55 protein-coding genes (1 of these 55 cut by a window edge) are annotated in these 57,671 nt (G+C 52.6%); 9 read left to right on the top strand and 46 right to left on the bottom strand.

Annotated elements, in window-relative coordinates; genetic code table 11:
- Positions 1–1,279: the 5' portion of an oxidoreductase gene (locus tag BN6471_RS06420; protein WP_204213234.1), read on the bottom strand. 821 nt of this gene lie to the left of the window's left edge; only the first 1,279 of its 2,100 coding nucleotides appear in the window; it begins with the start codon at positions 1,277–1,279; the stop codon falls past the left edge of the window.
- 457 nt (positions 1,280–1,736) lie between these two features.
- Here BN6471_RS06420 and BN6471_RS06415 point away from each other — a divergent pair, with 457 nt between their 5' ends.
- On the top strand, positions 1,737–2,603 hold the full coding sequence (locus tag BN6471_RS06415; protein ID WP_066646703.1) for a MurR/RpiR family transcriptional regulator: 867 nt from the start codon (positions 1,737–1,739) through the stop codon (positions 2,601–2,603).
- A gap of 56 nt (positions 2,604–2,659) precedes the next feature.
- On the opposite strand, the gene BN6471_RS06410 is transcribed toward BN6471_RS06415, so the two are convergent.
- Together BN6471_RS06410 and BN6471_RS06405 are read right to left on the bottom strand one after the other, a co-directional pair.
- Positions 2,660–2,950 (bottom strand): hypothetical protein, encoded by a 291-nt coding sequence (locus BN6471_RS06410; RefSeq protein WP_147553995.1) that lies wholly within the window; start codon positions 2,948–2,950, stop codon positions 2,660–2,662.
- 64 nt (positions 2,951–3,014) lie between these two features.
- The gene (locus BN6471_RS06405; protein ID WP_066646699.1) at positions 3,015–3,965 is read right to left on the bottom strand and encodes a nucleoside hydrolase; all 951 of its coding nucleotides are present in this window, start codon (positions 3,963–3,965) and stop codon (positions 3,015–3,017) included.
- Positions 3,966–4,088: 123 nt separating this feature from the next.
- Here BN6471_RS06405 and BN6471_RS06400 point away from each other — a divergent pair, with 123 nt between their 5' ends.
- The 3 genes from BN6471_RS06400 (at position 4,089) to BN6471_RS06390 (ending at position 6,927) form a co-directional block, all read left to right on the top strand.
- Entirely contained in the window at positions 4,089–4,931 is an 843-nt protein-coding gene (locus BN6471_RS06400) for a pirin family protein (RefSeq protein ID WP_066646696.1), read from the top strand.
- A 114-nt stretch (positions 4,932–5,045) separates the two neighbouring features.
- On the top strand, positions 5,046–5,519 hold the full coding sequence (locus BN6471_RS06395; RefSeq protein ID WP_066646694.1) for a MarR family winged helix-turn-helix transcriptional regulator: 474 nt from the start codon (positions 5,046–5,048) through the stop codon (positions 5,517–5,519).
- Positions 5,497–6,927, top strand: coding sequence for an MATE family efflux transporter (locus BN6471_RS06390; protein ID WP_066646692.1), 1,431 nt, complete (start codon positions 5,497–5,499; stop codon positions 6,925–6,927). The genes BN6471_RS06395 and BN6471_RS06390 overlap by 23 nt, the downstream gene beginning before the upstream one ends.
- Before the next feature lie 63 nt (positions 6,928–6,990).
- On the opposite strand, the gene putP is transcribed toward BN6471_RS06390, so the two are convergent.
- The 33 genes from putP to BN6471_RS06225 all read right to left on the bottom strand — a co-directional run bounded on the left by putP (position 6,991) and on the right by BN6471_RS06225 (position 44,028).
- Complete coding sequence (gene putP / locus BN6471_RS06385; protein ID WP_066646690.1) at positions 6,991–8,481, bottom strand: sodium/proline symporter PutP; 1,491 nt, start codon at positions 8,479–8,481, stop codon at positions 6,991–6,993.
- 154 nt (positions 8,482–8,635) lie between these two features.
- Complete coding sequence (locus tag BN6471_RS06380; protein WP_066646688.1) at positions 8,636–9,763, bottom strand: glycerate kinase family protein; 1,128 nt, start codon at positions 9,761–9,763, stop codon at positions 8,636–8,638.
- A 35-nt stretch (positions 9,764–9,798) separates the two neighbouring features.
- Positions 9,799–11,106: a DUF4340 domain-containing protein gene (locus BN6471_RS06375; protein ID WP_066646679.1), complete on the bottom strand. Its 1,308-nt coding sequence runs from the start codon at positions 11,104–11,106 to the stop codon at positions 9,799–9,801.
- Entirely contained in the window at positions 11,103–12,503 is a 1,401-nt protein-coding gene (locus tag BN6471_RS06370; RefSeq protein ID WP_066646674.1) for a GldG family protein, read from the bottom strand. Before BN6471_RS06370 ends, BN6471_RS06375 begins: the two co-directional genes overlap by 4 nt.
- Positions 12,500–13,237 (bottom strand): ABC transporter permease subunit, encoded by a 738-nt coding sequence (locus tag BN6471_RS06365; protein WP_066646669.1) that lies wholly within the window; start codon positions 13,235–13,237, stop codon positions 12,500–12,502. The genes BN6471_RS06370 and BN6471_RS06365 overlap by 4 nt, the downstream gene beginning before the upstream one ends.
- Positions 13,234–14,172 carry an ABC transporter ATP-binding protein gene (locus tag BN6471_RS06360; protein ID WP_066646668.1) on the bottom strand — a complete coding sequence of 313 codons (939 nt, stop codon included), beginning with the start codon at positions 14,170–14,172 and terminating at the stop codon, positions 13,234–13,236. The genes BN6471_RS06365 and BN6471_RS06360 overlap by 4 nt, the downstream gene beginning before the upstream one ends.
- Before the next feature lie 10 nt (positions 14,173–14,182).
- Positions 14,183–14,578: a VOC family protein gene (locus BN6471_RS06355; protein WP_066646667.1), complete on the bottom strand. Its 396-nt coding sequence runs from the start codon at positions 14,576–14,578 to the stop codon at positions 14,183–14,185.
- On the bottom strand, positions 14,575–16,161 hold the full coding sequence (locus BN6471_RS06350) for an acyl CoA:acetate/3-ketoacid CoA transferase (RefSeq protein WP_066646666.1): 1,587 nt from the start codon (positions 16,159–16,161) through the stop codon (positions 14,575–14,577). Before BN6471_RS06350 ends, BN6471_RS06355 begins: the two co-directional genes overlap by 4 nt.
- 65 nt (positions 16,162–16,226) lie before the next feature.
- Positions 16,227–17,072 (bottom strand): 3-hydroxyacyl-CoA dehydrogenase family protein, encoded by an 846-nt coding sequence (locus tag BN6471_RS06345; RefSeq protein WP_066646664.1) that lies wholly within the window; start codon positions 17,070–17,072, stop codon positions 16,227–16,229.
- Positions 17,073–17,208: 136 nt separating this feature from the next.
- The gene (locus BN6471_RS06340) at positions 17,209–18,387 is read right to left on the bottom strand and encodes a thiolase family protein (RefSeq protein WP_066646662.1); all 1,179 of its coding nucleotides are present in this window, start codon (positions 18,385–18,387) and stop codon (positions 17,209–17,211) included.
- Positions 18,388–18,412: 25 nt separating this feature from the next.
- Positions 18,413–19,402: an ABC transporter permease gene (locus tag BN6471_RS06335; RefSeq protein ID WP_242861847.1), complete on the bottom strand. Its 990-nt coding sequence runs from the start codon at positions 19,400–19,402 to the stop codon at positions 18,413–18,415.
- A 16-nt stretch (positions 19,403–19,418) separates the two neighbouring features.
- Positions 19,419–20,378, bottom strand: a complete 960-nt coding sequence (locus BN6471_RS06330; protein WP_066646659.1) for an ABC transporter permease — start codon at positions 20,376–20,378, stop codon at positions 19,419–19,421.
- Positions 20,375–21,877 carry a sugar ABC transporter ATP-binding protein gene (locus BN6471_RS06325; protein ID WP_066646657.1) on the bottom strand — a complete coding sequence of 501 codons (1,503 nt, stop codon included), beginning with the start codon at positions 21,875–21,877 and terminating at the stop codon, positions 20,375–20,377. Before BN6471_RS06325 ends, BN6471_RS06330 begins: the two co-directional genes overlap by 4 nt.
- 111 nt (positions 21,878–21,988) lie before the next feature.
- Positions 21,989–23,203 (bottom strand): substrate-binding domain-containing protein, encoded by a 1,215-nt coding sequence (locus BN6471_RS06320; RefSeq protein ID WP_082903373.1) that lies wholly within the window; start codon positions 23,201–23,203, stop codon positions 21,989–21,991.
- 212 nt (positions 23,204–23,415) lie between these two features.
- A complete protein-coding gene (locus BN6471_RS06315) occupies positions 23,416–24,174 on the bottom strand; it encodes an N-acyl homoserine lactonase family protein (RefSeq protein WP_066646656.1) in 759 nt (252 codons plus the stop codon).
- Positions 24,175–24,189: 15 nt separating this feature from the next.
- The gene (locus BN6471_RS06310) at positions 24,190–24,945 is read right to left on the bottom strand and encodes an N-acyl homoserine lactonase family protein (protein WP_066646646.1); all 756 of its coding nucleotides are present in this window, start codon (positions 24,943–24,945) and stop codon (positions 24,190–24,192) included.
- 2 nt (positions 24,946–24,947) lie between these two features.
- Positions 24,948–26,585 (bottom strand): class I adenylate-forming enzyme family protein, encoded by a 1,638-nt coding sequence (locus BN6471_RS06305; RefSeq protein WP_066646644.1) that lies wholly within the window; start codon positions 26,583–26,585, stop codon positions 24,948–24,950.
- Between the two features lie 27 nt (positions 26,586–26,612).
- Positions 26,613–27,350: a 3-oxoacyl-ACP reductase FabG gene (gene fabG, locus BN6471_RS06300; RefSeq protein ID WP_066646641.1), complete on the bottom strand. Its 738-nt coding sequence runs from the start codon at positions 27,348–27,350 to the stop codon at positions 26,613–26,615.
- 252 nt (positions 27,351–27,602) lie between these two features.
- Positions 27,603–28,673, bottom strand: coding sequence for a CdaR family transcriptional regulator (locus BN6471_RS06295; RefSeq protein WP_066646638.1), 1,071 nt, complete (start codon positions 28,671–28,673; stop codon positions 27,603–27,605).
- Between the two features lie 348 nt (positions 28,674–29,021).
- Entirely contained in the window at positions 29,022–29,540 is a 519-nt protein-coding gene (locus BN6471_RS06290; protein ID WP_066646636.1) for a gamma carbonic anhydrase family protein, read from the bottom strand.
- Positions 29,537–30,871, bottom strand: a complete 1,335-nt coding sequence (gene scfB, locus BN6471_RS06285) for a thioether cross-link-forming SCIFF peptide maturase (RefSeq protein ID WP_066646632.1) — start codon at positions 30,869–30,871, stop codon at positions 29,537–29,539. The genes BN6471_RS06290 and scfB overlap by 4 nt, the downstream gene beginning before the upstream one ends.
- A gap of 213 nt (positions 30,872–31,084) precedes the next feature.
- Positions 31,085–31,228: a six-cysteine ranthipeptide SCIFF gene (gene scfA / locus BN6471_RS06280; protein WP_066646629.1), complete on the bottom strand. Its 144-nt coding sequence runs from the start codon at positions 31,226–31,228 to the stop codon at positions 31,085–31,087.
- 78 nt (positions 31,229–31,306) lie between these two features.
- Positions 31,307–31,693, bottom strand: coding sequence for a preprotein translocase subunit YajC (gene yajC, locus BN6471_RS06275; RefSeq protein WP_242861846.1), 387 nt, complete (start codon positions 31,691–31,693; stop codon positions 31,307–31,309).
- A gap of 133 nt (positions 31,694–31,826) precedes the next feature.
- A complete protein-coding gene (locus BN6471_RS06270; RefSeq protein WP_066646627.1) occupies positions 31,827–33,293 on the bottom strand; it encodes a sugar ABC transporter ATP-binding protein in 1,467 nt (488 codons plus the stop codon).
- 26 nt (positions 33,294–33,319) lie between these two features.
- Positions 33,320–34,132 (bottom strand): DeoR/GlpR family DNA-binding transcription regulator, encoded by an 813-nt coding sequence (locus BN6471_RS06265; RefSeq protein ID WP_066646625.1) that lies wholly within the window; start codon positions 34,130–34,132, stop codon positions 33,320–33,322.
- A 316-nt stretch (positions 34,133–34,448) separates the two neighbouring features.
- Positions 34,449–35,282 (bottom strand): sugar phosphate isomerase/epimerase family protein, encoded by an 834-nt coding sequence (locus tag BN6471_RS06260; protein WP_066646618.1) that lies wholly within the window; start codon positions 35,280–35,282, stop codon positions 34,449–34,451.
- Positions 35,283–35,300: 18 nt separating this feature from the next.
- On the bottom strand, positions 35,301–35,828 hold the full coding sequence (locus BN6471_RS06255; protein ID WP_066646615.1) for a VOC family protein: 528 nt from the start codon (positions 35,826–35,828) through the stop codon (positions 35,301–35,303).
- A gap of 70 nt (positions 35,829–35,898) precedes the next feature.
- Complete coding sequence (locus BN6471_RS06250) at positions 35,899–36,897, bottom strand: ABC transporter permease (RefSeq protein ID WP_147553993.1); 999 nt, start codon at positions 36,895–36,897, stop codon at positions 35,899–35,901.
- A gap of 29 nt (positions 36,898–36,926) precedes the next feature.
- A complete protein-coding gene (locus BN6471_RS06245) occupies positions 36,927–38,411 on the bottom strand; it encodes a sugar ABC transporter ATP-binding protein (RefSeq protein ID WP_066646613.1) in 1,485 nt (494 codons plus the stop codon).
- 126 nt (positions 38,412–38,537) lie between these two features.
- Complete coding sequence (locus BN6471_RS06240; protein WP_066646609.1) at positions 38,538–39,701, bottom strand: substrate-binding domain-containing protein; 1,164 nt, start codon at positions 39,699–39,701, stop codon at positions 38,538–38,540.
- A gap of 485 nt (positions 39,702–40,186) precedes the next feature.
- Positions 40,187–41,296 carry a tRNA guanosine(34) transglycosylase Tgt gene (tgt, locus tag BN6471_RS06235; protein WP_066646607.1) on the bottom strand — a complete coding sequence of 370 codons (1,110 nt, stop codon included), beginning with the start codon at positions 41,294–41,296 and terminating at the stop codon, positions 40,187–40,189.
- A 65-nt stretch (positions 41,297–41,361) separates the two neighbouring features.
- Positions 41,362–42,837 carry a ribosomal protection-like ABC-F family protein gene (abc-f, locus tag BN6471_RS06230; protein ID WP_066649849.1) on the bottom strand — a complete coding sequence of 492 codons (1,476 nt, stop codon included), beginning with the start codon at positions 42,835–42,837 and terminating at the stop codon, positions 41,362–41,364.
- Between the two features lie 312 nt (positions 42,838–43,149).
- A complete protein-coding gene (locus BN6471_RS06225) occupies positions 43,150–44,028 on the bottom strand; it encodes a LysR family transcriptional regulator (RefSeq protein WP_066646606.1) in 879 nt (292 codons plus the stop codon).
- A 125-nt stretch (positions 44,029–44,153) separates the two neighbouring features.
- Here BN6471_RS06225 and BN6471_RS06220 point away from each other — a divergent pair, with 125 nt between their 5' ends.
- Positions 44,154–45,170: a YeiH family protein gene (locus BN6471_RS06220; RefSeq protein WP_066646605.1), complete on the top strand. Its 1,017-nt coding sequence runs from the start codon at positions 44,154–44,156 to the stop codon at positions 45,168–45,170.
- 56 nt (positions 45,171–45,226) lie between these two features.
- Here the strand turns inward: BN6471_RS06220 and BN6471_RS06215 are convergent, their stop codons facing one another.
- From BN6471_RS06215 to ruvC, 7 genes are read right to left on the bottom strand one after another with little or no spacing between them, the layout of a single operon-like run.
- Complete coding sequence (locus tag BN6471_RS06215; RefSeq protein WP_066646601.1) at positions 45,227–45,703, bottom strand: hypothetical protein; 477 nt, start codon at positions 45,701–45,703, stop codon at positions 45,227–45,229.
- Between the two features lie 12 nt (positions 45,704–45,715).
- The gene (locus BN6471_RS06210; RefSeq protein WP_066646598.1) at positions 45,716–46,540 is read right to left on the bottom strand and encodes an EFR1 family ferrodoxin; all 825 of its coding nucleotides are present in this window, start codon (positions 46,538–46,540) and stop codon (positions 45,716–45,718) included.
- Positions 46,540–47,559 carry a tRNA preQ1(34) S-adenosylmethionine ribosyltransferase-isomerase QueA gene (queA, locus tag BN6471_RS06205; RefSeq protein ID WP_066646596.1) on the bottom strand — a complete coding sequence of 340 codons (1,020 nt, stop codon included), beginning with the start codon at positions 47,557–47,559 and terminating at the stop codon, positions 46,540–46,542. The genes BN6471_RS06210 and queA overlap by 1 nt, the downstream gene beginning before the upstream one ends.
- 15 nt (positions 47,560–47,574) lie before the next feature.
- Positions 47,575–48,582, bottom strand: coding sequence for a Holliday junction branch migration DNA helicase RuvB (gene ruvB / locus BN6471_RS06200; RefSeq protein ID WP_066649842.1), 1,008 nt, complete (start codon positions 48,580–48,582; stop codon positions 47,575–47,577).
- A 56-nt stretch (positions 48,583–48,638) separates the two neighbouring features.
- Entirely contained in the window at positions 48,639–49,247 is a 609-nt protein-coding gene (locus BN6471_RS06195) for a hypothetical protein (protein WP_066646593.1), read from the bottom strand.
- 12 nt (positions 49,248–49,259) lie between these two features.
- Entirely contained in the window at positions 49,260–49,847 is a 588-nt protein-coding gene (gene ruvA / locus BN6471_RS06190; RefSeq protein WP_066646591.1) for a Holliday junction branch migration protein RuvA, read from the bottom strand.
- 13 nt (positions 49,848–49,860) lie between these two features.
- Entirely contained in the window at positions 49,861–50,364 is a 504-nt protein-coding gene (ruvC, locus tag BN6471_RS06185; RefSeq protein WP_066646587.1) for a crossover junction endodeoxyribonuclease RuvC, read from the bottom strand.
- 314 nt (positions 50,365–50,678) lie between these two features.
- On the opposite strand from ruvC, the gene BN6471_RS06180 reads away from it, so the two are divergent.
- The gene (locus BN6471_RS06180) at positions 50,679–51,893 is read left to right on the top strand and encodes an argininosuccinate synthase (protein ID WP_066646582.1); all 1,215 of its coding nucleotides are present in this window, start codon (positions 50,679–50,681) and stop codon (positions 51,891–51,893) included.
- A gap of 197 nt (positions 51,894–52,090) precedes the next feature.
- Positions 52,091–53,440, top strand: coding sequence for an MATE family efflux transporter (locus tag BN6471_RS06175; RefSeq protein WP_066646580.1), 1,350 nt, complete (start codon positions 52,091–52,093; stop codon positions 53,438–53,440).
- Positions 53,441–53,488: 48 nt separating this feature from the next.
- Here BN6471_RS06175 and BN6471_RS06170 read toward each other — a convergent pair whose 3' ends face one another.
- Positions 53,489–54,568: a L,D-transpeptidase family protein gene (locus BN6471_RS06170; protein WP_066646579.1), complete on the bottom strand. Its 1,080-nt coding sequence runs from the start codon at positions 54,566–54,568 to the stop codon at positions 53,489–53,491.
- A gap of 56 nt (positions 54,569–54,624) precedes the next feature.
- A complete protein-coding gene (gene argH, locus BN6471_RS06165; protein WP_066646577.1) occupies positions 54,625–56,004 on the bottom strand; it encodes an argininosuccinate lyase in 1,380 nt (459 codons plus the stop codon).
- 126 nt (positions 56,005–56,130) lie between these two features.
- Here argH and BN6471_RS06160 point away from each other — a divergent pair, with 126 nt between their 5' ends.
- The gene (locus tag BN6471_RS06160) at positions 56,131–57,039 is read left to right on the top strand and encodes a magnesium transporter CorA family protein (RefSeq protein WP_066646574.1); all 909 of its coding nucleotides are present in this window, start codon (positions 56,131–56,133) and stop codon (positions 57,037–57,039) included.
- Here the strand turns inward: BN6471_RS06160 and BN6471_RS06155 are convergent.
- Positions 57,036–57,269 carry a helix-turn-helix domain-containing protein gene (locus tag BN6471_RS06155; protein ID WP_066646566.1) on the bottom strand — a complete coding sequence of 78 codons (234 nt, stop codon included), beginning with the start codon at positions 57,267–57,269 and terminating at the stop codon, positions 57,036–57,038. The two genes, BN6471_RS06160 and BN6471_RS06155, sit on opposite strands and share 4 nt — an antisense overlap.
- 87 nt (positions 57,270–57,356) lie before the next feature.
- Between BN6471_RS06155 and BN6471_RS12880 the strand changes: the two genes are divergently transcribed.
- Entirely contained in the window at positions 57,357–57,533 is a 177-nt protein-coding gene (locus BN6471_RS12880; RefSeq protein WP_156511791.1) for a hypothetical protein, read from the top strand.
- The last annotated feature ends 138 nt before the right edge of the window (positions 57,534–57,671 follow it).

Below are 57,671 nucleotides of genomic sequence, written 5' to 3'. Positions count from 1 at the left end.
CTTTTTCAAAGATTGTGCATTGATGTCCGCGCAGCGTTGCGATGCGCGCCGCCTCCATCCCCGCGACGCCGCCGCCCACGACAGCGACCTTCAAAGGCGTTTTAGCCGGTTGCATATGCATGAAGCGTTCGTCGCCCATTGCCGGGTTGATCGCACAGCGCATCTCACGTTTGACCATCAGCGATTCCTTCCAACAGCCGACCAGGCAGCTGATGCATTTCCTGATATCCTCTTCCTCCCCGTTCATCGCCTTTAACGCCCAGTAAGGGTCGGCGATCATTTGGCGGGAGAGCCCTACCATGTCCGTTTTTCCTTCTGCGATGATCTGGTCGCAATATTCCGGATTGCGCAGCGTATGGCTGGTGATCACCGGGATATTAACCGCTCCTTTTACCGCCGTGGCTGAATAGGTGTTCCATCCCTCCTGGTAATACATCGGATCCATGACGGATTCCGACGCTTCAAATGTTCCCGCGCTGATATCAAGCGCCGCCACGCCCGCCTCTTCCAACGTTTTTGCGATTTGCAGGGATTCTTCCAGTTTCCTGTGCCCTGGCATCCATTCTTCCGCCGAGTATCGTACAAGAATGGGAAAATCTTTGCCGCATTTCTTCTGGATATTGCGGATGATCTCCAGAATGAAGCGCATCCTGTTTTCATAGCTGCCGCCAAAACGGTCGGTGCGTTTGTTGGTGACAGGATTCATAAACTGTGCTATCATGTAGCCGTGGGCCGCATGCAGTTCCACCGCATCAAATCCGGCCTGTTGGACACGCCACGCACCCTCTGCAAATTTCTCGATCAGGTCATAAATCTCTTCCACTTCCATCGCGCGCGCAATTTTACCTTTTGCTTCGCCTTCTGCATAAATGATTTCATGGCCCGTACTGCCCGGGATATTCGTAATGATGTCCGAGCACGATATCTGGCATTTACGCGGATGGCATGCCTGGCGTCCGGGGTGCTGTATCTGTACGGCACACTTTGCGCCCTCCCGGTGGATTGCTTCTGCGAGCCTCGCCAGTCCCGGGATGAAATAATCCTGGTCGACAGACAGCGCCACAATAGAGCACCGGCCCGTCTGCTGGTCAGGCGAGGAAGCGCCGACGATCACAAAACCGGTCCCACCCTTCGCGACTTCTTCATAATATGTACAGACCCGCTCCGTCACCTCGCCCGTGGAAGACCCCGAGCTGATGTCGGTTGGGGCATGTACGACCCTGTTCGGAAGAACCATACCGCCTACTTTAATCGGACTGAACAAATGTTCGTATTTCATAATTTTCAACTCCTTACTGTAAATGATTATAAAAAACCTGGTTATTTGGTAAATAAAGAAATCTTTAAGGATCCATATATTACCCGGTGCCATTGCAGATGTCGCTGTATTTGAGTTTTGTTTTGAAATACTATTTTATGATTTTTAAATTATGAATGATTATTTCATTTAAAATCAGTGTATCATTTCATTATTTTTCTGTCAATAGTAAAAAATAAATTTCTCGCATAAAATATTTTTAGCTTATTATATGCTTTTTACAAAAATAATTTATGGAATTTCTTTTTCTAAATGTCAATATTTTCCTTAATTAAACAGTTTATGATGCTTTGCAATTCATTTTGTGCCCTCTTGACATTTTTAAAAATAAATGGTATTTGTTGTATAGGAATGAATGTTTCATTTATTTTTGAAATAATAATTCACAAATATTCCACTGGAAAGGAGTTTGTGTCACATGCAGAACACCGAGAATTATGGTATTTTGCTTTATATCCAGAACAATTATAAGAACCTGACCAATTCCCTGCAGAAAATCGCAGTCAGTATCCTCGCGGCTCCCAGTAAGGTAGTGGACAATACCGCCTCCGAGCTTTCCAAGGATATCGACGTATCCGAGGCTTCCATCGTACGGTTTTGCCAGTCGCTGGGGTTTAAAGGATATGCCGATTTCAAGATCAAGCTGGCCAAGGACCTCGGCGCCGATAATACCGAGCCTGTTCCCAGCGGCATCAAGCGTACCGATTCCAGCTGGGATGTGATCAGCAAAGTGATGCAGTCCGAATGTGAGGACATTCGTTTTACGCTGGATATGATCGATAAGGAATCCCTGATTACCTGTCTGGAATTGATCTGCGCCTCTAACCGGATCGGTTTTTTCGGCGTAGGCAGCTCGGCGATCGTCGCCAGCAACGCCAAGGAACATTTCCTGCATTATGGAAAGGTAGCGCAGGCAGAACAGGAAGGCATGTCGCAGATCGTGCTCGCCAATTCCCTGCATACCAATGACCTTGCCTTCGGCATCTCTATTTCCGGACAGTCGAAGATTCCCTTGCAGGCCTTGCGCATCGCCAAGGAAAACGGCGCGAAAACGGTATGCCTGACGCAAAACCCGCGTTCTTCCTTAGCGGAATACAGCGACTGCGTCCTCATCGCTTACCGCAAAAGCAATTCCTTAGACGACCTCGGTACCGCTTCGCGTATCGTGCATACGTCCATCATCGATGCGATCGTCGTCGCCTATGCGGCGCGCAACTGGGATGCGGCCGCCCAGCATACGCGGACCAACCGCCGCAACTTCCGCATCCAACAATTCGGCGAATAAAAACCGGCAACAAAAAAGGCCCCGCCCAAAAAGGGGAGCCTTTTTGATATATCCTTTTATTCCTTAAAAAAGAATTCTGCCTTGCCCGTGCCAAGGGATTCCCCCTGCGCCCAGTCGTTTGCCGTGCCGACCTGCCACTGTTCCTTCCGTTCGCCGTTTTCAATGCGGTTGAATCCTGTGTCGCCGTTCGCGGCGATCACGGTGCCGTTTTGCAGCGTATATTCAGGCTTCCCGCCTGCTTCCGTCCTGTCGGCGATCACGTTCCCTTCCTGTATTGCCTTTTGCTTTGCCTGCTCATATACGTCTTCGGTCACTTCCGTGTACCCCAAATAGAATTTCGTCGTCATAACCATCAACCAACCTTTCATAATTTAATATAGTCGGTATATATATAATGACTTTTTTTGTCCTTTAAACAAACTCCCCGCGCGCCTGGGATGTCGCCTGTGTCACCATGTTTACAAATTCCCGCGTATCGATAGACCTGCCGAGCCATACGTTTTCCTTCCGCCCCCATCCGCCGGAAAAATCCACTACGCTCTCTCCTGCCGTGATCCCCTGTGTGCTGACGTCCATACATACCTTTTCATAGCCCACAAGTTCCGGCCTCAATAACGTGCCAATACAGACTGCGTCATGCACCGGGCAGGCAAATATCCCCAGTTCTTCTTCGTAATTGCCTGCATACAGCCATAAAAGCCCGCCGGTCAGACGCGAAAGCTTCCCGCGGTCATGCTCTTCCAATCGCTCGATCTCTTCTTTATTGAACAGCGCTTTCATGGTGATGTCCAATGTGTTCAAATAGATCCTGCAGCCGCTGTTGATGACAATTTTCGCCGCCTCCGGATCGATAAAAAAATTGAATTCCGCCGCAGAATTGACATTGCCCGGCGCATAGACCGCGCCGCCCATGATCACGATTTTTTCCACGTTCTCCTTACATGCGGGGTCTTTTAAAAATGCCTGCGCGATGTTCGTGAGCGGCCCCAAACAGACCAGCGTGATCTTTTCTTCCGCCCCCTTGAGCGTCTGTACAATAAAATCCATTGCGTGCATATCTTGTACCTTGCCGGCATGCACGTCGATTTTCTGGTTCCCCAGCCCATTTTCCCCGTGTATTTTCACGCCTGAATTATTGTAAAGCGGCCTCTTTAAGGGGCTGGAAGCCCCTGCGTATACGGGGATGTCCGCCGCATCCGCAAATGCCAGCACGTCGAGCGCATTGCGCAACGTATTTTCCAGGACGCTATTGCCCGCGACCACCGTCACACCCAAAATATCGAGTTCCCTTGCGCGCGTCGCCAGGATAAGGGCTACCGCATCGTCATGTCCCGGATCGCAATCGATCAATATTTTTTGCATTATCCACCGCTCCTTTTTTCTTTATTATTATAGCAGAACGTGCCCTTTTAAACAAAAAACTGATATTTTTGCCCGTAAAAGGGTAATAATGATACAAAGATATTTTCGGGAAAGGAACAGGATATGAAAAACCGTAATATAAAGAAAACCGTAACCGGCCAGAAAACAATCGACGGGGCAGGTGTACACCTTGTCCGCGTGATCGGTTATGACGATACGCAGGATTTCGATCCGTTTTTGATGCTAGATGCATTTGATTCCAAAAATCCGCAGGATTATATCAAGGGATTCCCCTGGCATCCGCACCGCGGCATCGAAACGCTTACCTACCTGATCCATGGCGATATCGAGCACGGCGACAGCATGGGCAACAAGGGAAGCATCTGTGACGGCGGCTGCCAGTGGATGACGGCCGGCAGCGGCGTGTTGCATCAGGAAATGCCGCAAGCCTGCGATCATATGCTTGGGTTCCAGTTGTGGCTCAACCTTCCATCGGAAAACAAAATGGCCGATCCACGGTATTTTGATATCACATCTGATATGGTCACGACCCTGCAGGACGAAACAAGCACGATCCGCATCATCGGCGGCTATTACAACGGTTATACCGGCCCCACGCAGGGCGAGTATGTAAAGCCGAACATCTACGATATTTCCTTGGCAGCAGATGCGCAGCTGCATTTTTCCACGGACGATACGCATAACGTCTTCATCTATATTGTGGAAGGAAACGCTTCTTTCGGCGACAGTACAAATGAGATACCTTCCCATACGGCCGCCCTCTTTGGCGAAGGAACGGATTTTTCCGTCCATGCCGGCAAGGATGGCGTGCGTTTCATCTTTTTCTCCGGAAAGCCCCTGCACGAGGAAATCGCCTGGGGCGGCCCCATCGTCATGAATACGCAGGAAGAATTGAACCATGCCTTCCGCGAACTTGAAGAAGATACTTTCATCAAGCATAGCTAGGAGCTCTCCCTCCTCCCTTTTTTAAAAAATAGTTGCGCCTGCAATCAGTTTATTGTATAATAAGAATACAAGTTGCGCGCGCAACTATTTTTTGTGTCCTGGAAAGAGGTAAGCATGGAGGAGAAATATTCGCTCAACAAATATGCTTCGATCATCAACCGGTTCAGTATGCAGTTTTTTGACCATGAATTAAGCGATTCCCAAATCGGGGCGGGACAATATTTTTTTCTCGCGCGTATTTCGGAGCAGCAGGGCCTGACCGCACAGGAACTTGCGGCCAAGGGCCATTTTGACAAAGCGACCGCTACCCGCGCGCTGCAAAGGCTGGAAGAACTGTCCTATATCCGCCGGGAAGCGGATAAAAACGACAAGCGCAAATGCCGTTTTTATACCACGCCTAAGGCCAAACCGATTGTAGAAAGTGTGTATGCCGCCGTAGAGCAATGGAACAGCATCCTAAAGCACGGCATGAGCGAGAGTGAAGTTGCCGTAGCGACCAGGATGATGGCTCAGATGGCGAAAAACGCCTATGGATATATTTCAAGTTTGATTGAGGGGGACAAAGATGGAAAAAGCAGCAATCTCTGAACCAAATACAACCGCCAAAAACCCGCTAGGGTATCAGCCCATCGGAAAACTGCTGCGAAGCTTCGCGCTTCCGGCAATCATTTCCTGCCTGGTCAATTCAATCTACAATATTGTCGACCAGATCTTTATCGGCCAGGGCGTCGGCTACCTCGGCAACGCCGCCACCACGATCTCCTTCCCTATTATGACAGTGCTCGCCGCATTCGCGACGCTGGTCGGGACGGGCGGCAGCGCCTACGCGGCCCTCAAGCTCGGTGAAAAAAAGGAAGAGGCCGCGCAAAAAACGCTCAACAATGTGTTGGTACTGGGTCTTATCCTGAGCGCAGCTATCATGGTGGTAGGACTCCTGGCCTTAGACCCCATGCTTCGCATGCTCGGGGCGACGGAAGCCAGCCTGCCCTATGCGCACGACTATGCATTCGTGATCCTGCTGGGTACGCCCTTTTCCATCATCAGTATTGCGCTTTCCAACATGGCGCGTACGGACGGCAGCCCGAACCTTTCCATGTACAGCATTTTGATCGGCGCTGTCCTCAATACAATACTTGATCCGGTCTATATTTTTGTATTGCATTGGGGCGTTACCGGCGCGGCTATCGCGACCATCACCTCGCAGCTCATTTCCACGATCGTGCTTACGGTGTATTTTGCCCGCAAAGGCAAAAGCATGCAGTTCCACAAAAAATATATGCGGCTTTCAGGGCGCGTATGCAAGATGACATTCATGCTCGGTATCTCGTCCTTTGTCACACAGGTCGTTGCCTGCGTCATGCAGGTCGTGATGAACAATACCCTCGTATATTACGGCAACCAGAGCGCTGTCGGCGGCGACGTTGCGTTGTCCGCCATGGGCATCGTCATGAAAGTCGCCATGATCTTAGCGTCCGCCTGCATCGGGATCGGGATCGGCGCACAGCCGATTCTTGGCTTTAACCGCGGCGCCAGGCAGCCCAAACGGATCAAGCAAACGTATGTCATGGCCGCATGGATCTCCACCGCCGTCGTTTCGGTCGCGGGGCTCTTGTGCCAGCTGTTCCCTGAACAGATATTGAACCTGTTCGGCAGCGAGGACGCCAACTTTACAGCTTTTGCGATAAAGGCAATGCATATCGCCCTGATCGGTATTTTCTGCTCCGGCTTCCAGATCGTCTCTACGAGTTATTTCCAGGCGACCGGACAGCCTCTGAAAGCGACGATCCTGTCCATGCTGCGGCAGATGCTTTTGCTCATCCCCATGATGCTGATCATGCCGCTCTTCTTTGGGCTGGACGGCGTGCTGTTCGCTTTCCCCATCGCAGACATCGGTTCCGCTGTCATCGTCGCCTTCTTCATGGTATACGAAATGAAGAAATTGAACCGTTGGATCAGGCAAGAGGACGAAGGCCAGCTTATCATGGCGGACATATAAAGCCAAAACCCATCGCAATCAAAAAGACCGGTAATGCTTACCGGTCTTTTTGATTCCTTGTTTTTACGCTTCGCATTTGACCGCTTCGTCGAATTCCTTTTGGATCTCCTCCGAAGGCGCTTTGCCTGCAAGGCTGGCGATGACGCACGTCAAAAGCGCAAGCCCAAACCCGGGGATCATCTCATAGACGCCTGTCGGCCCTGCCAAAAGCTGGTTCCAGACGATGGAAACCACGAACCCGACGACCATGCCCGCAAGAGCACCGTTCTTTGTCGTACGCTTCCAGAACAATGCCAACAGCACGATCGGCCCGAAGGCGCTGCCAAAGCCCGCCCAGGCAAACGATACGACCGACATGATAGAAGTGTTGGGGTCGCGTGCCAAAAATGCCGCCAGCACGGCAATGGCGATGACGCCAATGCGCCCGATCCACATCAATTTCTTTTCCGAAGGCTTTTTCTTGGCGAGCTTGCCGTAAATATCAGCCGTAATCGCCGACGATGCGACCAAAAGCTGTGAGTCCGCCGTACTCATGACAGCCGCAAGGATCGCGGAAAGCAGTATCCCTGCGATTACAGGCACGAACAGCTGTCCCGCTAACACGAGGAATACCGTCTGCGCGCCGGCCGCATCTGTAAACATATCCCCTAAGTAAACGCGTCCGAAAATACCGATCATGACCGCGCCGATCAGCGCAAGGATGATCCATCCCGTCGCGATCCGGCGGGAAGCCTTAATCATGCGGGGTTCTTTGATCGCCATATAACGGATGATGATATGCGGCATTCCAAAATATCCCAGCCCCCAGGCCAGGTTTGAAATCAGCGACATGGGCGCAAGCGGTTCGCCGTTTGTGGTCGTAAACGGATCGAGGAACCCCGGCGCGACTTGGTTTGCAGCCGCGACAGCTTCCGCCGGCCCGCCCAGCTTGCCCATTACGGCAAGCGGCACTACAAAAATCGCCACCAACATCAGCATACCCTGGAAAAAGTCCGTCCAGCAAACGGCCTTAAAGCCGCCCATAAAGGTATACGCAATGATGACCGCGGCGCAGATGACCATCGCGACGGTATAGTCCATGCCCGGAAACACCGCCTTGAAAACTGTCCCGCCCGACACAAAACCGGATACTACGTAAAAAGTAAAAAACACGAGGATGACCGCCGAGCTGATGAAGCGCAGCACGCCCTTCTCGTCCTTGAAACGGTTCTCAAAAAACTGCGGGATGGTGATGGAATCGCCCGCCACATACGAATACTGGCGCAAACGTTTCGCCACGACCAGCCACGAGCAGTACGCGCCCACGGCAAGGCCTACGCCGATCCATACCTCGCTCATACCCGAGAGATACAGCGCGCCCGGCAGGCCCATCAGCAGCCATCCGCTCATATCCGAGGCTTGTGCGCTAAGCGCAGCGACCGCCGGATGCAGTCCACGGCCGCCCAGCATATAGTCCGAGATGTTGGAGGATTTTTTGTAAAAATAAAATCCAATCAAGAGTACAAAAATAAAATAACCGATAAAAGAAAGGACAACTCCCCAATCCAGTTCCATACAGATTCCCCTTAAAAAATGATAATTACTTAGTCATTATACTGAAAATAACCGCGTTTATCAAGCATATGCCCGCTAAAACGGCAAAGGCCCGCCAAAAAGCGGGTCTTTGCCATGTACGCAATATTCAAACACGCAGGGTTTTGCCCCGCATTTAAAGGAGCTTCATGAATTTGAACATTTTGTCCGCCGCATTGCGAAAAAGCCTCTGTGCGTCCGAGAGCACCTCTTCCAGTGTCATGGGCGCATCCACCGTACTCATGATGCTGCAATCCGCCACGTCGAAAATATTCTCCCAGCCATCGCCCACACTGCCCACGATGATCGCCACCGGCACGCCCCTTTCCTTGCAGTGCCGCGCAATACCCACCGGTACCTTTCCATATTTGACCGATTGCCCATCCAGCCTGCCTTCGCCTGTCACTACAAGGTCTACACCGCGCAGCAGCTCGTCAAAGCGCACCGTTTCCAAAACCAGTTCGATCCCGTTTTCCATATGCGCGCCCAATATACAGCCCAGCGCTGCGCCTACGCCCCCCGCCGCGCCTGCGCCCTGTGCGCTTACCATATCGATCCCCAGGCTGCGGTTCATCAGTGCCGCATAGCGTTCCATCCCGCGTTCCAGCCGTTCGGCGGTCTTGCCCACCGCGCCCTTTTGCGGGCCGTATACATAAGTCGCGCCATGTTCTCCCAGCAAGGGATTCGTCACGTCGCAGATCACTCGGATGTCCGTTTCCTTCAGTGCGCCCAGCAGTCCGCTAAGATCCACGGCGTCCACTGTTTCCAGATCCTGTCCGATTCCCGGCAAAATCGTACCGCTAGCTGTAAATTTTGCCCCCAGCGCGCTTAACATCCCCATACCGCCGTCGTTGGTCGCACTGCCGCCGATCCCGATCAATATCTTGCGGAACCCGTCCGCAAGTACATGCGCCATCAGCTCTCCCAACCCGCGCGAAGAAAGCGCGAGCGGGTCGCGCCTCGCCGGCGGGATCTGGACAAGGCCCGCGACTGCCGCCATTTCGATCACCGCCGTATCGTCGTGTATCACACCGTATTCCGCGTCGATTTCCCGGCCGAGCGCATCGTGGACACGCGCACTGCGGTACTCCCCGCCCGTCGCGATCACCAACGCCTGCGTCGTTCCTTCGCCGCCGTCTGCCACCGGGATTTTGATCAATTCCTGCCCGCCCCAGTTCCGCTGGATCGAATCCGCCAGCATATCGATTACCTGCTCTGAGGAAAAAGTCCCTTTAAAGGAATCCGGCGCCAAAAGTATCTTCATGTGTGTTCTCCCCTTTTTCTGTTTCATCATCGGCTTTATGCAGCAGCCTCCCGCCATTTTTCAAAAATCCGTTCCACATTTTCCGCCGCAGTCGTAAACAGCCGCTGCCCGTTCACTTCCACGGCATATTTTCCGTCGTCCAGGCGAAAAAGCGATACGGTGTCCTGCCTGCCGTCCTCAAGCGTGACCACTGCGCGCAGCTCAGCCTGCGCCTGCTCTGCCTGTCCAGCAGTTCCGGAAAGGCTCATACCCATTAGCGCATTCACAAGCGGCACCAATGTTTCCCCTGCGACCTCCGTCCCTTCATGCAATGCGGCATACGTTCCCTGCCGTTCCGTTATTGCGAAAGTATCATTCCGGCCGTCCCCTTCCAGCGTGATATTCGCGATATCCGCGATCGAGCGGTAATAAAGCGACTCTCCGATGGCCTCGCGGTAATCTGTTTTCAAAAATGCAAGTTTGTCCGTCCCGACCAGATAGGCTTCACCGCTTCCTGCCACGGTGATATACCGCTTGCCTCCCACGTCGTTTCCAATGAGCAGCCTGATATCCTCGCCCCGGTACGATAATGCGATGGTATATGCCGGATCATCAAAGCCCATTTCCGCCGGCGACTCTTTTCCCGCGTATTCATCCGCCTGCAAATGCAGGATCGGTTCCAGAAGCAATACCTTCAGGTCGTCCTGGACGCACATATACTGCACAGGCTCTTCCATGCGATAGCCGTCCTCACTCTGTACAAACGCCATGCCCAGCATATCCTTGCCAGATATGCCGATACTTTGCAAATCATTATAGTCGCTTTCATACACGAAATCAACGAGCTGCATGCTCCGGTAGTCCTGCGCCGTCCTCTCCAAAAGCCCTGCATAGCGTTCATCTATCAGATAGACCGTATCATCGCCTTCCGCCTTCATATAATAACCGTCGCCCGCAGGCGCACGGTTCCCCAGCAGGAACCTTTTTGTAATATCCGTGCCCGTCAGCGTTACCGTGGCCCGCGGCTTTGTAAGCCCGTATGCATCCTCTCCTTCAGTCGTATTAAGAGGCGTCCCTTCCATAAGGAACAGGCCATAGTACAAATTGTCTGCCAACCCTTCGTTTAACTTCGCCCCTGCAAGCGTATCCATATGGTATGCCTTACCATCCCAGCGAATGGTATACTCGCCCTCTTCATTTTTAACGGTTACCGCGTCAAACAACGCGCCGTCGTCCTGCTCCAAAAGGCTCACCGCCGCCCCCGCCGTTTGGTTGTCCCCGGGTACAAGCAGTAAGGCGCAGCACACGGCGATCGCAGCCGCCGCACAGACGATCCCGGTTATGGCTCCGCGACTTTTTTTCACAGGTGCTTCCTCCTCAAAAATATACGCAGCCCAAAAACCAGGATCGCCGCCGGGATCACCGCCGTGAACACGATTCCAAGTGCGTATGCCGTCCCCGGCAAAACGGTCATCTCTGCGCCGCCCACCTGTTTGGGCGGAATGGAAACCGCCGCGCCCGTATTGTCGTTGCACCACCGCAGGAGGTTTACCATGAACTTTGCATTGCCTACGGAAGTCAGCGTCAGCATTTCATCAGAATATACGCGTTTGCTGCCCATCGCAAAGATACGCGCGGTCGCTTTTGCCCCGTCCTCCAGCGTTATCTCCTGCGAGGATGTCGCAGCCAGCAAAAACGGCCCGGGCTGGTCGCTTGCCAGCTTTTGCGTCGTCTTTTCCGTGGTGTCGATATCCCGCGCATACGCGTCGTCCGACGTCGCTAGTACGGCCTTTAGCGTTTTGCCCTGCGCCTCTGCAAGCGCCATGGAACGTGCGGCAGGCGCGACCGTATAATATTGGTTGCTTCTGAAATATTCGGTGATCGGGTGTTCCGTATAGTATGTCACCACATTGACCGGGTTGGATTCGATATTGCTCGCCGCGTCAAATACTACGTCGTCGTTGAAAGCGATCCCCCATTTTTCCAGCAAGGCATCCAGGTTTGGAAGCTCCTTTACCGTCGGGTCTGAAAAAAGCGCCAAACAACCGCCCTGTGCAAGGAATGCCTCAAGATAGCCTGTTTCTTCCTGCGAAAAATCCGACTGCGGCGCCAGCGCCAGCAGGATATCGCAATCGTCCGGCACAGGCTTATTGAGCACTACGCCGCTGATGTCAAAGTTATTCTGCATGGCCAGGTTCTGGAATTCCTCCGGCATATTTTCCCCGTGCCCCATCAAAACGCCGATACGGGCCGCGTCGCCGGACGCGACATTTAAAATTGCCGAGGTCAGCTTGGCCTCCGCGTCAAAATAGACCAGTTGACTGCCGTCCGCGCTGAACGTATACATATCCGCCATGGAAAACACCCTGCGCCTGCCGCCGCTTTCCACGATGATGGTGTTGATCCCCACGTCCTCCCCCTCTGATGCCAGTTGGTCGAGAAACGCCGGGTTGGCATACGGGTCGACGTACGTCACATGCACCAGCTCGTTTGCCCCTGCATATTTATCCAGCAGTTCGGAAAATTCCTTGATAGAATCCCTGCCCTTGCTGATACAATAGACCTCCACGGGCTGGTCGAGCGTGCGCAGCAGGTCAACCGATTCCTGCGACATCTGGTAAAGTCCGCTCGAGGTCGTGTCCAGCTTCCATGAATACTTGTCTACTACGGCGCTCGCGAGTATATTGAGCAGGATAACCGCCGCGATCACGATGCACACAACCGCTGCGCCGCGTATCTTCTTCCACTTTTTCTTCTTCATGCCGCTTGTTCCCCCGTCCGTTCGCTGCCGCTGTTCCCCATCCTGCGCTTTGTGACATAAATCGTCAGGAACAAAAACAGCCAGCTAAGGGATACATAATACAGTGCCGCCGCCGGGTTGAATATCCCCATCGTGAAGTCCGTGAACCTGCGGAACACTGCCAGCCAGTCCAGGATGGCCACCAGCACCGGATCGCTGACATACCCTGTGAGCAGGCTTAAAACATACAGCCCCAGAAGCAGCGCATATGTCAGGATCGCCGCCACCACCTGGTTCTCCGTCACTGATGAGATGAACAGTCCCATGGCGATAAAGCAGCCCGCTGCAAAAATGATGCCCGCATAACAGCCGATTGCCGTATATACTTCAAGGCTTCCCAAAACGGCAATAGCCGCCACATAAACCGCCGTCACCGCAAGTCCCATCAAAAATACGGTAAAAGCCGCAAGGTATTTGCCCAATACGATATCCTTGATGGAGATTGGCGCGGTATACAGCAGCTGGTCAGTCTTTGTTTTTCGCTCTTCCGCCAAAAGGCGCATGGTCAGGATCGGGATCAAAAACATCAGCGTAAAGATCATCGTGTTGAAGTATTCCTTTACATCACTGCTCTGTGCCAGCAGGTTGTTGACCGTAAAATAGTACCCGGTGATCGCAAGGAAGATCGCAAGGAAAATATAGCCCACCATGGATTTGAAGTACTGATTCATTTCCTTTTTAAAAATGCTCTTCATTCCGCATCCTCCCGTTTGCCTGTCAGGCGCATGAATACGTCCTCAAGCGAAGTCCTGCGCTTGGCGATCTCATAAACCGGATACCCGTTTTGTGTGAGCAGCATGCAAAGTTTGTCACGTACCTCCGTTTTACTTTCCACCACAAAGCTCTGCCTGTCCGCCTCGCGTGCTTCTGTTTGCCTGCATGTGAGCACGCCTGCCATCCTGCCCAGCAAAGCCATCAGTTTCCCTGCATCGCCCAGCGTAGTGACAGACGTTTCCATACGTCCGCCCGGCAGCGCCATCAGGTTCTCCTTGCTGTCGTCCGCGATCAGCTTCCCTTCCCTGAGCAAGATCACGCGGTCGCATACCTCGGTGATCTCCGACAGGATGTGCGAACTCAAAAGGATCGTATGCTCGCTTTTCAGTTCCTTGAGCAGCAAACGGATCTCCACGATCTGTCTAGGATCCAGCCCGATCGTCGGTTCATCCAGCACCAGAAGCGGTGGCCTGCCCAAAAGCGCCTGTGCCACACCCACGCGCTGCTTATACCCTTTCGACAGGTTTTTCAGCAGCCTGTGCCGCACATGCCCCACTTTCGCCAGCTCCGTTATCTCGCCGATTTCCTTTTCCCTGTCGCCCGCGACCTTCTTTAAATCAAAGACAAACGACAGGTACTCATCAAGCGTCATGTCCCCATAAAGCGGCGGGACCTCGGGCAGGTATCCGATCTTCTTTTTGTAGCCGATCGGGTTCTCCGACATGCGTACTCCATCAAGTAGTACACTTCCTTCGTCCGCATCCAGGTACCCGGTAATAATATTCATGGTCGTGGATTTTCCCGCACCGTTTGGGCCTAGAAAGCCTACCGCTGCGCCCTTTTCCAGCGTAAAGTTCAAATCCTCCACGGCATTTTTTCCACCGTATGTCTTTGTGACATGTTTTACTTCCAGCATAACGAGGCCCTCAGACCGTTTCTACGAATTCTACCAATATCCCCTTACCGTCGCGCGGACGCATAAAGTTGACAATGATGTTTCCTGCCCCCTGAACGGCCTTTTCCTCGAGTAGTTTGATTCCCTTTGCCTCAAAACCCCTGCGTACCTGCTCCACATCGTCCACCTCGTAAGCGATGTGGTGGATACCGCCCTTGCCATTGTTGTATTCCGCCAACTTACCGCCGGTGGGGATGATCAGTTCCACCTTGCTGCCGCCGTTCGGTTTCAAAAAGATACACCACGCCTGGTACGAATCCACATATCCGCGGTATTCCTCCTCTACGCCCACCGTCTCCAAAAAAGCCTCCGCCGTCTCAATATCCTTGAAAATGATGCCTACATGGTGTAATTTTGCATTTTTCATTCTGTTTCCCCTTTCACGAATGCCGCAAGTCCAAATGGCTGTTCGCAGAACAGCGCCGGATTCATCTCTTTTAGGTCGCCTGCTATGACGGGCGTAAATTCCATCTGCTCCAAAATATCTTTCTTCAGATCGACGCCCGGTGCGATTTCCGTGAGTACCGGCCCTTCAGCCCTTAGCTCAAACACAGCGCGTTCCGTTACAAAATGCATTTTTTGTCCACGCTCGCGTGCGAGTTTTCCATTATAGGAGACTTGCTGAATATTTTTTACCATTTTTTTCAGGCTTCCTTCCTGGTCGATCTTCAGCCTACCGTCCTCAAACGAACAGGCAAGGCCTTTGCCCGTAAAAGTCGAGCAGAAAACCACATGCTTTGCGTTGCGCGTGATGTCAATGAATCCGCCTGCGCCCGTAGGCCTCGGCCCGAGCTTGGTCGCGTTTACATTCCCTTCCGCGTCCATTTCCCCTGCGCCCATAAAAGTCACATCCACGCCCGCGCCATTGTAAAAGTCAAACTGATCGTCATGGCGTACCAGCGCATAACAGTTTTTGGCGATGCCGAAATCCACGCCTCCCAAAGGCAGTCCTCCATAAATGCCGGATTCCACCGTCAGCGTCACATCGCCTCCCACGCCTTCTTCGGCGATCACGCTGCCCACCGTGTCGTTAGGGATACCCGTTCCCACGTTTAGGATATCGTTTTCACGTATCTCCATCGCGGCTCGCCGTCCAATCACCTTGCGCAGCGAGAGCGGCTGCGGGGACGGCGCGGCGTCAGGCTCACGGATGTCCCCGCAATACGCCGGATCTTCATAAAAGCTGTGGGTCATACGGTGATCCTCCTGCGGATCGTCACACAATACGACCGCGTCGATGAACACGCCCGGCACGATCACCTGTTTTGGATGCAGCGTTCCCGCTTTTACCAAATGCTTCGCCTGCGCGATGACCTTTCCGCCGAATTTTTTGGCGGCCAGTACGGCGGAGAACACCTCAAGCTGCATACATTCCTCGTCCGTAGTCAGGTTCCCCAGCTCGTCCACCTTTGTCCCGCGGATGATGACCGCATCGAGCGGGATCGGTTTATAGCGCATATATTCTTCTCCGTCTATGGTCACGATGTCCACCATATCGGGTTCGTTCTGTGTGATATCATTCATTTTGCCTCCGCCCATACGCGGATCGATAAACGTTCCCAGACCAACCTTACTGATCTTGCCCGGTTCGCCTCCCGCCATACTCCTGTAAAGCTGGGCAAACTGCCCCTGCGGGAAACAGTAAGCAAATATTTTGTTTTCCGAGATCATCTCCATGATCTTCGGCTGCAGGCCCCAGTGCCCGCCTACGATCTTTTTCAGCAGTCCTTCGTGCGCAAAGTGCTGGATTCCCCTGTCGCGGTCGCTCTGCCCGCAGGAATGTACCAGCGTCAGATCCCTGGGCGTGTTCTTCTCCAAAAAGCTCCTTTCGATTTCCTTCAATACCGTTTCCGCGGCAGAAATCAGCGTCATTCCCACCGTGGCGACCGTCGCGCCGTCGGGGATCAGCTTCACCGCTTCTTCCGCCGTCAAAAATTCAGGCTTGCGCATTGCTTTTCTCCTCTCTTGTTGCGGGTACGCCCGGCGCCGTGGGCCGGACGCACCCAGATCCATCCTTAAGAATATTCGTAAAATCCCCGCCCGGACTTTCGTCCGTAAAGGCCCGCCGCCACCATTTTCTTCAAAAGCGGACATGGGCGGTACTTCGGTTCGCCAAAACTTTCAAACATTTCCGTCATCACGCACAGCACCGTATCAAGCCCTGCAAAATCGGCCAGTTCGCATGGTCCCATGGGCAAGTTTGCACCCAGCTTCATGGCGTCGTCCACGTCTTTGGGGTCATTGCCCTCCATCACCAAAAATGCCGCCTCGTTCCACATCGGCACCAACAGGCGGTTGACCAGGAAAGCCGACGTATCCGGCGCCTTGATGGGTGTTTTGTTGATCGTTTTTGCAAAGTCCATTGCCTTTTCAAACGTATCGCCGCCTGTCAGCAGCCCGGGGATCACCTCCACGAGCTTCATGACCGGCGCGGGAATAAAGAAATGCGTTCCCACCACCTTGTCCGGTCTTTTTGTCGCGCCTGCAAGCGCGGTGATCGAAAACGTCGAAGTATTGGAAGCGAGTATGGTGTGCCCCGGCATTTCCGCATCCAGCCTGGCAAAGATTTTCTTTTTGAGTTCGAGGTTTTCTGAAACGACCTCGATCGCAAAGTCCACGCCGATCGCCTCGGCATACTGTTCCACTACCGTGATATTTCCAATGGTTTCATCGTATTTGTCTTGTTCGATCTTGCCTTTTTCCACCTTGCGGCGTACAAAATGCTTGATGTTATCCAACCCCTTTTGCGCCACTTCCCTGTTTATATCCGCCAGGAAAACCACAGCGCCCGCTTCCGCACACGCCTGCGCAATGCCCGCGCCCATCAGTCCGGAACCTACTACCAGTACCTTATATGCCATTTTCTCTGCCCCTTTCCAAAAAAGGGTCTGTGCGCGGTGCAAGGTCAACTGTCCGAAAACGGATCAAACGCCCTGCGCCGCGCAAACCCTTCAGCCGGGATGTTCCAATTTTTTGAAATATCCCAAATCTTAAGCCCTAAATCCGCTCATAGATCATCGTGAGTCCCTGCCCGCCGCCGATGCATAAGGTTTCCATTCCATATTTCGCGCCGGATTTCATCATGTCATACATCAGCTTGACCGTCAGGATGGCGCCCGTACCGCCAATCGGGTGTCCCATGGCGATCGCGCCGCCGTGGGGGTTCACTTTCGATACATCCATGCCCAGTTCGCGGATGCAGCACAACGCCTGTGCGGCAAACGCTTCGTTGAGTTCAATGATATCCATATCCCCGATGTTAAGGCCCGCGCGTTTCAACGCTTTTTTCACCGAGGGGATCGGCCCTGTGCCCATCAGGCTCGGCTCAACGCCCGCCGCCGCATAGGCAACTAAGCGCAGCTTGGGCTCCAGCCCCATTTCTTCCGCTTTCTCCGCCGTCATCATCACGACCGCCCCCGCGCCGTCGTTGATGCCTGAAGCATTCCCCGCCGTCACCGTGCCGCCTTCTTTAAAGGCCGGACGCAGGGATGCAAGTTTTTCCAGTGTTGTATTGGCCCGGATATGCTCGTCCGTATCGAATACGAACTCTTCTTTTTTACGTTTTACCGTTACAGGGACGATCTCATCCCGGAATACACCGTCCGCCACTGCTTTTGCGGCTTTCTGCTGGCTTTCCAACGCAAACTGATCCTGATCCTTACGCGAAATATGGTATTTTTCCGCAACGTTCTCCGCCGTGATGCCCATATGCTTACCGGAGAACGGATCGGTGAGCGAAGTCACAAGGCCGTCCTCCAAAACGGAGTCGCCCATGCGGAGGCCAAAACGCGCCTTGCGTACATAATAAGGAAGGTTGTTCATGCTTTCCGCACCGCCGGCAACGACGATCTCCGCATCCTCCGCTTCAATCGCCATCGCCCCCGTTACAATCGCCTGCAGGCCGGAGGAACACAAACGGTTTACCGTGTAGGCCGTGCTTGTCGTAGCCGGGATACCCGCCTTGATCGCGCAGCGGCGTGCCATAAAAGCGTCTTCCGCTACCTGTCCTACGCAGCCCATCACGACCTCGTCCACATCTTCTTTTTTCACGCCCGAGCGTTTGAGAGCTTCCTCGATCACGATAGCGCCCAGGTCCGTCACGGGAAAATCCTTCAGCGAACCGCCAAAAGAACCGATTGCCGTACGTGCTCCGTCAATAATCACAATATCCTTCATTTTGCTTTCTCCTTTTCCTATTCCATTAGTTTCTCAATTTGGGTTCCCTGCTGTTGACCAGGATGATCGCCAGCAGCATCGCGCCCTGTATCAGTTGCCGCACGCCCGCCGGCAGCCCCAGCGCTACGAGGATGCTCGTCAACAGCATCAATACCACAGCGCCCAGCAATCCGCCGATGAGTCCGCCTTTGCCTCCCGAAAGCTTGGTGCCGCCGATGACGACCGCCGCTACGGAAAGCAGCGTATATTCCTCGCCCATCTGCAGCTGTGCGCTGCCCACATACCCCACGAGCATCAGTCCCGCCATGCAGGCGATGACCGCGGAAATCATATACGTCCCGATAACGATCGCGTTTACCTTAAGCCCGATGAGCTTCGCCGCGTTGCGGTTGCTGCCCACCATAAAAAGCGAGCGCCCAAAATTAGTTTTATGTAGTATGACCATCATGACGGCAAGGATGGCGATCGCCACGAACGTCATCGCGCGTACCGGCCCTGCGACCGGATTCCCCAACACAAGGAGACTGGGGGGGATCGTCATAGACGGCTGCCCCCTCGTCACGCCCAGTGTGAGTCCGTTGATGACCGCCGACATCGCCAGCGTCATGACCAGCGAAGGGATCCTGAAAAACTGGATGCCCGCGCCGTTTGCGAGGCCAAACCCCGCGCCGATCGCCGCGAAGGCCAATATCGTTACGATCAGCCCTGCATCCGTACCGCCCGAAATCATCGGGCCGATCAGGGCCGACATGCTCATGAATGCGCCGATCGACATATCGATGCCCGCATTGCCCGAGATCATCACGTATGCCTGTCCAATGCATGCCACCGCAAGGATACACGCCTTGGCAAGGATGTTCATCATGTTGTTCATATTCGCAAACCCGGGACTCAATACATTGCCGATCAATACCAGCAAAACAATGATGACGACCGATGGCAGGAAGTCCTTGACGTTCTGATTTTTGAGAAATCCATTTCTGTCTGATTTCATCTGTATTTCCATTTCGTTCATGTATGCCACCCGCTTCCTATGATTTCAGCTTGATCTTCTTGATCGCACTGCTCAAGAGGATCGATCCGACGACGCCTACCACCATGATGATGCCCTGCACGAAGTTCTGGTAAAACGAATCCTTGACAGAAGACAGCACCGTCGTAATAACAAGCCCTAAAAATATCGCGCCGAATATCGCGCCGACCGCGTCTCCCACACCGCCGGAAAGGAGTATCCCCCCGATGACGCATGCCGCGATGATGGACATCGTCATCGAGACCGCGATAAGCGGATCGCCCGCGCCGATGTATGACGTCAGCGCGATTCCGCCGATTCCTGTGATCAGCCCGCTGAACGTATACATGAACAGTTTGACGTTACGCACGGGTACGGCGGAGGCATAAGCCTTCATCTGGTCCTGCCCCACAGCATAGATCCATACGCCCATGCGCGTCTTTTTGACAACCAGCCACAGGATCACTGCAATGGCAATGAAGATGATGGGTGCGCCGTAGCCGTCCAGAAATCCCAGGTACCATTTGATCATTTCCTTCTGGATGATGCCCCTTGGCGAATCCATCAGCCACAGGGCGATTCCGCCGTAAATAAAGGAGGTTGCAAATGTCGTCAGCAGCGGTGTCACGCGGAACACTGCCACACATAAGCCGTTGATGAAGCCGCCGGCCGCGCCTACTGCGAGGCACGCCAGCAGGCATACGCCGATCGGGCACCCCGCCTCCGCCAACATGACATAGCATACGTTGATCAGGCATAAAAGGCCTCCCATTGAAATATCCATCCCGCCGCCGATCAGCACCACCGCCGTCCCCAGCGATACGATGATCAGCGGGGCGTTTGCCGCCAGAAAGCTTGCGATAAAGTTTCCGCCCAGATATCCCGGCGCTAAAAACTGGTTCAATACCAGGAAAAACACCAGGAGCGCGAGCGCCGGAAACGGCGGCCAGTGAACCAATTTTATCCATTTTTCTTTCATGACTTTTTCACCTCGCTGTTCAGTTTTCCGCCGCTTGCCGCCGCTGCGATTTTTTCCAACGTGATGTCGCCGCCCGTCAGTGTCTGGGCGATTTCTCCTTCATACATCACGAGCACCCGCGATAGCGGCATCATTTTGCATGTTTCCACCAGCTCTTCGTCGTCGCTGGAGATCATGACGACGGACGCGCCCTTTTCGATCATTTTCAAAAACGTATCATGTACATCCCGGCGCGCTTGTATATCGATCCCTTTGGTCGGGTCGTCTGCGAGCAGCAGCTTTGCATCCGTGCACGTCCAGCGTGCAATCACGACCTTTTGCTGGTTGCCGCCTGAAAGCGAGATGATCAAGTCTTTAGAGCTGTTATACTTGACGCCGTTTTCCTGCAGGCTTTTGTCCACGTCCGCAGATTTTTTCTTTAGTACAAGGTTTGTGACAGCGCCAAAGTTCTCCGCGATGGAACGTTCCTTGAAAGTACCTTCCGCTTCACGGTCGCCGGATAAAAAAGCAAAACCATGGGCAATCGCGTTGCCCGGGGAAGTCACGCGTATCTGCTTTCCCGCCAGCGTCATATCGATCGCGCCGTTCATGCCGAAAAGCGAACGCAGCAACGTTGTCTGCCCCTGGCCGTCCAATCCCGCGATCCCCACGAATTCGCTTTCACGCACCACAAAACCGACCTCTTTTCCAAAGTTCGGAAGGCTTACCTTCGTTTCCATCAGCGTGGCATGGTCTCCCATATCGACGGCCTTGCTCTCCTCGCGGTGTTCGCTTGATATCTCCCGGCCTGACATATGCGAGATCAGCGCGATCTCCGTCAATTCGTGCTTATCGAACGTTCCTACCGTATCGCCGTTCCGCAGTACCGTCACAGAATCGCACATATCAAATACTTCGTTCATGCGGTGAGAAATAAACAGGACAATCACGCCTTCCCTTTTCAGGTTTTCCAATATCTTTGCCACCAGCGCGACGTCGGCCTTATAAAGCGCGGAGGTGATCTCGTCCACAATCAGTACCTTTGGTTTTTGTACCAACGCTTTCGCCAGTTCCAGCAAGTACTGTTCATTCGCCGGCAGCGACCCTATTTCACTGCCGATCAAATGTTCTTTATTGATGAGTTTCAACACGTCCCTTGTGCGCCGTTCCATTTCCTTATAATCGAGCAGCGGAACGCCTTTTTTGCGATCCATATTGCAAAGGCATATATTCTGCACGATATTCAGGTTCTTAAGAAGGCTCAATTCCTGTGACGTAATAACAATTCCTTTTTGCTTTGCCTGTACGGGGGAATCCACTTGATAAACTTCCCCGTCCAGCGTGATCTCGCCGCTGTCGATCGCGACGCTTCCCCCAAGGATTTTAGCCAGCGTGCTTTTCCCCGAGCCGTTGCCGCCCACAAGCGCTCTGACCTCTCCCGCCTTTGCATTGAGCGTTGCATTGCTCAGAGCAACGACGCTGCCAAATCTTTTTGTTACATTATTACAAATCAATTCCAAGTTAATTCACCCCGGCACAGTAAATTTTAGCCGCCCTGCGGCCAATCAAGAACAGGAGTTTTTATGGGGCGCATTTTTTTGCGCCCCATAAGCCAAACAACTTTACTTCACTCAGCTGAACATTTCATCCCATTGCTCGTCCGAAAGGGAAGAGCCCAGGCTTGCTGTGTCAGGCTGGCCTTCACCCAGTTTGATCGCTTCTTCCAGCGAAATAAACTGCGTTTTGTCGTAACCCTTTGTCCATTCCGCATCCGCAGCCGGCGCTTCTTTGGTTACGCAGTATGACGGCGGAATGTTGATCGCATTGATCATCGTCTCATCGAGCGGGTTGGGCCCAAGCTCTGCCGTCAATGTTTTTCCCTGCAGGATGCGTACTGCATACTGCAGCGCGTCTGCCGATGCCTGCGGCTGGAATGTAGCGCCGCACGCTTCAAGGTCTGGAAGTGTTTCCCATTTGCGGAAGAAACTGAATACATAATCCCCCGTCATGATCGGCGCGTCTTTTCCTGCCGTCTCATAGGCGCGCAGGATGCCTTCCGCCATAACGTCCTGTGTCAGTACGCCGTCGATCTGGTCGTACGTGGAGAGGAATGTGGACATAACAGACTGGGATTCCGTCTGCGACCAGCTGCCCGGCGCAGAACCCAAAACCTTGATGTCAGGGTACTGTGCGAGGATGTCCTCAGCGACCTTCTGGCGTACAAGGTCTGCCGGCATGCCCGGCGTACCTGTGATCTGTACAATGTTTCCTTTTCCACCCAGTTTATCCACAAACCATTTTGTCATGATCTCAAAGAATGCCTTGTTATCGACCAATACTTCGACCATGTTCTCATCGACAGCTGCAGGGTCTGTCGCAATGACCAGCAATACGCCGCTGGCTTCGCATTTCGCGAGGATCGGCGCCACGGAAGCAGGCGAGATCGGGTTTAGCAGGATCGCGTTCACACCGTTGCTGATCATGTTGTTGATCTGGTTTAACTGTTCCGTCACGTCCGTATTTGTGCTTGCGCTCATAAAGTCCTTGATTATGCCTTTGTCCTTCAGCTCCTGCGCTTTCGTTTCAAACGCTTCTACATACTGCGCACGCCACGTATTGCCCATGTAGCCGTTTGCAAGGCCCACGACAATGTCCGATGTAGGCGTCGCCGCGTCTTTGTCCGTAGCGGCTGTCGCATCAGCATCCGGTAGGTTCTCTTCGCTGCCCTCGGTAGCCGCGGCGCTTTCACTCGCGGGTGCGGACGATTCCGCCGCCGGGGCCGCGCATGCTGCAAAGATCATTACGACCATCACGACGCACAGCACAAATCCAATTATTTTCTTCATTTCTTTTCCTCCTTCATTTTTTGTAAATGGCGGTATACAAAACGTAAGGGAAAGCTTTTTCCGCCTGCGGGACGCTTTTCCTGCAAATGATCCCGCTGCTGCCCTATTCTGCTATCTGGTTGGTTGGTATTTCAGTTTTGTATTGCCTTGCCCTGCGGTTCGTAACCCCATTTAAGGGGACGGGGAAGCCCCGTCCAAATCTTTTTACCGTTTTACAGCATCCTTTTGTCGTGGATCGCCGGAAAACCGGATGATGCAAATTTAGAAATCGCCGGCTCATGGCCGGGTATGATGAATTCCGCTTTCCTGCGGATGTTTTCGAGACTTGTAAACGCGTCTGCGCTGTTGGTCAGGATATCCGGAACAATGTTTTGGCTCACGTTCTCCACCACGTTGGCCGCATCTCCCGAAATGCATACGACGCCTTCTTCAGTATTGACCAATACGGACTGGTGCCCAGCGCTGTGTCCGGGCGTCGGGATGAGTATGATCCCGTCCGCCAGCGCATATTCCCCTTCAATCAGGTGCAGGCGCGTCCCGTCGGTTGCCCTCACGTCAAACAGCTCCCCTGCATAGAACACCGCTTGGTGTGGCAGCGGACATTTGGATGCTTCCCATTCCGCGCGCTGCGCATAAAAATCCGCATTTTTAAAAAGCCTGTTGTTCCCGCAGTGGTCATAGTGCAGGTGCGTATTCACGACGGCCTGTACTTTTCCCGCTTCCCAGCCGATTTTTTCCAGGGCGCCTTCCATTGTCTCGTCAGCTTCCCGTATACATGGGCATATATTTTCGCTGACCCATTTCTCGTTTGCAATGCCCGTGTCCACGACCATCCTAAAGCTGTCGCCTTCCACCGCCGCCGCCCAGATCGGGATGTCGATCAGCGTTCCCGTACCAGACTGGCGCGTCAGGCTGCCCTTGTCCGTCGTAAGCGTGCCCATCTTCAGGGCCGTCACTTTATATGTTTTCATATCCTTATCCCCCTGTTAGCGAACTTTCGGAAATTCCGAGCATTGGTATTTCTGGATGGAGGCGTCATGCCCCGGGAACACGCGGTCTGCGCGTGAACGGATCGTTTCCAGGGACTGGTAACCCTTTTCGCAATCCCAGATAATATCCGGCAGGACATTATCCACCACGTTTTCCACTACATTGCAGCTGTCGCCCGGCATGCAGAGCACGCCTTCCTCCGTCGTTACGAACACGCCCTGTACGCCCGGCGTGTGCCCGGGCAGCGGGAGGATCACAAAGCCCGGCGCCACTTCATATTCACCGTCCAGCATTTTCCATGCCGGATATTTTACGGCCTGCCAGTCATAGAGGAACTGTCCATAATAGACCTGCTGGTATTCCACGGACGCGTCGAACGAGAATTCCCATTCTGCACGCTGCGTATAAAACGTCGCGTTCCGGAACAAATAGTTGTTCCCGCAGTGGTCGTAATGCAGGTGCGTATTCACCACTACATTCACGTCGTCCGGCGTCCAACCGATCTTTTTCAGCGCGCCTACCATGGTCTCGTCATCTTCCTGTTCCACCACGTACTGGTCGCCCACCTGGCCGCGCACCCATTCAATATCATGGATGCCCGTATCCACGATCGCCCTGATCCCGTTTCCCTCGATCGCTGCCGCCCACATCGGATCCTCGATGATCTTACCGAAATCCCGGCCCATCGTCAGGGACGATTTTTCCGCATAAAGCGTACCCATCCTAAGTGCCGTCACCTTATAAACGCCCATTGCTATCCCTCCTGTTTTTCAAACCGCGTAAGCCATTTTTCATCTCCGTACAGCCTGCGCATCTCCCTTTTATTGAGTTTCCCATTCCCCGTTTGGGGAAGTGTCTTCGTAAAAACGATATATTTGGGTATCTTGAATTTCGCAAGTTTCCCTTTTAAGAACCCTATGACTTCTTCCTTTACGAGGGTTTCGCCATCCCTGATGCGGATCACCGCCATCACTGCCTCGCCGTATTTTTTGTCCGGTACGCCGATGACCGCCGCTTCCGCAACCTGCGGGATCTGGTAGACCAGGTTTTCCACCTCACTTGACCATACCTTTTCCCCGCCGCGGTTGATCATATCTTTTTTGCGATCCACGATATATACATATCCGTCTTCATCAAACCGCGCGATATCGCCTGTCCTAAACCAGCCGTCAGCGCCCAGTGTATCGGTATCCAGATTATAATAGCGGTCGAGGATCACATTTCCAAAGATCGCCAGTTCGCCTTCGCCGGTTTCTGCTTCCCTGCCTTCGTCATCCAAAAGCTTCATGCGCGTCCCCGGCACAGGCAGCCCCGACGAACCGATTTTTTCGCTCTGCGCGGCGTCGTCCGGGAAGCTTGTCCCTGCCGAACTGCTTTCCGTCAGGCCGTATACCGTACGAAAATCCATATCCGGCAGCCAATCGTGCAGAGCGCGGATCACCTCCGGCGGGATATTCGCGCTGCCGCAGGCAAACGTGCGCAGCGACGGGATACTCGGGAAGCGTTCCCGCTGCTCCAGCAGCATCAGGAAAACGGTCGGCGAAGCATGCAGCAGGGTAAGGCCGTTTTCCCGCGCACATTCCAGCACGCGCTCCGGCCGATAGGTAAGGTGCAGGTACACCGTCCCCCCGCAGTGGACGAACAAGCCGAGCAGGGCCACCAGCCCCGTAATATGGTAGATAGGCGTTGCAATGACCGTCTTGTCCTCACACGTCACCCCCAGGATCTTCTGGTAAACGGCGATCGCGTTGGCAACATTGAAATTGGAAAGCACCACGCCTTTGCTCTCTCCCGTCGTTCCCGATGTGTACATCAGGATCAGATCGTCCTCCCAGACGGCATTGCCGTATGGATCGCCCTCATATACCTTATCCTTCAGCAACTCGGAAAATCCATGTTTCCGGTCGCTCAAAAGGACTGCGAGTCCTTCCTTTGACCGCTTCAGCTCAGGGACTGCCGTCTCATATTCTTTTTCCACCAGCGCCAGCCGGACCGGCAGTTTGCCAAGCAGGTTTTTCCATTCGCACACCGTATATTTCGTACTGATCGGGACGATCACTGCGCTTAATTTGGAAAGCGCATACACCGCAACGCAAAACTCCGGTGTGTTACGCAACATCAGCGCAACCATATCCCCCTTCTTGACATGCTGTTCATAGTACAGATATTGTGAAAACCGTTTGACCTCGTACAAAAACTGTGCGTATGTCATCTCTCGTCCGTCGTCGCCCACGATCGCCGTGCGTTCCGGGTATTTGGCCGCTGTATGGTGCAGGTCAGTATACAGGTTCTGCGGTGCATACGCATAGGTATAGACCTTGCGTCCCTTGTAGTTGCACAGTACCATCTCCGCCGTAACATCGCCGCCCCAGTATTCGTTTCCGTTCAACATCTTAAGTCCTCCGGGCCCTTCCGCCTGTTACAGTTTGAATCCCCCGCCCACATGGATGACTTCGCCCGTGATATAGGCCGCATCGTCACTCGCCAAAAACGCCGCCAGGTTTGCTACTTCCTTCGGTTTTCCCACATATCCCATCGGGATCTTGCTTACCATGATGTCCCAGGCTTTTTCCGGAATACCCTTCGTCATTTCCGTTTCAATAAAGCCCGGGCAAATCGCATTTGCCGTTACGCCTTTCTTTGCAAGCTCCTTTGCCGCCGTCTTCGTGAGTCCTACGACGCCTGCTTTGGCCGCCGCATAATTGGCCTGTCCGATATTTCCATTGATACTCGCCGAAGCGATGTTGACGATCCTTCCATAACCCGCTTCGCGCATGACCTTCGCCGCCTCCTGCGTACACAGGAACACGCCTGTCAGGTTGACAGCGATCACGTCATCCCATTGCTTGCGATCCATTTTGTGGAGCATCGCGTCGCGGTTGATCCCCGCGTTGTTTACCATAATATCGATGTGCGCATACTTTTCCAACACATCTTCAAACATGCGCTTCACAGCATCTTCGTCCGCTGTGTTTGCCATGTAGGCCATTGCCGTGCCGCCTGCCGCCTCGATCTTTTTGGCCACCGCCTCTGCATTATCGCTCACCAAGTCGCACACCACGACCGTTGCACCGTCCTCGGCAAGCTTGCACGCGATTCCTTCGCCGATCCCGCGTCCGGCCCCTGTTACAATTGCTACCCTGTTTTTCAGATCCATATCCGTTCCTCCTCCGGTTCTTGAAAACGGTCATAAACAGCCGCACAAAACCACACGGTACGATTCCCGCTTTCATTTTCTATTGTCTTGTTGAAATCCTAATGCTTACTTTTGATATGAGAGTTCAAAACGTTCATTTTTGTTTATCATACCATCCCGGTTTTCAAAACGCATTATTCAGCGCTCCAGTGTTTTTTGTGCATTTTCACAAACAGATATAAAAAAACCGGCACATTCCTGCGCCGGCCCTGTTTATTTCAGCTGATATACAATATTTGCCACATAAAAGTAAAATTTATCGTCGTAGTTTTTCAGGCTCCTTTTTGTCAGCTCCTCGATTTTTTGGATGCGGTATGCGAGCGTATTACGGTGTATGTGCAGGCTTTGGGTGATCTTACCGATATCCCCGCTGTACTTGAAGTAAGCTGTCAGCGTTTCATTTAGCTCGTTGCTTCCATCCTGCTTTTGCAGTTTGCCCAATATCCGCTCAAACACCTCTCGTCCCTCGTAGCCGACGATCATGTCATGTATCCGGTAGCGTTCAAAGCAAACCAGGTCTTGCCCGCTGTCCTGTCCCAGCTTTTTCGCCAACGCCAATGCCTTGCGCGCCTTTTTTAGAGAGTCCGCAACATCGTTCGTGCGGATTCCCAATCCTATGCGCCTGATATCAGGAAACACCTCCTTCATGGAGCGCAGCCGCCCTTCCATCGTTTTCAGGTCGCGGAATATCGCTACGATATTTTCCTTATACCGCAGCAAAAACTCATTTTCGTGCAAATAGGTTCCCATGGCTTCCAACAGGGAACTGCGCGGCTTTTCCACCTCCAGGAGCGCCCCGACCGAATTTTCCTCCACATCCACCCCAAACTCCTTTGCCTGCCGCCGGAACGCTTCGCTGTATTCTTCCCGCGGCGTGTCGCACCATTCCCGCAGGAAATTCTCGTACTGGAATTTGCGGTTCAGATCCTTGTTGATGATGTACTGCTGCTCGATCATCAGTTCTGCCACGACTTTAATCACATAGACTAAGGATCGTACCTCCTCCGGCGCGCCGCTGATCCCGATCACCCCTACGATCTCGTTTTGGTAAGTAAATGGGAGGTTTACGCCGGGCTTGTCCGTGATCGTTTCCTCCTGTACTTCATGCGGGCCGTTTTTATAGATGGCTTTGAGCGCCCCCTGGTGCAGCATCCCTATCCGGTTTTTATCCCCGCTGGCAATAATGATCCCTTCGTTGTTCATTACGTTGATATTATAAGGAACCACGCTCATAATGCTCTCCGCGATCCTCTTTGCCAATTGTTCGCTCAAACCAAATTTCATGATAATACGTTTCCTCAAAAGATGGATGCTCCATCCCGTCCTATGGCATTCTTGAAGTTTTATCCAGAAAATAGTGTAAAGAAAAGGCTTTTTTTCATTATATTGTGATTGCCGCCCAAAAAGCATCATCCCCCTGAACAAAATCTATTGTGCAAAAGAACAATCCCACTGTGCGTTTTTATTTTCCACACAGGCTGCCTTCCTGTTATTCAAAACGTTGCTCAATGCTTTTCGGGAGTTTACAATAACGTTTATATTATACCGAACATTTCAGAAAAGAAAAGAAAAAACCGGAAAGTTTCCTGTGAACTCCCCGGTTTTGTGATCGCTTCTTATCATGCAGGCGCGTCATAACTCCTTTTCGCTCTGTGAAAACAGCGCCGCATCCTCAAGGCACAGTGCGACCGCATGTTTCTGGTAGGCACGTTCCTCCTCCGTAAGCTCCCGTGTGACGCGCGCCGGCGACCCCATGATCATCACACCATCCGGGAACTCCTTATCCGGCGGGACAAGCGTTCCCGCCGCTACAATAGATCCCTTGCCGATCTTCGCCCCGTCCAGAACGATCGCGCCGATCCCGACAAGCGAATCCTCTCCCACTATGCACGAGTGCAAAACCGCCCCATGCCCGACCGCCACATTCCTGCCGATATAAAGCTCCCCGTTCGTCCCCGTATGCAACACGCAGTTGTCCTGTATATTGGAACCGTCCCCAATACTGATCCTGCTTATATCGCCGCGCACCACAGCGCCCGGCCAAATGTTCACACGTTCCCCCAAACACACGTTGCCCACTACCGTCGCCATTTTATGAACAAACGCGCTTTTGGGTATCTGCGGCTTTTTCCCATCCAAAGCACTGATCATATCAGTTCCTCATCGAATGTCTTGATCGCGATCGCTGTTTCGATGCGCTTTTTCTCCGTTTCACAGCCGATCTTATATGGTTTGCGTATGCTGCCCGTCGCATGGTATGCGTTCGCCGCGCAGCCGCCCGAGCAATAATATTTGGCCCAGCACTCGCTGCACCCTTGCTTGGTAAAGACATGCGTATCCAAAAAGTCCTGCTTGATCTTTTGGTTTACATCATCTTCAAATACGCTGCCCATATAAAAATCTTCCATACCGGCAAACTGGTGGCATGGGTAAAGCTTCCCATCCGCCGCAACCGCAAGGTATTCGCTGCCCGCGCCGCAGCCACGAAGGCGTTTATTGAGGCATGGCCCGGAATTCAGGTCGATCATAAAATGGAAAAAGTTAAACCCTCGTCCCGCCTTTTCACGCTTCAAATATTCACGCGCCAGCATTTCATATTCATGTTTGATCTGCGGGAGGTCTTCCTCGCGGATGGCATAGCTCTCCCCCGTTACGACAGGCTCCACGGATATCTGGTCAAATCCTGCGTCCGCAATGGCGCACACGTCGCTCGCAAAATCCAAATTGTCCGACGTGTAGGTGCCGCGCACGTAATATTCCTTGTCCCCGCGTCCGTCGATGATCTTGCGGGCGTTCGCAAGCACCTTGTCATAGCTTCCCTTGCCCTCCACATTCTTACGCATCGCATCGTGCACTTCTTTGCGCCCGTCCATGCTGATGACCACATTTTTCATCTCCTGATTGATGAAATCAGCCATTTCGTCCGTCACATGGTAAGCATTGGTCGTAAGCGTAAAACGGATGTTTTTGTCGTACAGTTTTTCCTGTTCCCGCCCATATGCGACCGCAGCCTTTACGACCTCGAAGTTCATCAGCGGCTCGCCGCCGAAGAAATCGATTTCCAGGTTCCTGCGTCCCTCCGAATGGGCGATCAGGAAATCGATCGCCGCCTTGGCGGTATCGATGCTCATCAGCGCGCGTTTGCCATGGTATTCGCCCGTTTCCGCAAAGCAATACGAACAACGCAAATTGCAGTCCTGGGCCACCAGCAGGCACAACGCTTTTACGACGGGCGTATTGAACTGCGCGTTTTCCCCATCTATTTCACATTGGGAATATAAGAGGCCCTGCTCCGTAAGCTCCCTGATCTCTTCCAGTATTTCACGTGCTTCCTCGCCCAGGTCGTTTATGATCTGTTCGTCTGTCTTACCCGCGTTTTTGAACGTCAGCACGCTCATCGCGTCCTTGTCGATCGCGTGCACCGAGCCCGACTCCACGTCAAGCGCCGCATAGTGCCCGCAAAATTCTATTAAATGAACCATACTCAGTTATGCTCCCTTCGGCTGCTTCACAGGCGGAACATACCGTTCTGCCGTGCGCCCCCTTTGTTTAAAGTTGCTTTACTTCGACGAAAACGCCGTCTCGTAAAACCAATCTGTTCCTGACGAACGTAATCATTTCTCGCACATACCCATACATAGAAAAATGACGGCATTGTGTCCCCACACTGCCGTCACCCGATTTTCAGTTGATCTTTATGCCTTTTTCTCGCACTTCTGGTTCGCAAGCGTGCAAGATGTCTTGCAAGCCGACTGGCAGGACGTCTGGCATTCGCCGCAACCGCCTGTTTTCAGCGTATCTTTTAAGTTGCTCTTGGTTATCGTTTTAATATGTTTCATATGACAAACCTCCTCAAGGAAACTTTCCGTTAACAAGTGTATCACGATTACGAAACGATTTCAAGTGTTACGAAACCCTTACTTTTTCTTTTTTGTTTCCTCTTTTTTCGGTTCTTCCTTTTTAGGCTCTTCCTTCTTGGCTTCTTCTACCTTTTCCGGAGCCTTACCCTCATCAAAACTTTCCACAGAAGCAATCGCGCCTTTGGCAATCACCAGCTTCGCCTTGTCCGGGCCGCATTCAAAAGTAATCAGGTCTTCCTTGATGGAAATCACCTTTCCATAAAAACCGCCGATCGTCTTGATATTGTCTCCCACGCGCAGCGTCGAAAGCATATCCTTAAACTTCTTTTCTTTCCGTTTGTTCGGAACGATGATCAACACTACAAAAATAACGATCAGCAGGATCGGGAACAGCAGTGTCATCGCATTGCCGCCCGTGAGGCCGCCCAAAGCATCTGTGCTCATAAACTCATTTACCGCCTTTCAAATTTACAAAAATTGTACTTTTATTATAATATCGTGAGCGCGCCTTTAAGTCAACCACTATTTGCGCCCAACACGCCTTTTTCCGCCTAAAAAGCAGGCGTTTTGGCCTTTCTTATTCCTTGCACAAATCGAACAGGCGCTGGTGCGATAATTCGCTCTGCTTCAGCTCCCCGACCAGCTTGCCGTTGCGGATCACCAACACGCGGTCACACATTCCCGCCAGCTCGGAAAAATCAGAGGATACCAGCACGATCCCCGCTTTTTTGCGGATCAACTCGTTGATGATGTTGTATATCTCCACCTTGCCGGCGATATCCACGCCCTTGGTCGGCTCGTCAAAAATATAGATGTTGCAGCGGGAAAATACGTTGCGCGCCACCAAAGTCTTTTGCTTGTTCCCGCCGCTTAAGTAACGGACTTTCTGGTGTGCGTTCCTCGGCTTGATCCCCAGCCGCTCGATATAGTCCCAGCTCTTTTCCTCTTCGTCGCGCGGCATGATCAGCCTGCCCTTCGAGATCCCCTTGAGCCGCTTGATCGTGATGTTCTGTGCCACCGACATATCCATAAAGAGCCCCTGCGTATCACGGTTCTCCGGGATAAAACCAATATTGGCGCGAATGCCGTCCGCGCCCGTACCTCCAGACATCACGCTTACGTTTCCCTCATCTAATTTATCCAGTCCCACAATGGCCTTCAAAAGATTCGTACGCCCCGACCCGACCAGCCCGGCGATGCCCAGTACCTCGCCGCTGCGCAGGGAAAAACTGATATCGCTCACAAACTTGTTGCGCAGTCCGCGCGCCTGCAGGACGACGTTTCCCTTGGCAACGGAAAGCTTGGGGTAATGCTCCTTGATATCCTCCCCGAGCATCTTGTGCGCCAGCTCTTCGCGCTCCGCGTTCTGGGGCGCAATAGAATCCATGATCTCCCCATCCTTCATCACAGTGATCCTGTCCGATATCTTCCGTGCTTCCTCGATACGGTGCGTGATGTAAACGACCGCCACGCCGCGCGCCTTGAGCTCCCGCAGCAGCGAATAAAGCCGCGCCACCTCCGACATGGTGAGCGAATCCGTGAGTTCGTCCAGGACGATCACCTTGTAATCGCGGATCAGCGTCCTCGCAAACTGCAGCAAATATTTCTCCGCCATGGAAAGGCGGCTTGCCTTGCGCCGCGGCTCTACGTCGATCCCCAGCTTGTCGAGTATCGCCTGCGTCTCCTGCTCCATCGCATGCCAATCTAGCACGCCTTTACGCCTTAACTCACTGCCCAGGAACAAATTCTCCGTGACGCTTAATTCCCCAAAAATCGTGACCTCCTGCGGACAACTGATGATTCCAAGTTTCTTCGCCGCGTAAGGAGAATTGATCTCCACTTCCCTGCCGTCCATGCAGATCTTGCCGCTCGTCATACGCACCTCGCCCGTCATGATTTTGGTAAGGGTGCTCTTGCCCGCGCCGTTGCTTCCCAAAAGCGCACAAATCTGACCGGGATAAAGTTCTAAATTGATCCCGGAAAGAACGCGAATCTCATGATAGGATTTGCATATATCTACCATCTTGAGTACCGCCTGCGGCATGTTCCACACTCCTTATTATTCCTGTGTCATTCTTCCACGCTTTTGATAGAAGAAGGTTTGATCCGATACGATGTAAAGATTCTGATACCCTGTTGGAAAAAATATGATTTGTAATCTTCTGGTATATCGTCATTGGTGATCACTGCGTCCACCGTTGTCAGCGGGCCGATGCTCGTCAGGGACGTATGCCCGAATTTTGTCTGGTCGGCCACAATGATCAATTCCTTTGAAATTTTTTTGATCTTCTGGTATACATTGGACTCCAGCGTATTGGAAACGGTGAACCCGCTGTCAAAGTCCACGCCGCCCACGCCGATAAAAGCCTTCGCAATAAAAATGTTTTTGAGGAATCTCGAGAAAAGGTCGCCCGTCAGCGACATTTCACTGTGCACCATCGTCCCGCCCGTCACCATCACATTGGATTTCGGGTTTTGCGCGAGCGCCCCCGCCACATACAGGTTATTGGTCACCACGTTCACGTTCTCACGGTTCAGGAGCGCCTTGGCAACGTAGTAACAGGTTGTCCCCGGGCCCAAGAATATCCATTCGTTGTCCCGCACCATATCCGCTGCAATCTGCCCGACCATCTCTTTGTTCTTATCGTAATCGAGCGAAGCCCCCGTGATTGCATCCTGCATGGACTGCTGCTTTAAATGATCCTCATTCAAAACAGCGCCGCCATATGTACGGTACACGAATTTTTCCTTCTCCAGCTGCTCTAGGTCACTGCGGATCGTCACGTCCGAAACATTGAGCAAAGCGCTGAGTGTACTCACGTCCACTTGTCCCCGGTCTAAAAGCACTTCTTTAATTTTTGCCAGACGCGCCGCTTTAAACATGCATCTATCTCCATACCTTGCTTTTTGCGATCTATTAAAATTGTGACGCATCAAATACGCCAAACTATAGTACACAACAATATCTTCTAAATTATACCATATTTTATAAAATTACAGTATTGGTTTTTTATTTGTTTTTTCTTTTCGCAAATAAATCCGCTAAACCCACCCGACGTTCTGCAGTGGTTTTGTTGTCCTTTTTTATCTTTGTCAAAAATTCCGGGTATGACAAAACAGGAGGCCGGTTTTATACCGGCTCCCTGTTTTGCGTATCCATAAAAAATTTGGAGGAAAGTTATGTATCGCCGTTATCTGCTCACCATTTGGATACGATGTCCTTGACGTACGCAAGCTCCTTTTTCGAGAGCTCGAACGGATCGTCCTCCATTGCGTACAGCGCCGGGCGTGTGTAGATGTTCTCAAGGATCATCCATCCGTCGAATTTGTTATCCCGCAGGATGTCCATCTGCGCCAGGAATTCCCCCGCGCCCTGCCCCAAAAGCATGCCGCCGTTTGTGCCGCCGTTTGCGCGCGTGTCGCTCCCGTCGCACAGGTGCAGCTGGTCGCCCAGCCGCGGATACAGCTTCTCTAAGTTCTCTGTCTGCGAATACCCATCGTACCACATGTAGTTCTGCGTATCAAAGAAACAGTCCAGGTTATCTGCATCCACCTCGTCCATCAGCTCGATCTGTTTATCCCAATTGAGCGCTGTCTCCGCGCCGATCTTGATCCCACAGCCCTTCGCCTTTTCGCATATCTTTTTGATGTACGTCACCGCACGCTCGAAATCCCCTTCTGTCCTGATCTCCGACTCAAAGAAGAATGGCAGCATCACATAGTCAAGCCCCATAGCCTGTGCCGTCTCCAGGATCAGATCCTGCGCATACATACAGCTCTTGAAGTCCTCTGCGTCCTTGTCTCCCATCAGGCCATGGTACATCAGGTCATTCAGGACGATCGACGGAAACGTAAGCCCGTAGCGCTCCGCTTCCTCCATGTACACGTCCCTGACCTTCTTCTCGCCCATATAATAGCCGTTGTCAAGCCCTCCAAGCTCGATTTGCATGCCGTCGTAGCCTGCCTCCGCCACATACTTCATGGCATAGATCCCGTTGCCCGGATAGCTCCATTGTGTGATTCCGTATTTCATGGCCGTCCCTCCTTACATTCAGTCCTTTTCAGGATAATAGCGGATGTACTCCTCCGGGATGTCGATCGTTTCCGGGCAGTTCCCCAGCTCGTAGTTGAAGCCCATCACCGGTTCCGTGTTGATGTACGCGTGGAAGTCCGGGCCGCACCAGCCGCTCTGGATCACGTCCATCCCTCTTTCCTTCAGCTCCGCAATGTAGCCTTCCATATTCTCGTCCGTGATATGCTCCTTGAAATGGTGCATCCCCGTGCCCTTTGTCTCGATGAATTTTCCATAGATGTTCGGCCCCTTCACCGGCATCATGATCTCGATGTTCGTATCCCCGATGTCCGAAAGCGCCACCTCGAATTCAAACGGCTCCGTCACCAGCTCCCCGTTCACGTGGAAATCCTTCATCGTCTCGCTGGAGAATTTGTAGATCGTCCACGGCCCCACTTTCAGCTTATCTACCCACAGCCGCACTGCCTTGTCGATGTCGTCCGTCAGAAATGCGATCTGCTTAACCGTCCTCTTTTTGTTATGCTCCAATAATTCCTGATACGTCATTGTTTCTCTCCTTTCACGTGAGCCTCACCTGTTTTCATAAAAGCTCCTTTTATTATACTATATGTTCCAGTTATACGCTTGCCTGTTTTTTGCGGCGGATCGCGTCAATGGAAATTGCGATCAATACCACAAGGCCTGTTACCACTTGGTCCCAATAAGAGGAAATGCCCAGCAAGCTGATACTGTAGGAGATCGTCGCCATCAAAAATCCGCCGACGATGGTTCCGCCGATGCCGCCGCTGCCGCCGTTCATGGACGTTCCGCCCAAAACAGCTGCCGTGATGGACGGCATGACCCAGTTCTCGCCGATGTTTACCTGCGAAGAACCCATGCGCAGCACCATGAGCACGCCTGCGATCGCCGACAGGAAACCAGCGAGGCAGTAAACGCCCATTTTTGTCTTGTTGACGCGGATACCCACGATTTTGGACGCTTCTTCATTCCCGCCTACCGCGTAAATGTGGCGCCCAAAGCTCGTCAGTTTGAGCAAAAAAATCAGGATCACCGCCAGCACGATCATGATAATGACCGGATACGGAAGGATACCGCCCAGCGAGCCCTGGCCGATCACTGTGACCGACTCCGGGATGCCCGTCAGGGGGAAGCCCTGTGTCGCAACATATACGATTCCTTTAAAAAGCGAGCTGGTTGCCAGCGTTACGATAAACGGCGTGAGTCCAAGGCCGCAGATAAAGATACCATTGAGCGCGCCCATGCCGATGCCCGCTACCAGCGCAATGGTGATCGCCACAAACGGATCCACACCCATCACCAGTACCAGCATCGCAAAGATCATGCTTGCAAGGCCAGCGACGCTCGCGACCGAAAGGTCGATCCCGCCCAAGAGCAATACCAGCGTCTGGGCAAAGCCCACGATGATCGTAAAGCATGCCGTACGGGTAAATGTAGAAATATTATAGGCCGTATAAAAATTGCCGCTCGTGGCAATGTTGACGAACAACGTGATCAGGATCGTTACCACGAATACCACGCCCGCCGTGGATGTGAAAATCGATTTCACCCCTTTTCCCAGCGTCTGGGAAAAACTTTTCTTACCTAAACTTTCCATTTTGTTCTCTCCTTTAATCAATCACGGAATTATTGCAGTGCAATCTTCAGTATATCTTCACGTTCCACCGTGTCGTCAGGCGTAATGATGCCCTTTACTTTTCCGTTGAACATGATCATCATCCGGTCCGAAATAGTAAGCAGCTCCTCAATTTCTGAAGATATGACGATTACCGTGATGCCCGTATCGGCCATTTCCCGGATCAATTTGTAAATCTCGCCCTTTGCGCGGACGTCGATCCCTCGCGTCGGTTCGTCTAAAATAAGTAATTTTACTTTTTTCTCCATCCAGCGGGCAAGGATGACCTTTTGCTGGTTACCGCCCGACAGGCTCTTAATGGGGACATTGCCCGACGGCGTTTTGATACGGAGTTTTTTGATATATTCGTCCGATTCCTTTTTGACGGTATTAAAATCGATTACCACGCCCTTTTTAGTCTTGTCATAAGAGGGCAGCATGATATTTTCATAAACGGGGATCACCGGGAACATTCCCTGCTTGCGCCGTTCTTCGGGTACCAGACCGATTCCCTGCGCGATCGCTTCATGCGGCGTATGGATCTCCACTTCTTTGCCGTCCAGCCTGACTGTGCCGCTGTCGCGCTTCGTCAGTCCGTAAATACAACTGAAAAGCTCCGTACGTCCCGCACCCACGAGGCCTGCAACACCAAAGATTTCTCCCTTGCGCACAGAAAAGCTGACGTCGTCAAATTCCTTTTTGCGCGAAAAATGAGAGACCGAGAAGAATTCTTCTTCCGAATACTCCCGTTCCTCTTTGACTGTTTTTTCCACGTGCTCGCCCGCCATGTGGTAAATCATTTCATCGATGGGCATCTCCGCCGTATTGCCGACATGCACCATCTTCCCGTCGCGCATGATGCTCACGCGGTCGGAAAGCTCCACGACCTCGTCTAAGTGGTGGGTAATGATGATGATGGATTTCCCCGCCGCTTTTAACTTCCGTATATTATTAAATAAGTGCTGTGTTTCATTCAAGGTTAAGGATGCGGTCGGCTCGTCAAAAACGATGATATGCGATCCTGCCGTCAGCGTTCTGGCAATGGACACCAGTTGCTGGTAGGCAGCCGAAATCTCGCTCACCTTTTTGCGCGGATCCATTTCCACATCAAGTTGTTTCAATGCTTCCTCAGCTTTTTCGTACGTTTTCTCCCAATCGATCACGCCTTTTTTCTTCTGGTGGCTTCCCAGGAAAATATTTTCCGCGATGGAAATATCGCTCACCAGGTTCAGTTCCTGCGGGACCATCCCGATCCCCCTGTCAAGGGCCTCCCTCGGCGTCCTGTTCTCAATCGTCTTGCCTTCCAGCAGGATCTCTCCTTCATTGGGCTGGTGTATCCCCATCAGCACGTTCATCAGCGTGCTTTTCCCGGCGCCGTTTTCTCCAATAAGCGCCATGATCTCGCCCGGTCGGACGCTGAAATCAACGTGATCGAGGGCAAGCGTTCCGGGGAACTCCTTGACGATTCCTTTCATTTCCAAGATAAATTCAGACATAAGCGTCCTCCAAACATGGTTCCTGAATCATTTTTTCAGGCTCAGGCCCCGCTTCCGCGAAAACGCGGTACGGGGCCTCATCACCTGAAATATCGTTATCTTATTTCTTCTTCTGACTGACTATCATCAAGATTCAGGATACAGCATGTCGAGAAGATGCTGTGCGCCGTCCGGATAAATGATGGTCGTCTTTTCCTGTGTCTGTTCCGGATATGCATCGCCGGGTTCCAAACCATCCGCGATCTTGATCGCTACCTGGATCGTGTCAAAGCCCATCTTGAAGCAATCCTGTACGCCCAGCGCAGAGATTACGCCGTCTCTTAAATACTCAAGCGCACGTTTGTCGTGATCCATACCAACGATGACGACCTGATCCTGCTTACCGGCGTCGAGTACCGCCTGTGCAGCGCCGATCGGGTTGCCCATGTTATTGCAGAAGATACCTTTGAGGTCAGGATATTTCTGCAGGAAACCTTCCGCATATGTGAGGGCCTGTTCAACCTGGTCGTTGTCATACTGGATTTCTACTACTTCGATGTCAGGATACTTTGCCATGACTTCCTTGAAGCCCTCGATACGGTCTTCGTGGCAGGGAGCGCCGATCGTGCCGCCCAAAGCCGCAACCTGTCCTTTATAGCCGATCTTTTCAGCCAGGATCTCCGCCAGGTCTGCGCCGTCCTGTTTGTTGTGCGTATTTCCCACATAAGCGATACGCTTGCAGCCGTCTTCTTTTGTTGCGTCGGAGCTGGAGAACGTCATTACTTTAACGCCCTGGTCGATCAGGTTATTGATGGTAGGCGTAACGATCTTGATATCGTTTACGTCAACGCCGATCACGTCAAAGTTCCTGCCCGCAGCCTGCTCCAACCTGCTTACCTGATCCGTTGCGTCCGGCGTCACAGGGGCTGTGTACTCATAATTGACCGTGATGCCTTTTTCAGCATACTGTTTCTGCGCTTCTTCCAGTCCCAGGCCTACAGCGTCCCACCACGGATGCACCAGCTTGTACGTCAGATAGAAGTTGTATTCCTTTTTTGCAGGCGTGTAATCATCCAGCGCAACATTCGTGCTGTCGCTTACGATCGCGCCGCCGTCAGACGCCGCTGCAGATGCAGACGGGGCTTCCGAGCTTTCTGCCGGAGCTGCGGATGTTTCTGCCGGAGCCTCAGACGTCTGCGCAGGCGCCTGCGATGCGGGTTCCGAAGATGCCGCAGGAGCAGCCGTGCATCCTGCCAGCATTGCAACAACAAGCACCAGGCATACTGTCACAACCAAAATTCTCTTTTTCATTTTTTCTTTTCCTCCTCGTATAGTGAAGTTGTATTTTATTTGCCCCCGAAAGGGCAATGCGCGCACCGTACATGGAAACCCTTAAAATCGCCACCCTATTTTAGGCGAAAAAAATATTGTGGTAAAACGATGTCCTACCAAGGTTTTGTCCTTAAATTAAATTCGTTTCAGAGCTTATTTTGTAATGTTACGTTCAATTGATATTTGCTTTTTCTTGTAACCTGAATATATCACATTTCACTTTTGAATGTCAATATATTTATTTACATCTTTTTTATATTTTTTATTTCTTTTTTCGTTTCAAAAGTATTTTTAATGAAATTACCCATTTTTGTTTTTTCATTAAATCCTTTTTAACATGCGTTTTAATCCGTTTTCAAAATAAAAAAACGCGAAATTCGCGGCCGGATTGCAAGCGTAAATTTCGCAGAATTTTTTCATATTATTTTGAAGATCCTTTTTTCTGTTTACCAGTCCAGCTATCCTTACATGCGAAATGCAGCCATAAACTCGTGCCGGAACTCTTCAAAGCTGCCCGCTTCAATATGTCCGCGTATTTCTTCCATCAGGCGGATGGTAAAGCGCGTATTATGGATAGAGAGCAGGATCGCGCCCAATATCTCGTTGGTCTTGATCAGGTGGCGGATATATGCCCTTGTGTGGTTCCTGCACGCATAACAGTCGCATTGCTCGTCGATCGGGCGGAAATCCTTGGCAAATTCCTGGTTGCGGATCACCAGCTTGCCATTCCTCACCAGCGCCGTGCCATTGCGGGCGATACGCGTCTGCAGCACGCAGTCAAACATATCAACGCCGCGCGCCACCCCTTCCACGAGGCAGTCTGCACTGCCCACGCCCATTAAGTAACGCGGCTTTTCCTCCGGCAATATACCATTCACCACATCGAGCATCTCATACATCATCGGCTTTGGCTCGCCTACGGAAAGCCCGCCGATCGCGTTGCCGATAAAATCCATTTCCGCGACTGCTTCCGCGCTTTTCGCCCGCAGGTCGCCGTACATCCCGCCCTGCACGATGCCGAACAGCGCCATATCTTCCCTCGTCTGCGCGTCCTTACACCGCCTGGCCCAGCGGTGGGTACGCTCCATGGAATGTTTGGTATAGTCGTAGTCTGCCGGATACGGCGTGCACTCGTCCAGAACCATCATGATGTCCGGCCCCAGCGCTTCTTCGATCTGCACCACCTTCTCAGGCGTAAACATGTGCCGTGACCCATCGAGGTGCGACTGGAAAGCGGCGCCTTCCTCCGTCAGCTTGCGCAGGTCGCCTAAACTGAATACCTGAAAACCGCCGCTGTCCGTCAATATCGGCTTCTTCCAGTTCATAAATTTATGCAAGCCGCCCGCCTCGGCGACCAGTTCATGTCCCGGGCGCATATATAAATGGTAGGTATTTCCAAGTATGATCTGCGCGCCCGCCTCAAGCACCTGCCCGTTGGTCATCGCCTTGACCGTAGCTTGCGTGCCTACCGGCATAAAAACCGGCGTTTTGATCTCCCCGTGCGGCGTTTGGAGGATGCCCGTGCGCGCCCTGCTGCCGCTGTCCTTTTTTTCCACCGTAAACTTAAAATCCATTCCATACCTCGTTTGCCTTTTTACCCGTCTTATTTTACCAGATGGGCCGCAAAAAGTAAATTTGCCTACAGCCGTACCTGCCGGGTGGCAACGTTGTGCACGAACGCGGCGTCATGCTCCACGAAAATCATAGCAGCCCCGCAGCCCCGCAAAAGCTCTTCGACCTGCATGCGCGAGACGATGTCGATAAAATTGAGAGGTTCGTCCCAAACGTAAAGATGCGCGCTTTCGCACAGGCTCTTTGCGATCAGCACCTTCTTCTTTTGCCCGCCGCTTAAGTCTCCCAAGTCCTTTTCAAACTGCCCGCGCGAAAAATCCAGCTTGCGAAGCAGCGTCCGCATCAGGGTTTTGTCAAGCATATGCTGAGCGATGAACGCGTCAAGCGTCCCTTCCAGAAACGAGGTATCCTGCGGAATATACGATATCTTCAAGCCGCTCCCCGGATGCGCCTCCCCTGTATAAGGAATACTTTCCCCCACGATCAGCTTTAAAAGGCTGGATTTTCCGCATCCGTTTTTGCCTGTAAGCGCAATCCTTTCTCCCTGCCCAATCACAAGGTCCACATGCTCGCATACCGTCTTCTCCCCATAGTATATCTTCAGGTTCCTGCATGCCCACAGGCGCTGCGTATGGTATGCCAGCGGCTTCAAAACGATCTTCTCCGCCTTTTCGATGTTTTTTAAAAGACCCGCCTTTTCTTCCGCCGCCTTTTGCGTACGCTCCTCCACCGTTTTGGCGCGCCTCATCATTTTAGCAGCCTTATGCCCGATCGCCCCGCGATCCGGCCTGAGCCCGGCAACGCGCGCGCCCTTTTTGGTCTTTTCCACCCTGTCTGACCACTCCGCTTTTTGCCGCGCCGTTTGTTCAAGGCGCCTGATCTCTTTTTTCAGGAGTTTGTTACGCTCCAGCTCATACGCGTCCTGCCGCCGTTTGTTTTCCATCCATGTGGAAAAATTTCCGCTTTGTACTTCAATATTCGTACGGTTTATGGAGAGGACATGGTCGATACATCCATCCAGGAACGTCCGGTCGTGCGAAACAAGGATGAACCCTTTTTTTCTGCGCAAATACTCCGCCACCACCCCGCGCGCCCGGCTGTCCAGATGGTTGGTCGGTTCGTCGATGAGCAGGAAGTTCCCCTGCTTCAAAAACAACGCCGAAAGCAGCGCTTTTGTCCGCTCCCCGTTGCTCAGGCTCGTAAACGGCCGCCACAGCGCATCCTCCGCAAGCTCCAAAAGCGACGCCTCGCGCGATGCCTGCCACTGCTCACACTGCGCGGTATCCGTAATCATATCCATTGTAAGACATAACGGGTCTTCGGCTTCAAAGGGAAAATAATCAAAGGAAACGTCCGCGCGGATATTTCCCTGATATTCCATTCCCCCGCAAAGAAGTTTTAAAAGCATTGTCTTCCCACAGCCGTTCCGGCCGGTAAGCCCCAGCTTCCAATCCGTATCCAGCGTGACGCTCACATCGTCAAAAACCGTGTCGAAACTTCCTTCGTATGCAAACGCCAGGTGGGAAATATTGATTTGTGACATATTGTTTCCTTTCAACAAAAAAGCCTGCAAGAAAATTACTTTTCCGCAGGCCATATATGCCGCAAACGGGAATATCCCTCTGGTATGGGAGAACAGGTTCGATACCGGTTTTGTAACTTTCTTGCACAGGCACGCCCAAACAAACGGAATATCTTCCATTTCACGTACCCTTTCAAATAATTATCTGCAAGAAATTTTACGCACCGCACTGTCTCCTTCTTTTTTGATATTGCTTACTATACCATCTGTGTCCTTCGCCGTCAAGCGCCGCTTTATTCTTCCAAAAAGTTCCGGCCGTCAAAAAGCCATGTTTTAACCGTGCAACTCTTCATACAAAACCCGGTAGTCGTCAGAAAAAACGCTGCCCTGCCGCCAAATGAAGGTCAGGTCGTGCTCCACATAAAAATCATTGAGGTCGATTTTTCGCAAGATCCGCTCATCCAGCTCTTTGCGCACCGCAGCTTCATATAAGAACGTTACGCCGCAGTTTTCCGCTACAAGCGTTTTAATCATACTTAAGTTACTGATCTCCACGACGTTTCTAAAATCCGAGACCTGCAGGTTCTTTTCCTCCAGGCATTTTTCCAACACCTCACGCGTACCGCTGCCCGTTTCCCGGATCAAAATGCGTTCGCACAGCAGGTCGTCCAGCATGTACGGCGGCTGCTTTTTTAAACGGTAAGCGTTGCCGCACACAGCGATGTACGGCTCTGTACGGAACACGATGTGGTCGTATTCGTTTTTGGCAAAATACCCTTCCACCAAGGCAAAATCGATCTCCCCATCGTCCAGCTTCTTCAGGAGCCGCTGCGTATTGGCAACAACGACCCGCAGCTCCGTATGCGGATGCTTTTTTAAATATTCCGCAACCGGGCGCGGGATCACAAATTCACCTACCGTCAGCGTGACGCCAAAATTCAGCTCCTTTTTGCGGGGCCCGCGGGATAATTTTTTGCGCAGGAAAAGGTCGTCGTGCTTCATGGCAATGAGGGCGCTGCGCAGTTGTGCCCCCGCCTGTGTCAACTCGATCTTTTTTCCATTTTTCAGGAACAGCTTCGCCGCATAATACTCTTCCAAATAACGAATATGCTGGGATACCGCCGGCTGCGTGATGTTTAGTACCCGCGCCGCCTTTGTATAATTCAAATGCTTACATACCGTTAAAAATGTTTCCGTCCTGAAATCCAACATAAGATCTTTCCCCTCTTTCCGCATAACTATAATATATATTTATCTAAACATAAATATATATAATTTTATTTTATCATTTTACGTGTTATAATAAAACTAATTTGGAATAATAAAGAGGTAGAAACATGAAATTTTTAAAAAGCCACTGGAAAGGGCTGTTGCTGTGCCTTGTGATCGCAGTACCAGCCTTTTTCCTGGGAAAACTGCTGCCCGTAGTGGGAGGCCCGGTTTTCGCCATCCTGATCGGCATGGTACTGGCCTTGCTGATCAAAAACAGGGGCAGCCTGAACGAGGGGGTCAACTTTACCTCCAAGAAAATACTGCAATGGGCGGTCGTACTGCTCGGCTTCGGCATGAACCTGACGGAGATCCTGCGCGTAGGCGCGCAGTCCCTGCCCATCATCATCTCCACCATCGCCACCTCGCTCATCTTAGCGTACATCATGTACCGCGCAATGAAAATGCCTTCGCGTATTTCAACGCTGATCGGCGTAGGCTCGTCCATCTGCGGCGGCAGCGCCATTGCGGCCACTGCGCCTGTAATCGGCGCCAACGACGAGGAGATCGCACAATCGATTTCCGTTATCTTCCTGTTCAACGTGATTGCCGCGCTCATTTTCCCGACCTTGGGCGGCGCGCTCGGTCTTTCCAACGAAGGTTTCGGCCTTTTTGCGGGGACGGCAATCAACGATACCTCCTCCGTCACAGCGGCAGCAACCGCGTGGGACGGTATCCATGGCAGCAATACCCTCGATACCGCGACCATCGTCAAGCTGACGCGCACGCTGGCGATCATCCCTATCACGCTTGTGCTGGCGTTTGTACGCACCCGCAAAGAAAAGAAACTGGAAGCGAGCGAAGGCGTCAAGGTCAGCTTCAAAAAAATATTTCCTTGGTTCGTACTGTTTTTTGTACTTGCCTCGGTCGTTACGACCGTTTTCAACCTGCCAGCCTTTGTCACCGGGCCGCTGAAAGAATTGAGTAAGTTCTTCATCATCATGGCCATGGCAGCCATCGGCCTCAATACCAATATCGTCAAGTTGGTAAAAACAGGTGGAAAACCGATTTTCATGGGCCTCATTTGCTGGATCGGCATCGCAGCGGTCAGCCTGGGGATGCAGCATATACTGGGAATCTGGTGATCATATGGTAAACTAAAAAGCAGGGCGCAATATGCCCTGCTTTTTTCGTTGCCCTTTTATAACAGGCCAAACCTTTTTGCGTGGTGTAAATGGATCCCGATGTGTCCGATGCCCAAAATAGCGGCAAAAAGGATCATCCAGATCACCTTGCCATAAATACCCAACAGCAGGAAACCGGCGACGGGAAAAACCGCCAGCGGGATAGGAATCCTGAAAAAGCTGCGGTACATATCCTTTGCCCGCTGCCTGCCCTTGAAATAGCGCAGCCAGCATAACTCATAAAGTCCCATGCATACAAAGGCCACGATCAGCCATACCGTCCACGGCGTAAATGGTTCACAGTTGAAATTGCTGAACATTACCGCGCAGACCACACAGCCAATTTCGCCCACGCGTTCCAGGAACAGCAAGATACCGTTTTCCCCTTCGTCGCTGTAATCTCCCGGGATCCGCCTGCTCCAAAGAATGTTGGGGACGGCAAGCAACAACAAAAAAATCAGTCCGATATACGAGAACCCAAGGTGCCCAAACATACGACCACTCCCTTATAAGAAAACCTTTGGCTCTGCCCTGCGCAGCAGCCCTTCTTCCAGTTCTGTTTTATGGTACAGGTACCCCTCATCATCGTAATACTTCGCCCCCCTGGGGCACCGCTTGACGCATGCACCGCATTTGATACAAATCCCAGTATATTCCCGTACATTTTCATAGTCAATACAGCCCATCGGGCAAATCTCCGAGCACAGCCTGCAATTGTCGCAGGCCCCGCTTGTAAGCGGCTTGACCCTGCGGATATCGATCGCGTTGCCCGCACGATCCCGCGGCTGGTAATATCCCCTGTACGGATATGGCACGCCATCCACCGCCAACGCGCCGCCTTTTTCACCGCCCTGCACATGGATTTTCTTCGTAACGCCCTGTACAAAGTCCCGCGCCTTTTTCATATCCTCGCCGTCCGGCCTGTCCTTTGCCAGTACATCGGAAAAAGAATGCTCTCCTACAAAGGCTGCCGCTGCAATTGGCACAAATCCGTTTTCCTGCAAAATATCGCGCAGCTCGATGAGCGCATCGTCAAAATCGCGGTTGCCAAAAACCACGACCGGCACGGCCAGCGCGCCGTTTCCCTTGACTGTCTTCAAATATTTAAGCAGTACGTTAGGCACGCGTCCCGCATATACGGGCGTGCCGAAAACGACAATATCCCGCGCGCCGAAAACGGGCGCGCCTTCCCTTGCCTTTGGCAGCGTAAAATCAAACGTTTCACATTCTATTTTCATTTCCCGCGCAATTTCCCACGCGACTGTTTCCACAATTTTCTTCGTCGTGCCCGTTGCGCTGAAATATGCCGCCCAAACCTTTTCCATCTTCATCACAATATCAACATGCTATCCCCAAAGCTAAAGAACCTGTATTTCATCTCGACTGCCTGCTGATACAGATCCAGCGTTTCTTCCCGTCCGCAAAACGCGCTCACCAACATCACCAGCGTAGATTTCGGCAGGTGGAAATTGGTAATCAGCGCATCCACGACCTGCCACGCATAACCCGGATAAATAAAAATATCCGTATCCGCGCTGCCCGCCTGAACCAGGCCGTCCCTTGCCGCGCTCTCCAGCGTCCGCACAGACGTCGTTCCCACGGCGATCACCCTGCGTCCTTCCCGTTTGGCCGCGTTGATCGCTCGTGCGGCATCTTCGCTGACGCTGTAATATTCCGAATGCATGACGTGGTTTTCCACCGTTTCTTCCTTCATGGGGCGGAAGGTTCCCAGTCCCACATGCAGCAATATCTTTACCAAAATCACGCCTTTGTCTTCCAGCTTCTTTAAAAGGGCAGGAGTAAAATGCAGTCCCGCCGTCGGCGCAGCCGCGCTGCCGTCCTCCTTTGCGTATACCGTCTGGTAACGCTCCTTTTTCTCCAGGCGCTGCGTGATATACGGAGGCAGCGGCATATTGCCGTACCTTTCAAGCACGTCTTCAAACACGCCCTCGTATTCAAAGGCAACCTCGCACACGCCGTCCTCTTTCTTGCACAGCAGCTTCGCACACAGGTCGTCGCCGAAATCCACATAACCGCCCGGTTTCAATTTTTTTCCCGGCCGCATGATCACGTCCCACGTATCGAGCGCTGAGCGCTTCAGCAGTAAGAATTCAAAGTCCGTACCCGTTTCACGCTTTTTTCCGTACAGGCGCGCGGGAATGACCTTTGTTTCATTCACCACCAGCACATCGCCCGCTTTCAAATAATCGGCCACATCGTAAAAGTGCTTGTGTTCCACTTTTTTTGACAAGCGGTCATATACCAAAAGCCGCGAATGGTCACGCGGCTCGATGGGCGTTTGTGCGATCAGTTCTTCGGGCAGGTCATAATCAAAATCAGATGTTTTCATGGTGTATTATTCAAACTAGAACAGCTTTGTTTGCCCCTTGTTTCCGTCATTATTCGGCATGGGCAGCCCCATATGCCGGTAAGCGTTTTCCGTCGCGCAGCGTCCGCGCGGCGTCCTTTGGATAAAGCCCAATTGCAGCAAAAACGGTTCGATCACATCCTCGATCGTGCCCGATTCCTCACCCGTCGTCGCGGCAAGCGTTTCCAGCCCTACCGGGCCGCCGCCGAATTTTACGATGATCGCCTCGAGGACAAGGCGGTCGGAATGGTCGAGCCCCAGTCCGTCTACCTCCAAAAGCTTAAGGCCCTCGTCCGCGGCTTCCTTGGTGATCATTCCCTCGGCGCGTACGTCCGCAAAATCGCGCACACGGCGCAGCAGCCTGTTGGCGATACGCGGGGTTCCCCGCGAGCGGCGCGCGATCTCCACCGCGCCCTCCTCGTCCACATGGATATCCAAAATATTCGCTGAACGCTTGACGATCGTTTGGAGCTGGCCTGCATCGTACATCTGCAGGCGGTTGATGATCCCAAACCTGTCCCGGAGCGGCGACGTCAGCATACCCGCGCGTGTTGTCGCGCCTACCAGCGTGAAGCGCGGCAGGTCGATGCGCATGGAACGCGCGGACGGGCCCTTACCCAGGATGATGTCGAGCGCATAGTCCTCCATCGCGGGATACAGCACCTCCTCCACGCTGGAATTGAGGCGGTGTATCTCGTCGATAAAAAGGACGTCCTTATCCGTAAGGTTTGTCAGCAGCGCCGCCAAATCCCCCGGCCGCTCGATCGCAGGCCCGGAGGTAATGCGGATATTGACGTTCAGCTCCTGCGCGATGATATGCGCCAGCGTCGTTTTGCCCAGCCCCGGCGGGCCGTAAAGCAGCACGTGATCCAGCGCCTCGCCCCTCTTTTTTGCCGCCTCGATAAAGATGGCCATCTTTTCCTTTACTTTATCCTGGCCGATATATTCCTCAAGCGACTGCGGCCGCAGCGTTGCATCCGCTACGATGTCCTCCGTCATTTTCATCCCGGAAACAATACGGGATTCTTCTTCTTCAAAACTCAAGTGATACCCCTTTCAGCTCACCCCGCAGGGATCAGCACCTTGGAAACCTCGGCGAGCTTGTCCCTTGTCGCCCCCTGCGACATGGTAACGGAATAGGTCACGTCCGTAAGCTCATCGTGCCACGCCGCTTTTCCTTCCGCTCCTTCATTATAGCTTACAGTAAACGGATAGTCCTTCCATGTCAGGTCTTCCGTATTGGCAAAATCCACGAACATACCCGAAAGGTCTGTTTCCGGCGTACCCGGGGTCATACGGAACGTATAGGTATCGCCGTTCCACGTAAAAACCGCCTGCGCCGTCTTATCGCTTTCCATAACAGAGTATGTGACATCCGCCGCCCCCTCCGGCAGCGCGCTCATCGTAAGCCCGGTAAGCTTTTCCGCTTCCGCAGCATCGGCAACCGTTTTCCACGGGTTCGCCATGCCTGCCGTTTCCTCCGGCTGTGCGCTCTGCGAAGGCTGCACGCTTTCTTCCGCGGTCGCCGCCGGCTGCGGCGTTGCGCTTTCCGAAAGTTCAGGCGGCTCTGATGGAGCGGGCATTTCGCTGGGCTTAACCTCCTGCTGCGCGCAAGACACCATCACCACTGCGAGCAAGGTTACCAATACTACCGTCAATACTCTTTTCATCTTTCTCTCCTTTTATCTTCCCATTCTCTTTAATGCCAGTGAAACCAATTCCTCTGCGCTGTCCCCCAAATTTTTCACTGCCGAAATCGCTGCGACAGCTTCCTGCCTATTATATCCCAGCCCGCTGAGCGCCGCCACAGCCTCGCTCGCCGCGTCCTGCGCAAACATCTCCATATCTACGCCGTCTGTTATGGCGTCCTCGATATCCACCTTTTCCTTGAGCTCCAGAACCAGCCTCTGCGCCGTCTTCTTGCCGATGCCCGGAACCGCCGCAAAGGCTTTGTCGTCGCCGGAAATGACCGCCGCCGCAATATCGTTTACGCGCATTACACAAAGCACGGAAGCCGCGACCTTGGGGCCGATCCCACTGATTGTGATCAGTTTTTCAAACATGTTCTTCTGTTCCGTCGTTGAAAACCCGTAAAGCGTCATTTCGGCTTCCGCGACCTTCAGATACGTATACAGCTTTCCCGTTTCACCCGTTTTCAATGTATTCAATGAAAACGTGTCCGTAAAAATCTGGTATCCTACGCCGCCTACGTCGATGACTGCGTAATTCGCCGCCTTCTGCACCACCTCACCGGATATATATGCGTACATGATTTCCTACCTCTTATTTGATCTTCGTATTGAGGATCCCCGCCGTTTTTGCACTGTGCGCATGGCAGATCGCCACCGCAACTGCGTCCGCCGCGTCGTCGGGGCGGGGGATCTCCTTTAGGGAGAGCAGCGTTTTGACCATCATCTGCACCTGGTGCTTGTCCGCGCGCCCATACCCTACGACCGCCTGCTTGATCTGCAGCGGCGTATATTCATATAACTCCTCCATCCGTTCGGATGCCGCCACAAGGGCCGCCCCCCTCGCCTGCGCCACGTTGATCGCCGTCGTTACGTTCTTGTTGAAAAACAACTCCTCAAACGCCACGCAATCCGGATGGAACATGTCGATCAGCCGGCCGATCCCATGGTGTATCTGCTTTAAGCGGATGGGGAACTGCTCCCCCGCTTCCGTCAATATCGTGCCGTAGTCGATCAATTCCAGCCTTGTCTTTTCATCGCAGCCCACAACGCCGTACCCGACTGTCGCAAGCCCCGGATCGATTCCTAATACTATCACTAATTGCGCTCCCTCTAGGTCGCTTCGCGGTCGGACGTTGCACTTCCCCCGCGTGCCCCCTTTGCTCAAAGTTGTTTTGCTTCGCGTTTCCGCTTGCAAAACCAATCAATTCCTGACGTCCTGACCAGCAAACGGGTTCCACTGCTCCCTAGTAGTATACATGATTCTGCGCCATTTCGCAATTTCCCGCCTGCTGAAAAAATTTTTGTATTTTCTTAAAATTCCCTATTGCATAATTATTCATTTTTATGTATAATTATAAATATCAAATGAATGAAACGCCTGCAAACAGGCGCAGTAAAAGGAGTTTTAACATGAAACAGTATAACAAAGTAGTTCTCGCATATTCCGGCGGTCTTGATACTTCCATCATCATCCCGTGGCTCAAGGAAACATACGGCGTAAAGGATGTGGTCGCGGTATGCGGCAATGTCGGCCAGGGCAAGGAGCTCGACGGCCTGTATGAAAAAGCGATTAATACAGGCGCCAGCGACGCGTATATCGAAGACCTGACGGAAGAATTCATCACCGATTACGTATACCCGACCATGCAGGCAGGCGCAATGTATGAGGGCAAATACCTGCTCGGCACGTCGTTCGCGCGTCCGGTCATCGCAAAACGCCTCGTTGAAATTGCAAAGGAAGTCGGCGCGGACGCGATCTGCCACGGCGCGACGGGCAAAGGCAACGACCAGGTGCGCTTCGAGCTGACGGTCAAGGCGCTCGCGCCCGAGCTGGATATCATCGCCCCCTGGCGTATCTGGGATTTAAAGTCCCGTGAAGAAGAAATCGAATACGCACAGGCGCGCAATATCCCCGTTCCGGTCGATAAAGAGCACAACTACAGCATGGACGCGAACATCTGGCACCTGTCGCATGAAGGCGCAGACCTTGAAGACCCGTGGAACGAACCCAAGGACGACCTGTATATGGTCTGCAAAACGCCTGAACAGGCGCCGGACAAGCCGTGCTATTTCACGATCGAATTTGAAAAAGGCATCCCCGTTTCCATCGACGGTAAAAAATACGGCCCGGTAGAAATGATCACGAAGCTAAACGAGCTGGGCGCGGAAAACGGCGTAGGTATCGATGACCTCGTGGAAAACCGCCTTGTAGGCATGAAGAGCCGCGGCGTATATGAAAATCCGGGCGGACGCATCCTCTATACGGCGCACGCAGCGCTTGAAACGCTGACGCTCGACAAAGACACCATGCACTATAAGGAAGGCGTTGCCGCAAAATTCGCAGAGCTCGTATACGACGGCAAATGGTTCTGCCCGCTGCGCGAGTCGCTGTCCGCTTTTGTGGAAGAGACGCAAAAGACCGTCACGGGTACCGTGCGCATGAAGCTGTACAAAGGCAATTGCAAACACGTTGGCATCCAGTCGCCCTATTCGCTGTACATCGAAGAATTCGCAACGTTCGGCGAGGACGAGGTCTATGACCACAAGGACGCGGAAGGCTTCATCAACCTCTTCGGCCTGCCGCTTAAAATGCGCGCGCTTGCGTTAAAAGATAAGGAAATCTAAAACGTCCATCCAAAGGGCCGCCAAATAGGCGGCTCTTTTCTCTTGACACCCCTCTCCCCCTTTGCTATAATGGCAATCAGTGAAATAAGTGGGAAAGCTGCGCACCGCCGGGTGCTCCCAAAATAGTAAGGATTCGTATTGTTAGGCCTGTGGATACGCACGGGCCTTTTTTATTTGGTAAGGAGAGTAAAAGCGATATGCAGGATATAAACAACCAAAACATCACCGCTACCTTTTTAAAGTATGTTTCCTTAAACGTACTCAGCATGTTCGGCCTGTCCCTTTATGTGCTGGCGGATACCTTTTTTGTCGCCAACGGTATCGGGGCGGACGGCCTCGTTGCCCTGAACCTCGCCATCCCCGTCTACAGCTTTATCAATGGGCTCGGCCTGATGATCGGCATCGGCTCGGCGACGCTTTTTTCCATCGCCATCGGCAAAGGCAGGCAGGATTCCCTAAACCGTATCTTTACGCAGGCATTTGTCGTCGCCGCCATATGCGGCATAGTAATCACAGCCTGCGGCCTGCTCTTCAACCGCCCGCTTTCCATCGCCCTCGGAGCGGAGGGGGAGCACATCATTGAAATGACCTCCACCTACCTGAAAATGCTCATGCTTTTCTCGTGTGCGTTCATTCTGAACAACCTGCTGGTCGCGTTCGTACGCAACGACGGGGATCCGCGCCTTGCCATGATCGGTATGCTGTCAGGCTGCCTGTTCAATATCGTGTTCGACTATATTTTCGTGTTCCCCATGCAGCTGGGCATCTTCGGCGCGGCGCTGGCAACAGGCGTTTCCCCCATTGTCAGCATGGCGATCCTCTCGCTGCATTTCCTGCGCAAAAAAAATAACTTCAAGCTGCAAAAAACAAAATTCAAGGGTGCGGAAGTCAAAAAAACAATGCTGACCGGGCTGCCCTCGTTTATCATGGAAGCTTCGTCCGGTATCATCATCATTGTCTTTAACCTGACCATCCTGCGCATCGCGGGCGACCTTGGCGTTGCCGCCTATGGCATTATCGCCAACCTTGCGCTCGTGTGCATCGCCATCTTCACCGGTGTCGGCCAGGGGATACAGCCCATCTTGAGCCATTCCTACGGCGCGGGGCGCATGGATCATGTGCGGCACATCTATACCGGCGGGGCGATCCTCGCGGGCATCCTCGGCCTTGTGTTCTTCCTGGTCGGGTTCTTTTTCCCGTCGCAGATCGCTTCCATCTTCAACAGTGAAAACAACGCCCAGCTTGCCGCCCTGACGGTAGACGGCTTGCGCATCTACTTCTTCGGCTTCCTCTTTGCGGGGCTCAACATCGTCACGACCTCGTTTTTCGCCTCTATCGCGCAGCCGCGCCCGTCCTTTGTTATCTCCGCGCTGCGCGGCTTTGCGCTCATTATCCCGTTCGTATTGTTGCTGCCGGGTTTCTTTGGTTTAAACGGAGTCTGGATGGCGGGGCCCGCGACCGAGATACTGACGCTTGCGTGTGCGCTCATCCTCGTGTTCCGCTTCTTCAAAAAGCACAGCGCCCACGCGGCGATCCGTACTGCATAAAAAAGCCCGGCGCATTCCTGCCGCCGGGCTTTTCGTCCGTTATATTTTTTAGTCCTGCGACCCCTGCACGAAGGGTACGTCCGTCGCAACATCCTTTACGCTCCAGTTGTCCGTACTGGGAATGTTTTCCGGATCAATGTCCGGCCGCTCGCTGGGCAACGGCGCCAGCTCCAACTGCTCGCGGATCGAAGCCGTCTTTTCATCGTTCGGGTCGCCCGCGCGGATCACGCACACCGTTCCCGGCGCGATGTTGTACCACATCCACTTGGCGTCCGGCACGGTAAGGCGCACGCACCCGTGTGAATCCGCCGTACCCATCTTTTCCCATACTTCTTCGATGTACGTACCCGTATCCATCTTATCATAAAGGATCGTGTGGAAATAAAACGCGCCGTATATCTGCGTCCAGTATTGCCCGTACGTCTTATCGCGCGCAAACTGGCTGAACCGCACATGGTATTTGTTCATTTTAAAAGTACCCTGCGGCGTCGCGCCGTCCTTGCCCGTAGAACACAGCATGTAACGAACCGGGATCGTATAATTCCCGTCGTCGTCTTTCGTATAAACAAGCGTCACCTGATGCTCCACATCCACGATGATCTTGTACGTTCCCGCCTCAGGGAACCCTTTCGGATATTCGTCGCGCGTCCCGTCGTCGCTCATCACCAGCTCTTCAAAACTCATGCCGACCGTAGGGGCGAGCTTTAAAAACGTATCGCATGCTTTCGCCTTGCCGGAATTTAATAATTCTATTGTCTGCGCGTCCGCGATCCCCGTGACATCAAGCCCGTTCTGCCTCTGGAACGTTTCCACCGCTTCCCTGGTCGCCGAACCGTAATAATCCGTCGCCTTGTCCGCGTGCAGGTAATCGAGCTGAATCAGCCGCTCCTGCAATTTGGTGACTTCAGGCGACTGCGCCCCCTCCTTAAGCGTCGCCGGAGTAGGCGTGGGCGTCGGGGTTGGTTTAGGCGTCGGCGTCGCCGCGGGCATTTGCGTTGCGCTCGGTATAGCTGTCGGCTGCTCGGACGGCTGCCCTGCATCCGCCGCCGCGCACCCCGTCAAAAGAGACGCCGCCAGCATCGTTGCCGCCGCTGCCCAAACAGCCGCTTTTTTCCATTTGTTTGCCATTCCCTTTTTATTCCTTAGTATTCCAGTTTTTCCCATTTTAAATGAACAATCGTTCATTAAAGCTCTCCCAGCAGCCGTTTTGCCTGCCGGATATGCTCATTCACCGCTTCCGGCGCGGGCCCGCCCGGAACGTTTCTCGTGTTCACACATGTCGTAAGGCTGATCGCGTCAAAGATGTCCTCTTTTGCGTCCGGCGCAAACTTCCGGATTTCCTCGAGCGTCAGTTCGTCGATCGCTTTGCCGTTCTGCTCGCAGTAAAGCACCAAATGCCCTACTACCGCGTGCGCGTCGCGGAACGCCATGCCGTTCTTCACGAAATAATCCGCCGCGTCCGTCGCGTTGGTAAAACCACGTCCCGCGCCCAGTTGCAGCATATCTTTCTTCCATTCCGCCGTCTTGAGCATCCCGCACATCACCTGAAGGCACGCGTTTACCGTATCTACCGCGTCAAATACGCCTTCCTTGTCCTCCTGCATATCCTTGTTATATGCAAGCGGCAGCCCTTTCATAACGGTCAGCAGGCCCATCAGGTCGCCGTATACCCTGCCCGTCTTGCCGCGTATCAGCTCCGCCATATCCGGATTTTTCTTTTGCGGCATGATGCTCGACCCAGTGGAGTACGCGTCCGATAAACGCAGCGTGCCGTATTCGTTGGTGGAAAATAAAATGATCTCCTCGCACAGCCTCGATAAATGCATCATGCATATCGAAGCCACCGACAAATATTCCAGCGCAAAATCGCGGTCGGATACGCCGTCTAAACTGTTGCGCGTAATCTCGTCCATCCCCAGCTCTTCCGCCGCCATCGCGCGGTCAAGCGGGTATGTCGTCGCGCACAGCGCGCCCGACCCAAGGGGCAGGATGTTCGTGCGCCTGCGGCAGTCAATCAGCCGCTCTATGTCGCGGTAGAACATCTCAAAATAGGCCATCATATAATGCCCGAGCGTCGTGGGCTGCGCCTTTTGCAGGTGCGTATAAGCGGACATAATCGTGTCCGTGTTTTCTTCCGCTATGTCGATCAGCACGCCGCATAGCTGTATCAGGTTTTGTGTCGTCTCGTCGACCGAGCGGCGCATATACAGCCTGAAATCCGTCGCCACCTGGTCGTTGCGGCTGCGTCCTGTGTGCAGCTTCTTTCCCACGTCGCCGACGCGCTCCGTTAAAAGCCGCTCCACGTTCATGTGGATGTCCTCGTCGTGTACGGAAAACTCCACCTTGCCCGCGTCAATATCTTCTAAAATACCTTTCAGTCCCTCGATGATTTTCCCTGCGTCCTCTTTGGGGATGATCCCCTGCTCGCCCAGCATACGCGCGTGCGCGATGCTCCCCGTGATGTCCTCGCGGTACATGCGGCAGTCAAACCCGATAGAAGACTGGAAGCCCTCTGCAAATTCGTCCGTATTCCCTTCAAACCTTCCGCCCCATAATTTCGGCATAACGCTTCTCCTTGCTCTGTTTTCATACTTGTTTATTATATCATAAGCGGCGTATATTATAACATAGGGATTTTGTCTTTTTCCCTGTCCGGTGCTATAATGAACGCGAAACGAGGAACGCATGCTATGTTATACGAAATCACCAACGGGATCATGACCCAAACAGACGCGGTCGGCGGCAAAAAAGAGGCGGAATACGTTTCCGTGTCCACTATCAAGGAATTTTCCGCCCATATCACGGATATTCCGCGCCAGACGCTGCTTGCCGCCCTCGAAAACCCGTCTATCCGCTTTGAATCCTACGATGATTTCGATTTGCTGTGCATCCCCTTTTACGAATTTGAGCACCGCTTAAAGGACAGTCCGCCCGTTTACATTTTCCTGCGTGCCGGCCGCCTGCATTTCGTGTGCGACCAGTGCGAAGAGCTGGCTTCGCTGCTTGACCGCTTCGCGCATACCAATAAAGGCGAAGCGAGCGTCGGGCGGCTGGTGTGCGCGTTTTTTGAGTATATTCTGGACGACGACCTGGCCTCCCTCGACAGGATCGAAGAACAGATTGGCGACTTAGAGGACGACGTACTGACGGATAAGCAGGGCAACATCACCAAAAGTATCATCGACAGGCGCAAACACCTGATGGTGATCATGCGCTATTATGAGCAGCTTTTGAATATACTGGAATCCCTTTCCATGAACGAAAAGCGTCTGTTCAGCAAAAGCTCCGTGCGCTTTTTGAACATTATCTACGGCAAAACGCAGCGCCTTTACGACAAAACAAAAAGCCTGCGCGAATACGTTTCGGAAATCCGCGAGGCTTACCAGGCCGAGGTCGACCTGCGCATGAACAATATCATGAAGATACTCACCATCATCACCATGATTTTCATGCCCTTGACGCTCATCGTCGGCTGGTACGGCATGAACCTGAAAATGCCCGAATACGCCGCGCCGTTTGCCTATCCCGTCGTGATCGTCATCAGCCTGATGATCGTCATTTTAAGTATTGCGTTCTTCAAAAAACAAAAGTGGTTTTAGCGCGCGTGCTTCGCGCGCGGATACGGCCTTGGGTCGTCCGTCAGGCCTAAAATGTAGTCCGTGCTCACGCCATAGTGTGCCGCCAGCTTAATTACAGCCCAAACGGGTATATCTCTTTCGCCGCGTTCATATCGCCCATAGACATTACGATTGCATTTCAGAATTTCACCAACCTGACGCTGAGATAAATCATGGTCTATCCTTAAATCTTCCAATCTTTGCAAAATCATAGCAATCACCTCTTGACTATGTTACCAATCGGTAGCATAATAGAGGCAATAGTGACCCCGAATGATTGTCATTCCAAGAGGCGTATTATGAAATCGCGCAAAGATATTTCCTATGAGGAATATACCCTTTCCCAGCTAAACAAAGAGCGCAGGACCGAAGTCCTGCGCCATATCGATTACCTGACCGACCGCCTGGCATTGAAATTAGACGCGGACGGCCAGCGTCTCTTAAAAGAACTTATTTTCTATTTACGCCTGCTTTGATTTTTATGCAAACGATCGATGTCCGCACATGTCCTTTTTATGTCCGCGGATGTCCTTTGTCGCGCGAAGAAAATGTAGTAAGATATTAATATAAAAGATAATCAGGGGGAATCCAGATAAAAAAGCATACTGGAAAAT

Source organism: Christensenella timonensis (genome assembly GCF_900087015.1).
Classification (GTDB): domain Bacteria; phylum Bacillota; class Clostridia; order Christensenellales; family Christensenellaceae; genus Christensenella; species Christensenella timonensis.
The sequence above is the reverse complement of the archived record's forward strand: the minus strand, read 5'-3'. Positions and strand labels throughout refer to the sequence as shown.

Coding starts and splice junctions, on each gene's coding strand:
- BN6471_RS06415 (WP_066646703.1), top strand. CDS start 1,737: ATGCAGAACACCGAGAATTATGGTATTTTGCTTTATATCCAGAACAAT.
- BN6471_RS06410 (WP_147553995.1), bottom strand. CDS start 2,950: ATGACGACGAAATTCTATTTGGGGTACACGGAAGTGACCGAAGACGTA.
- BN6471_RS06405 (WP_066646699.1), bottom strand. CDS start 3,965: ATGCAAAAAATATTGATCGATTGCGATCCGGGACATGACGATGCGGTA.
- BN6471_RS06400 (WP_066646696.1), top strand. CDS start 4,089: ATGAAAAACCGTAATATAAAGAAAACCGTAACCGGCCAGAAAACAATC.
- BN6471_RS06395 (WP_066646694.1), top strand. CDS start 5,046: ATGGAGGAGAAATATTCGCTCAACAAATATGCTTCGATCATCAACCGG.
- BN6471_RS06390 (WP_066646692.1), top strand. CDS start 5,497: ATGGAAAAAGCAGCAATCTCTGAACCAAATACAACCGCCAAAAACCCG.
- putP (WP_066646690.1), bottom strand. CDS start 8,481: ATGGAACTGGATTGGGGAGTTGTCCTTTCTTTTATCGGTTATTTTATT.
- BN6471_RS06380 (WP_066646688.1), bottom strand. CDS start 9,763: ATGAAGATACTTTTGGCGCCGGATTCCTTTAAAGGGACTTTTTCCTCA.
- BN6471_RS06370 (WP_066646674.1), bottom strand. CDS start 12,503: ATGAAGAAGAAAAAGTGGAAGAAGATACGCGGCGCAGCGGTTGTGTGC.
- BN6471_RS06365 (WP_066646669.1), bottom strand. CDS start 13,237: ATGAAGAGCATTTTTAAAAAGGAAATGAATCAGTACTTCAAATCCATG.
- BN6471_RS06360 (WP_066646668.1), bottom strand. CDS start 14,172: ATGCTGGAAGTAAAACATGTCACAAAGACATACGGTGGAAAAAATGCC.
- BN6471_RS06355 (WP_066646667.1), bottom strand. CDS start 14,578: ATGAAAAATGCAAAATTACACCATGTAGGCATCATTTTCAAGGATATT.
- BN6471_RS06350 (WP_066646666.1), bottom strand. CDS start 16,161: ATGCGCAAGCCTGAATTTTTGACGGCGGAAGAAGCGGTGAAGCTGATC.
- BN6471_RS06345 (WP_066646664.1), bottom strand. CDS start 17,072: ATGGCATATAAGGTACTGGTAGTAGGTTCCGGACTGATGGGCGCGGGC.
- BN6471_RS06340 (WP_066646662.1), bottom strand. CDS start 18,387: ATGAAGGATATTGTGATTATTGACGGAGCACGTACGGCAATCGGTTCT.
- BN6471_RS06335 (WP_242861847.1), bottom strand. CDS start 19,402: ATGAACGAAATGGAAATACAGATGAAATCAGACAGAAATGGATTTCTC.
- BN6471_RS06330 (WP_066646659.1), bottom strand. CDS start 20,378: ATGAAAGAAAAATGGATAAAATTGGTTCACTGGCCGCCGTTTCCGGCG.
- BN6471_RS06320 (WP_082903373.1), bottom strand. CDS start 23,203: ATGAAGAAAATAATTGGATTTGTGCTGTGCGTCGTGATGGTCGTAATG.
- BN6471_RS06315 (WP_066646656.1), bottom strand. CDS start 24,174: ATGAAAACATATAAAGTGACGGCCCTGAAGATGGGCACGCTTACGACG.
- BN6471_RS06310 (WP_066646646.1), bottom strand. CDS start 24,945: ATGGGCGTTTATAAGGTGACGGCACTTAGGATGGGTACGCTTTATGCG.
- BN6471_RS06305 (WP_066646644.1), bottom strand. CDS start 26,585: ATGTTGAACGGAAACGAATACTGGGGCGGCGATGTTACGGCGGAGATG.
- fabG (WP_066646641.1), bottom strand. CDS start 27,350: ATGGATCTGAAAAACAGGGTAGCAATTGTAACAGGGGCCGGACGCGGG.
- BN6471_RS06295 (WP_066646638.1), bottom strand. CDS start 28,673: ATGAAATTTGGTTTGAGCGAACAATTGGCAAAGAGGATCGCGGAGAGC.
- BN6471_RS06290 (WP_066646636.1), bottom strand. CDS start 29,540: ATGATCAGTGCTTTGGATGGGAAAAAGCCGCAGATACCCAAAAGCGCG.
- scfB (WP_066646632.1), bottom strand. CDS start 30,871: ATGGTTCATTTAATAGAATTTTGCGGGCACTATGCGGCGCTTGACGTG.
- scfA (WP_066646629.1), bottom strand. CDS start 31,228: ATGAAACATATTAAAACGATAACCAAGAGCAACTTAAAAGATACGCTG.
- yajC (WP_242861846.1), bottom strand. CDS start 31,693: ATGAGCACAGATGCTTTGGGCGGCCTCACGGGCGGCAATGCGATGACA.
- BN6471_RS06270 (WP_066646627.1), bottom strand. CDS start 33,293: ATGCCGCAGGCGGTACTCAAGATGGTAGATATATGCAAATCCTATCAT.
- BN6471_RS06265 (WP_066646625.1), bottom strand. CDS start 34,132: ATGTTTAAAGCGGCGCGTCTGGCAAAAATTAAAGAAGTGCTTTTAGAC.
- BN6471_RS06260 (WP_066646618.1), bottom strand. CDS start 35,282: ATGAAATACGGAATCACACAATGGAGCTATCCGGGCAACGGGATCTAT.
- BN6471_RS06255 (WP_066646615.1), bottom strand. CDS start 35,828: ATGACGTATCAGGAATTATTGGAGCATAACAAAAAGAGGACGGTTAAG.
- BN6471_RS06250 (WP_147553993.1), bottom strand. CDS start 36,897: ATGGAAAGTTTAGGTAAGAAAAGTTTTTCCCAGACGCTGGGAAAAGGG.
- BN6471_RS06245 (WP_066646613.1), bottom strand. CDS start 38,411: ATGTCTGAATTTATCTTGGAAATGAAAGGAATCGTCAAGGAGTTCCCC.
- BN6471_RS06240 (WP_066646609.1), bottom strand. CDS start 39,701: ATGAAAAAGAGAATTTTGGTTGTGACAGTATGCCTGGTGCTTGTTGTT.
- tgt (WP_066646607.1), bottom strand. CDS start 41,296: ATGGATTTTAAGTTTACGGTGGAAAAAAAGGACAGCGGCAGCAGGGCG.
- abc-f (WP_066649849.1), bottom strand. CDS start 42,837: ATGTCACAAATCAATATTTCCCACCTGGCGTTTGCATACGAAGGAAGT.
- BN6471_RS06225 (WP_066646606.1), bottom strand. CDS start 44,028: ATGTTGGATTTCAGGACGGAAACATTTTTAACGGTATGTAAGCATTTG.
- BN6471_RS06220 (WP_066646605.1), top strand. CDS start 44,154: ATGAAATTTTTAAAAAGCCACTGGAAAGGGCTGTTGCTGTGCCTTGTG.
- BN6471_RS06215 (WP_066646601.1), bottom strand. CDS start 45,703: ATGTTTGGGCACCTTGGGTTCTCGTATATCGGACTGATTTTTTTGTTG.
- BN6471_RS06210 (WP_066646598.1), bottom strand. CDS start 46,540: ATGAAGATGGAAAAGGTTTGGGCGGCATATTTCAGCGCAACGGGCACG.
- queA (WP_066646596.1), bottom strand. CDS start 47,559: ATGAAAACATCTGATTTTGATTATGACCTGCCCGAAGAACTGATCGCA.
- ruvB (WP_066649842.1), bottom strand. CDS start 48,582: ATGAAAATGACGGAGGACATCGTAGCGGATGCAACGCTGCGGCCGCAG.
- BN6471_RS06195 (WP_066646593.1), bottom strand. CDS start 49,247: ATGAAAAGAGTATTGACGGTAGTATTGGTAACCTTGCTCGCAGTGGTG.
- ruvA (WP_066646591.1), bottom strand. CDS start 49,847: ATGTACGCATATATATCCGGTGAGGTGGTGCAGAAGGCGGCGAATTAC.
- BN6471_RS06180 (WP_066646582.1), top strand. CDS start 50,679: ATGAAACAGTATAACAAAGTAGTTCTCGCATATTCCGGCGGTCTTGAT.
- BN6471_RS06175 (WP_066646580.1), top strand. CDS start 52,091: ATGCAGGATATAAACAACCAAAACATCACCGCTACCTTTTTAAAGTAT.
- BN6471_RS06170 (WP_066646579.1), bottom strand. CDS start 54,568: ATGGCAAACAAATGGAAAAAAGCGGCTGTTTGGGCAGCGGCGGCAACG.
- argH (WP_066646577.1), bottom strand. CDS start 56,004: ATGCCGAAATTATGGGGCGGAAGGTTTGAAGGGAATACGGACGAATTT.
- BN6471_RS06160 (WP_066646574.1), top strand. CDS start 56,131: ATGTTATACGAAATCACCAACGGGATCATGACCCAAACAGACGCGGTC.
- BN6471_RS06155 (WP_066646566.1), bottom strand. CDS start 57,269: ATGATTTTGCAAAGATTGGAAGATTTAAGGATAGACCATGATTTATCT.
- BN6471_RS12880 (WP_156511791.1), top strand. CDS start 57,357: ATGAAATCGCGCAAAGATATTTCCTATGAGGAATATACCCTTTCCCAG.